This window comes from Microbacterium sp. NPDC059771, from assembly GCF_042732495.1.
In the GTDB taxonomy this organism is placed as follows: Bacteria; Actinomycetota; Actinomycetes; order Actinomycetales; family Microbacteriaceae; genus Microbacterium; species Microbacterium sufflavum.
The window spans coordinates 448,048-489,717 of the sequence record NZ_JBHWHK010000001.1; the positions used below are offsets into that span (position 1 = coordinate 448,048).

General features: G+C 71.3%; 43 protein-coding genes. 25 read left to right on the plus strand and 18 right to left on the minus strand.

The features are described from left to right. Nucleotides 1–250: 250 nt before the first annotated feature. On the plus strand, nt 251–910 hold the full coding sequence (locus ACFV3I_RS02165) for a GntR family transcriptional regulator (RefSeq protein WP_378822262.1): 660 nt from the start codon (nt 251–253) through the stop codon (nt 908–910). 49 nt (nt 911–959) lie between these two features. Here the strand turns inward: ACFV3I_RS02165 and argG are convergent, their stop codons facing one another. Further along, nucleotides 960–2,405 (minus strand): argininosuccinate synthase, encoded by a 1,446-nt coding sequence (gene argG, locus ACFV3I_RS02170; protein ID WP_206252100.1) that lies wholly within the window; start codon nt 2,403–2,405, stop codon nt 960–962. 209 nt (nt 2,406–2,614) lie between these two features. Here argG and ACFV3I_RS02175 point away from each other — a divergent pair, with 209 nt between their 5' ends. Beyond that, nucleotides 2,615–3,322: a ZIP family metal transporter gene (locus tag ACFV3I_RS02175; protein ID WP_136029639.1), complete on the plus strand. Its 708-nt coding sequence runs from the start codon at nt 2,615–2,617 to the stop codon at nt 3,320–3,322. A 7-nt stretch (nt 3,323–3,329) separates the two neighbouring features. Here ACFV3I_RS02175 and ACFV3I_RS02180 read toward each other — a convergent pair whose 3' ends face one another. After that, nucleotides 3,330–3,737, minus strand: coding sequence for a pyridoxamine 5'-phosphate oxidase family protein (locus ACFV3I_RS02180; RefSeq protein ID WP_136029637.1), 408 nt, complete (start codon nt 3,735–3,737; stop codon nt 3,330–3,332). 104 nt (nt 3,738–3,841) lie between these two features. Beyond that, nucleotides 3,842–4,540 (minus strand): phosphotransferase family protein, encoded by a 699-nt coding sequence (locus ACFV3I_RS02185; RefSeq protein WP_168443185.1) that lies wholly within the window; start codon nt 4,538–4,540, stop codon nt 3,842–3,844. A 139-nt stretch (nt 4,541–4,679) separates the two neighbouring features. On the opposite strand from ACFV3I_RS02185, the gene ACFV3I_RS02190 reads away from it, so the two are divergent. The 3 genes from ACFV3I_RS02190 (at nt 4,680) to ACFV3I_RS02200 (ending at nt 7,910) form a co-directional block, all read left to right on the plus strand. Next, complete coding sequence (locus ACFV3I_RS02190) at nt 4,680–5,648, plus strand: alpha/beta hydrolase (protein ID WP_136037462.1); 969 nt, start codon at nt 4,680–4,682, stop codon at nt 5,646–5,648. A gap of 115 nt (nt 5,649–5,763) precedes the next feature. Next, nucleotides 5,764–6,759, plus strand: a complete 996-nt coding sequence (locus ACFV3I_RS02195) for a hypothetical protein (RefSeq protein WP_240745457.1) — start codon at nt 5,764–5,766, stop codon at nt 6,757–6,759. A gap of 50 nt (nt 6,760–6,809) precedes the next feature. Further along, nucleotides 6,810–7,910: an AAA family ATPase gene (locus ACFV3I_RS02200; protein ID WP_378822264.1), complete on the plus strand. Its 1,101-nt coding sequence runs from the start codon at nt 6,810–6,812 to the stop codon at nt 7,908–7,910. Nucleotides 7,911–7,929: 19 nt separating this feature from the next. On the opposite strand, the gene ACFV3I_RS02205 is transcribed toward ACFV3I_RS02200, so the two are convergent. The 8 genes from ACFV3I_RS02205 to ACFV3I_RS02240 all read right to left on the minus strand — a co-directional run bounded on the left by ACFV3I_RS02205 (nt 7,930) and on the right by ACFV3I_RS02240 (nt 15,350). After that, nucleotides 7,930–9,030, minus strand: coding sequence for a hypothetical protein (locus tag ACFV3I_RS02205; RefSeq protein ID WP_136037459.1), 1,101 nt, complete (start codon nt 9,028–9,030; stop codon nt 7,930–7,932). Beyond that, nucleotides 9,024–9,779 (minus strand): hypothetical protein, encoded by a 756-nt coding sequence (locus tag ACFV3I_RS02210; RefSeq protein ID WP_378822267.1) that lies wholly within the window; start codon nt 9,777–9,779, stop codon nt 9,024–9,026. Before ACFV3I_RS02210 ends, ACFV3I_RS02205 begins: the two co-directional genes overlap by 7 nt. Beyond that, a complete protein-coding gene (locus ACFV3I_RS02215; protein WP_378822268.1) occupies nt 9,776–10,846 on the minus strand; it encodes a VWA domain-containing protein in 1,071 nt (356 codons plus the stop codon). Before ACFV3I_RS02215 ends, ACFV3I_RS02210 begins: the two co-directional genes overlap by 4 nt. Beyond that, on the minus strand, nt 10,843–11,829 hold the full coding sequence (locus ACFV3I_RS02220) for a VWA domain-containing protein (RefSeq protein WP_378822270.1): 987 nt from the start codon (nt 11,827–11,829) through the stop codon (nt 10,843–10,845). Before ACFV3I_RS02220 ends, ACFV3I_RS02215 begins: the two co-directional genes overlap by 4 nt. Beyond that, the gene (locus ACFV3I_RS02225; protein ID WP_136045857.1) at nt 11,820–12,305 is read right to left on the minus strand and encodes a hypothetical protein; all 486 of its coding nucleotides are present in this window, start codon (nt 12,303–12,305) and stop codon (nt 11,820–11,822) included. Before ACFV3I_RS02225 ends, ACFV3I_RS02220 begins: the two co-directional genes overlap by 10 nt. Next, nucleotides 12,292–13,179, minus strand: coding sequence for a DUF58 domain-containing protein (locus tag ACFV3I_RS02230; RefSeq protein ID WP_136030824.1), 888 nt, complete (start codon nt 13,177–13,179; stop codon nt 12,292–12,294). The genes ACFV3I_RS02225 and ACFV3I_RS02230 overlap by 14 nt, the downstream gene beginning before the upstream one ends. A gap of 9 nt (nt 13,180–13,188) precedes the next feature. Then, nucleotides 13,189–14,295, minus strand: coding sequence for a MoxR family ATPase (locus ACFV3I_RS02235; RefSeq protein WP_205812810.1), 1,107 nt, complete (start codon nt 14,293–14,295; stop codon nt 13,189–13,191). Between the two features lie 125 nt (nt 14,296–14,420). Beyond that, entirely contained in the window at nt 14,421–15,350 is a 930-nt protein-coding gene (locus ACFV3I_RS02240; RefSeq protein WP_378822271.1) for a DMT family transporter, read from the minus strand. Nucleotides 15,351–15,564: 214 nt separating this feature from the next. Here ACFV3I_RS02240 and ACFV3I_RS02245 point away from each other — a divergent pair, with 214 nt between their 5' ends. The 3 genes from ACFV3I_RS02245 (at nt 15,565) to ACFV3I_RS02255 (ending at nt 17,890) form a co-directional block, all read left to right on the plus strand. Then, on the plus strand, nt 15,565–16,992 hold the full coding sequence (locus ACFV3I_RS02245; RefSeq protein WP_378803134.1) for an FAD-dependent oxidoreductase: 1,428 nt from the start codon (nt 15,565–15,567) through the stop codon (nt 16,990–16,992). 257 nt (nt 16,993–17,249) lie between these two features. Further along, nucleotides 17,250–17,516 (plus strand): hypothetical protein, encoded by a 267-nt coding sequence (locus ACFV3I_RS02250; protein WP_136037453.1) that lies wholly within the window; start codon nt 17,250–17,252, stop codon nt 17,514–17,516. Then, entirely contained in the window at nt 17,513–17,890 is a 378-nt protein-coding gene (locus ACFV3I_RS02255; RefSeq protein WP_168443183.1) for a type II toxin-antitoxin system VapC family toxin, read from the plus strand. The genes ACFV3I_RS02250 and ACFV3I_RS02255 overlap by 4 nt, the downstream gene beginning before the upstream one ends. Nucleotides 17,891–17,898: 8 nt before the next feature. On the opposite strand, the gene ACFV3I_RS02260 is transcribed toward ACFV3I_RS02255, so the two are convergent. Continuing rightward, nucleotides 17,899–18,594 carry a Pr6Pr family membrane protein gene (locus ACFV3I_RS02260; protein WP_378822273.1) on the minus strand — a complete coding sequence of 232 codons (696 nt, stop codon included), beginning with the start codon at nt 18,592–18,594 and terminating at the stop codon, nt 17,899–17,901. A 105-nt stretch (nt 18,595–18,699) separates the two neighbouring features. Here ACFV3I_RS02260 and ACFV3I_RS02265 point away from each other — a divergent pair, with 105 nt between their 5' ends. The 15 genes from ACFV3I_RS02265 (at nt 18,700) to ACFV3I_RS02335 (ending at nt 33,255) form a co-directional block, all read left to right on the plus strand. Further along, nucleotides 18,700–19,959, plus strand: coding sequence for a hypothetical protein (locus ACFV3I_RS02265; protein WP_378822274.1), 1,260 nt, complete (start codon nt 18,700–18,702; stop codon nt 19,957–19,959). Next, on the plus strand, nt 19,956–20,528 hold the full coding sequence (locus ACFV3I_RS02270) for a barstar family protein (RefSeq protein WP_168442816.1): 573 nt from the start codon (nt 19,956–19,958) through the stop codon (nt 20,526–20,528). The genes ACFV3I_RS02265 and ACFV3I_RS02270 overlap by 4 nt, the downstream gene beginning before the upstream one ends. A gap of 98 nt (nt 20,529–20,626) precedes the next feature. Beyond that, complete coding sequence (locus ACFV3I_RS02275; RefSeq protein ID WP_378822276.1) at nt 20,627–21,754, plus strand: hypothetical protein; 1,128 nt, start codon at nt 20,627–20,629, stop codon at nt 21,752–21,754. A 27-nt stretch (nt 21,755–21,781) separates the two neighbouring features. Further along, nucleotides 21,782–22,042 (plus strand): hypothetical protein, encoded by a 261-nt coding sequence (locus ACFV3I_RS02280; RefSeq protein ID WP_136030839.1) that lies wholly within the window; start codon nt 21,782–21,784, stop codon nt 22,040–22,042. Nucleotides 22,043–22,162: 120 nt separating this feature from the next. Next, nucleotides 22,163–23,449, plus strand: coding sequence for an adenylosuccinate synthase (locus ACFV3I_RS02285; RefSeq protein WP_136030841.1), 1,287 nt, complete (start codon nt 22,163–22,165; stop codon nt 23,447–23,449). 16 nt (nt 23,450–23,465) lie between these two features. Next, a complete protein-coding gene (locus ACFV3I_RS02290; RefSeq protein ID WP_247638076.1) occupies nt 23,466–24,569 on the plus strand; it encodes a beta-propeller fold lactonase family protein in 1,104 nt (367 codons plus the stop codon). 68 nt (nt 24,570–24,637) lie between these two features. Beyond that, entirely contained in the window at nt 24,638–26,035 is a 1,398-nt protein-coding gene (locus ACFV3I_RS02295; protein ID WP_378822277.1) for an MFS transporter, read from the plus strand. Between the two features lie 97 nt (nt 26,036–26,132). Continuing rightward, nucleotides 26,133–27,242, plus strand: coding sequence for an SDR family NAD(P)-dependent oxidoreductase (locus tag ACFV3I_RS02300; protein ID WP_378822278.1), 1,110 nt, complete (start codon nt 26,133–26,135; stop codon nt 27,240–27,242). A 74-nt stretch (nt 27,243–27,316) separates the two neighbouring features. Continuing rightward, nucleotides 27,317–27,892: a biotin transporter BioY gene (locus ACFV3I_RS02305; RefSeq protein WP_378822279.1), complete on the plus strand. Its 576-nt coding sequence runs from the start codon at nt 27,317–27,319 to the stop codon at nt 27,890–27,892. 152 nt (nt 27,893–28,044) lie between these two features. Further along, entirely contained in the window at nt 28,045–29,478 is a 1,434-nt protein-coding gene (locus ACFV3I_RS02310; RefSeq protein ID WP_378822281.1) for a dihydrolipoyl dehydrogenase family protein, read from the plus strand. 135 nt (nt 29,479–29,613) lie between these two features. Then, on the plus strand, nt 29,614–29,916 hold the full coding sequence (locus tag ACFV3I_RS02315; RefSeq protein ID WP_136033303.1) for a DUF427 domain-containing protein: 303 nt from the start codon (nt 29,614–29,616) through the stop codon (nt 29,914–29,916). A gap of 40 nt (nt 29,917–29,956) precedes the next feature. Then, nucleotides 29,957–30,817: an ABC transporter ATP-binding protein gene (locus ACFV3I_RS02320; RefSeq protein WP_378822282.1), complete on the plus strand. Its 861-nt coding sequence runs from the start codon at nt 29,957–29,959 to the stop codon at nt 30,815–30,817. Continuing rightward, entirely contained in the window at nt 30,814–31,506 is a 693-nt protein-coding gene (locus ACFV3I_RS02325; RefSeq protein WP_136033308.1) for an ABC transporter permease, read from the plus strand. The genes ACFV3I_RS02320 and ACFV3I_RS02325 overlap by 4 nt, the downstream gene beginning before the upstream one ends. Then, complete coding sequence (locus tag ACFV3I_RS02330) at nt 31,503–32,228, plus strand: ABC transporter permease subunit (protein WP_206252085.1); 726 nt, start codon at nt 31,503–31,505, stop codon at nt 32,226–32,228. The genes ACFV3I_RS02325 and ACFV3I_RS02330 overlap by 4 nt, the downstream gene beginning before the upstream one ends. A 109-nt stretch (nt 32,229–32,337) precedes the next feature. Then, on the plus strand, nt 32,338–33,255 hold the full coding sequence (locus ACFV3I_RS02335) for an ABC transporter substrate-binding protein (RefSeq protein WP_136033312.1): 918 nt from the start codon (nt 32,338–32,340) through the stop codon (nt 33,253–33,255). Between the two features lie 63 nt (nt 33,256–33,318). On the opposite strand, the gene ACFV3I_RS02340 is transcribed toward ACFV3I_RS02335, so the two are convergent. Next, entirely contained in the window at nt 33,319–34,548 is a 1,230-nt protein-coding gene (locus ACFV3I_RS02340; protein ID WP_378822283.1) for an AI-2E family transporter, read from the minus strand. 62 nt (nt 34,549–34,610) lie between these two features. Between ACFV3I_RS02340 and ACFV3I_RS02345 the strand changes: the two genes are divergently transcribed. Next, nucleotides 34,611–34,910 (plus strand): chorismate mutase, encoded by a 300-nt coding sequence (locus ACFV3I_RS02345; RefSeq protein ID WP_136033320.1) that lies wholly within the window; start codon nt 34,611–34,613, stop codon nt 34,908–34,910. Between the two features lie 2 nt (nt 34,911–34,912). Here ACFV3I_RS02345 and ACFV3I_RS02350 read toward each other — a convergent pair whose 3' ends face one another. The 3 genes from ACFV3I_RS02350 to ACFV3I_RS02360 form a co-directional block, all read right to left on the minus strand. Continuing rightward, on the minus strand, nt 34,913–36,613 hold the full coding sequence (locus ACFV3I_RS02350; RefSeq protein ID WP_378803140.1) for a long-chain-fatty-acid--CoA ligase: 1,701 nt from the start codon (nt 36,611–36,613) through the stop codon (nt 34,913–34,915). A 50-nt stretch (nt 36,614–36,663) separates the two neighbouring features. Further along, nucleotides 36,664–37,257, minus strand: a complete 594-nt coding sequence (locus ACFV3I_RS02355; protein WP_378822284.1) for a short chain dehydrogenase — start codon at nt 37,255–37,257, stop codon at nt 36,664–36,666. Between the two features lie 109 nt (nt 37,258–37,366). After that, the gene (locus ACFV3I_RS02360; protein ID WP_247638083.1) at nt 37,367–38,458 is read right to left on the minus strand and encodes an ROK family transcriptional regulator; all 1,092 of its coding nucleotides are present in this window, start codon (nt 38,456–38,458) and stop codon (nt 37,367–37,369) included. A 118-nt stretch (nt 38,459–38,576) separates the two neighbouring features. On the opposite strand from ACFV3I_RS02360, the gene ACFV3I_RS02365 reads away from it, so the two are divergent. Next, nucleotides 38,577–39,743: an ROK family protein gene (locus tag ACFV3I_RS02365; RefSeq protein ID WP_247638084.1), complete on the plus strand. Its 1,167-nt coding sequence runs from the start codon at nt 38,577–38,579 to the stop codon at nt 39,741–39,743. Between the two features lie 15 nt (nt 39,744–39,758). On the opposite strand, the gene ACFV3I_RS02370 is transcribed toward ACFV3I_RS02365, so the two are convergent. Both ACFV3I_RS02370 and ACFV3I_RS02375 read right to left on the minus strand, forming a co-directional pair. Beyond that, on the minus strand, nt 39,759–40,685 hold the full coding sequence (locus ACFV3I_RS02370) for a carbohydrate ABC transporter permease (protein WP_378822285.1): 927 nt from the start codon (nt 40,683–40,685) through the stop codon (nt 39,759–39,761). A 2-nt stretch (nt 40,686–40,687) separates the two neighbouring features. Then, entirely contained in the window at nt 40,688–41,518 is an 831-nt protein-coding gene (locus tag ACFV3I_RS02375; RefSeq protein ID WP_378822286.1) for a carbohydrate ABC transporter permease, read from the minus strand. Nucleotides 41,519–41,670 lie beyond the last annotated feature (152 nt).

Below are 41,670 nucleotides of genomic sequence, written 5' to 3' on the forward strand. Positions count from 1 at the left end.
AGGATACTTTTCATGCACAAGGTTGTGCAAGATAGTATCTCGGATACTGGTCGCTACCGCCGCGCTGACATGTCGGTCCTTCCCATTTCAACTGTGTTATGTTACGCGTTGCGCTCGGGCGCGGATTCAGGGGGGCCCTGTGGATCGGAGCGAATCCGACGGCAGCGGTGTCCGAGGAGGCGGGGGGAACCGCCATGACGGAGAGGGGTGCGGTGTGCCTGGGATGGACAGTCCGCTGGAGCGGCGGACGATGAGCGACGACGTGTACGACCGATTGCGCGAAGCGATCGTGACGGGCGAGCTGCGACCGGGGGAGCGGCTGCGGGATCACGAGCTCGCCGACGCTCTCGGGACCTCGAAGACGCCCGTGCGGCATGCGCTCGACCGCCTTGCCGAGCTGGGCCTCGTGGACATGCAGCGCAATCGCTTCACCCGGGTCGCTCCGATCGACCTCGACGACGTGCGCGACGCGATCGCCCTGTTCGGCGACGTCTGGATCGGCTCGGTGCGATACGCCACCCCGCTCATGGGCGACGACGACGTGACCTATCTGTCGGAGCTGCTGGAGGACATGACATCCGCCGTGGATGCGTCCGACGTCGCCGCGTTCAGCGCCGCCCTGCGCACGATCGCGGTGGCGTACGCGCGCATCGAGGGAAACGCCACGCGCTCGAACGTGATCGAGTTCCTCGGCCCGCAGATCCGTCGCTTCAGCGCGCAGGCGAGGGGTGACTTCGACTTCGCGGCACTCCGCTCGGCCACCGCCGGGATCGGTCTCGCCATGACGCAGCGCGACGCGGTCGGCACGCGCGCCGCTCTCATCACCCTGTTCGACACCGTGCTCCCTGCGGTCATCGACCGCGCCGAGGAGCGCAGCCGCCACGTGGACGTGCCGCCGGCCGACGTTTGACACGACGAAGGGGCGCTCCGCGTGGAGCGCCCCTTCGCCGTGACCGTGCTCAGTCGGTGCCGGAGTCGAAGGCCGCGCGCTCCGATGCCGTGTCCACCGCGTCGGCCAGCGTCTCGTCGGCCTCGGAGACCGAACCCTCGACGGCGCCCGTGATCTCGGCGGACTCGCCCGCGGTCACGCGACCGACGAGCTCGCCCGTGGCGCCGCCGACGAGGCCGAGTCCCGCGTACTGCTCGAGGCGTGCGCGCGAGTCGGCGATGTCGAGGTTGCGCATCGTGAGCTGACCGATGCGGTCGACCGGACCGAACGCGGCGTCGCCGACGCGCTCCATCGACAGCTTCTCCGGGCCGTACGAGAGGTTCGGCGACACCGTGTCGAGGATCGTCCAGTCGTCGCCGCGGCGCAGGCGGATCGTGACCGTGCCGGAGATCGTCGAGCCGACCCAGCGCTGGATGGACTCGCGCAGCATGAGCGACTGCGGCTCGAGCCAGCGGCCCTCGTACATGAGGCGGCCGAGGCGGCGGCCCTGCTCGTGGTAGGTCGCGAGGGTGTCCTCGTTGAGGATGCCGTTGACCAGGCGCTCGTACGCGATGAAGAGCAGCGCCATGGCCGGGGCCTCGTAGATGCCGCGCGACTTCGCCTCGATGATGCGGTTCTCGATCTGGTCGCTCATGCCCAGGCCGTGACGTCCGCCGATCGCGTTCGCCTCCACCACGAGCGCCACCGGGTCGGCGAACTCGACGCCGTTGATCGCGACGGGACGGCCGCCCTCGAACGTGACCGACACGTCCTCGGACTCGATCGCGACGGACGGGTCCCAGAACTTCACGCCCATGATCGGGTCGACGGTCTCCAGCGACACGTCCAGGTGCTCCAGCGTCTTCGCCTCGTGCGTCGCGCCCCAGATGTTCGCGTCGGTCGAGTACGCCTTCTCGGCGGAGTCGCGGTACGGGAAGTCGTGGGCGACGAGCCAGTCGCTCATCTCCTTGCGGCCGCCGAGCTCGGTCACGAAGTCGGCGTCGAGCCACGGCTTGTAGATGCGCAGACGCGGGTTGGCCAGCAGGCCGTAGCGGTAGAACCGCTCGATGTCGTTGCCCTTGTAGGTGGAGCCGTCGCCCCAGATGTCGACGCCGTCCTCGCGCATCGCGCGCACCAGGAGCGTGCCCGTCACGGCGCGGCCCAGGGGCGTGGTGTTGAAGTAGGTCTTGCCGCCGGAGCGGATGTGGAACGCGCCGCACGACAGCGCGACGAAGCCCTCCTCGACCAGCGCGGTCTTGCAGTCGATCAGCCGGGAGGCCTCGGCGCCGTACTCCAGCGCGCGGCCGGGGATCGATGCGATGTCGTCTTCGTCGTACTGCCCCAGGTCGCCCGTGTAGGTGAACGGCACCGCACCCTTGTCGCGCATCCAGGCGACGGCGACGGAGGTGTCGAGTCCTCCGGAGAAGGCGATGCCGACGCGCTCGCCGACGGGCAGGGACTGGAGGACCTTGGACATGCCTTCCAGTCTATCGGCGGGCGGCGTGTCGCCTTTCCGTGCGTCAGATCAGGCGTACCTGCACACCGAGTGCCGCCCGCCAGTCCCAGCGCCCGCCCGCGGGTGGCGTCGAGCGCATCGCCGTGCGCCGGGTTCTGGTCGTGGACGGCCACGCCGGGGCTTGGCGTCCGAAGTCGTCTTCCCGTGCCAGAGTGGGGCCGGAGGTGCGTATGGGTGGAGCGATCCTGTGGGGAGCCGTCGCCGCGGCGCCGCTGTTCGTCGGTGCGGTCCTGGCCCTGCTGCGCACCTGGCCGCCGCGCTGGCTCGGCATCGTGCTCGGCTTCGGCGCGGGAGCCCTCATGGCCTCCATCGCGTTCGAGCTGTGGGAGGAGGGGCTGGACCGCGGCGGACCGCTCCCCCTCGTGGCCGGTGTCGCGCTCGGCGCCCTCAGCTACTACGTCGCCGCCCGCATCCTCGATGCCCGCGCCGCCCGCACGAAGGGGCAGGCCGGGGGCGGGCAGCTCGCCGTCGGCGCTCTGCTGGACGGCATCCCCGAGCAGCTCGTGCTCGGCATCGGTCTGGCCTCGGGGGAGCCGGTGAGCATCGCGCTCGTGGTCGCCATCCTGGTGTCGAACCTGCCGGAGTCGATCGGGTCTGCCGCCGACCTGCTCGACGGCGGGATGGCGAAGTCGCGCGTGCTGCTGCTGTGGCTGGGGGTCGCGGTGGCGTGCGCCGCCGCCACGGTCGCCGGGTTCGCCCTCGCCAGTGTGACCGGCGATGTCTTCCGCTCCGGGGCGAGCGGCTTCGCGGCCGGCGCGCTGCTGGTCATGCTCGTCGACTCGATGGTGCCCGAGGCGCAGTCCAAGGCCAAGGAGTCGACGGGGCTCGCGACCGTGCTCGGCTTCGCGCTCGCCGCGGGGCTCGCCTTCGCGTCCTGACGCGGGGTCAGACCTTCGGGGTGCGGCTGTCGCGCTGCACGCTGCGGCCCGACATCGTCTCGATGTGCAGCAGCAGGGCCAGGTCGCGGTCCTCTCCGGCCCACGGGTGCACGCGGGCCGAGATGCCGGCCGCATCCTCCTCGGGCGCGCGCGACAGGGTGCCGTGCATCAGCACGCTCCACGCCGTGGCGCCCAGCGGGTCGTGATAGTCCACCTCGAACGCGACCGCCGCCGGCACCGTCGTCACGGCGGCCAGCAGCCCCTCCGCCGAGGTGCGCAACAGGATGTCGCGGCCGGACAGGGCGTAATTGACCGGGTGGATGTGCACGCGGCCGTCGTGCAGGAAGCCGATGCGGCCGACCGTGGTGGTGGTCAGCAGTTCGTAGGACTGATCGGGCTCGAGCTCTCGGATCATGCGGATGCTCCCTCCGTCTGGCGCCAGTGTAGCCAGCGGCCGGTGGATGTTCGAGGGCCCATCGCCCGGACCGGACGAGGCTCCTTCGTTCGGCCCGGCTTCGTTCAGCCCGGCCAGGCGCGCAACTCGGCCGTGAGCTGCGCGAAGTACTCGGGTGGACCGGCCCCGGCGAACCACAGCCAGAGCTCCGCGGCATGGATCGGGAACCACGCCCGCACCGCCGCGGGGTCGGCGCCGTACCCCTCGATCAGCGCATCGGCCGAGCGGGGATCCTTGCGCGCGGCGCCCCATGCCGCGCGGGACAGCTCGCGCACCGGATCGCCCGCGTGCGCGGCCTCCCAGTCCACGACACCGGTGATGCGGCCGTCCGCCGCGAGCACGTTGCCGTCGGTCCAGTCCCCGTGGCAGAAGACGACGCCGGCCGAGGGCGGGATCGCCAGGGGAAGGGCAGGACCGTCGGCGGCGCGGTACCGGGCGATGATCGCGGCGTCGTCGGGCGCGGGCGGCAGGTCCTCCGGGGCGACGAGGTCGTGCAGCCGCCGGAGGAGGACGGCCGACGCCCGCAGTGCGGCGAGCCGCGTGTCCGCATCACCCTCGTCCAGCCGGGCGCCGGGCAGCTCGGTCATCAGGATCACCCCGGCGCGCTCCTCCACGACCTGTGGCACCGGCAGCCCCGAATCCGCGAGGGCACGCAGCGCGCGCACCTCGGTGTCGTGACGCGCCGGGTCGGACAACCGCTTCTCGACCAGCCGGCGCCCGTCGCGCTCGACCAGCCGCACCGTCCCGACCGCACCCTGCCGCATCCCGCCATCCTCGCAGCACCCCGACGGACGGCGGAGTGATCGGCCCGTATCCGCCGCAGGTGGCGGGTTACCCTCGGGTGCGGCCCGCACGATCCTGGGGGCATGCCACCTCGTCGGTGGCGAGGACAAAGGAGTTCTGATGACCGACACGCTCGCCCGTCCCCCGTTCGACCCCGAGCTGGAGGCGGCCCTCGCCCTGGTCGGCGACCAACTGCCCCCCACGCTCACCGCCGACATGATCCCGCTCCTGCGCGAGAGCCCCGTCAGCGGCGAGGACGAGATCTTCTCGGTGCTCTCGGAGCGCGGCTTCACCTGGCGCGACGAGTCGATCACCGGCCACGACGACGGAGAGATCGTGGTGTCGGTGATCGAGAAGCAGGGCCGCACCGGCACCGGGCCCGGCTTCTTCCACACCCACGGCGGCGGCATGATCATCGGGAACCGCTGGCTCGGCGTGGTCGGCTTCCTGGACTGGGCCGAGCGTTACAACGGCGTCATCGTGACCGTCGAGTACCGGCTGGCCCCCGAGTTCCCGGATCCCTACCCGGTGGAGGACTGCTACGCGGGGCTGCGCTGGGCTGCCGACCACGCGGACGAGCTCGGCATCGACCCGACCCGCCTGCTGATCGGCGGAGGCAGCGCCGGCGGAGGCCTGGCGGCCGGCACGGCGCTCCTCGCCCGAGACCGGCGCGGCCCCGAGCTGATCGGGCAGCTGCTGATCTACCCGATGCTCGACGACCGCGACGCCACCGTCTCGACGCGGCAGATCGACGGCATCGGGGTGTGGGACCGCGGCTCCAACCTCACCGGATGGACGGCGCTCCTGGGTGACCGCCGGGGCGGCGACGACGTCTCGATCTACGCGGCACCGGCCAGGGCCACCGACCTCAGCGGTCTCCCGCCCGCGTTCATCGACTGCGGCAGCGCGGAGGTCTTCCGCGACGAGGACGTCGCCTACGCCACGAAGCTCTGGGAAGCGGGCGTGCACGCCGAGCTGCACGTCTGGGCCGGGGGCTTCCACGGCTTCGACATGTTCGCCCCGCACGCCGCCGTCGCGCAGGCCATGCTGGCCGCCCGCGACAACTGGGTGAACCGCCTGCTCGCCTGAGCCCCTGCTCGACCCGCTCCCGTCGCCCGTTCCGTCGCCCGCCAGCGCCGGGAGCGAGGAGACGGCGACGGGAGCGGCCGCAGTAGGGTGGAACCCCCGCGCGATGGAGCCCGACATGCAAGATCTGCTGGGGCGGATCACCGCCCTCGATCCCGATGCCAGCGAGACTCTGAAGGTCGTGACGTACTTCGACGCGCTGGTCTCCCGCTCCGTCGGCGTGGAGAGCATGCTCAGGGGTGCGGCCGTGCTCAGCGGCGCGACGGTCGGCCAGAGGGATGGTGCGCAGGTCGTGCGCGTCCGCGCCGACGGCGTCCGCATCGATCCCGTCGTGCTGCCCTCGACCTGGCCGATGCGCGAGAGCGGCCCGGACGCCGTGGTCTGGATCGAGCGGGAGGGTGAGCCGCGCACGAACGACGCGATGATCCTGGAACGCCTCGCTCTCGCGCTCGGCATCATCCGCGCTCGGCGACGGGTCGGCGAGGACGGCGCCGTCGAGCTCGCCATCAGCTCCTACGCGGCCGTCGACGAGCGGGCGGCGGTGCTGCCCCGACTGCGTCTCGCCCCGGGAGCACTGCGGGTGGTGGCGTCGCCGCCCGATCCGTCGCCGTCGCCCGCGCACCCGTCGGCGATCGTCGCCACTCGCCACGGCCTCACGCGCGCGACGATTCTCCCCGCCGACGTCGAGCCGGCGTCCGCATGGGAGGCCTCCGGGGCGGTGCGGCTCGGTGCGGGCACGGTCGCGCGTGCAGAGAACCTGCCTTCGTCCTGGTCGGCGGCGCTCGTGGCCGTCCGGCTGACCAGCGATGAGCGACCGTTCGTCGACGCGACCGACCTGGGCGCCCTGCTCCTGGTCGCGCAGACCGCGGACGGCGATTCCCGGCATCCCGACGTGGTGGCCCTCAGCCGCATCGACGCCCGCAATCGCGAACTGCTCGATGCGGTCGTGGACGAGCACAGCGTGCGCGCCGCTGCCGTGCGTCTGGGACGGCATCACTCGAGCGTGCAGGAGCGGCTCACGGCACTGATCGAGACCCTGGGCTACGACCCCCGTACTCCGCTCGGGCAGGCTCGATACGTGGCGGCGCGAATGCTGCTCGCCCTCGGGGACTGAGGTCACTCGAAATATTCGTATTCTGCAATAAAGATCAATAAAGATGTAGATTGCCCAGGTGCAGCCCGCGTTCAACCCTTTCCGACCCGGAGCCGGGCGGTCTCATCATGTACGGCCTCCGCGGAGTGGGAAAAACCGTCCTCCTCAATGAGTTACAGCAGCTGGTCGGCCGCGCCGGATGGGTGACGGTCCAGCTCGAAGCCAGGCCGGGTCAGTCCGGGCGGCTGGCCGTTCGTCAATCGCTCGGACGAGGCATCGCCATGGCAGGACGGCAGATGGCTCGATTCCGTTCCGCCGTCGAGGAGGTCAAGACGGCGATCTCGACGATCTCGGCGTTCTCGTTCACCGTCGCGGGCGTGTCGATGAACCTCGGCGTGGACCGCTCCGACCATCGTGCGAACTCCGGGCTCCTCGAAGTCGATCTCGAAGAACTCGTGGCCGACCTGGCTGAGCCGCTGAGGAAGAACAACAGTGCGTTGGCGATCTTCGTCGACGAGATGCAGGACCTGGATGTCGATCTGCTGACGGCGCTCCTCGCCGTTCAGCATCGCGCAGTGCAGTCGGATTGGCCTTTCTTCATCATCGGAGCGGGACTGTCGACGCTTCGCCGCACGCTCGCGGAGGCCCGCTCCTACGCGGAGCGGTTCACGATCCGCGAGGTCGGGGCGCTGCCGGACGAAGAAGCGAGAGCCGCGGTCAGAAACCCAGCGACGGCGCTGGGAGCGAAGATCTCCGATGATGCGTTGGAGGCGATCCTCGGCGAGGCGCAGGGGTACCCGTTCTTCCTTCAGACGTTCGGGAAAGCCGTCTGGGACATCGCCCCCGATCGGAACATCGATCGTGAGATCGCCGTCGCGGGAATCGCCGAAGGCAACGCCGATCTCGATCAGAGCTTCTTCCCGGCTCGGTGGGATCGCACGACTCCCGGTGAGCGGCAGTACTTGCGCGCGATGGTGGACGTGGGAGGGGGAGACATGGCGAGCACGTCGGCGATCGCGGAGCAGCTCGGAACCGCGGCGACGTCCTTGAGTCCCGTTCGGCAGTCTCTCATCGAGAAGGGGATCATCTATGCCGAACGTCGGGGGTACGTCAGCTTCACGGTGCCCAACATGGACAGGTTCATCCGGCGCCAGGCGGACGTCGACGAGTAGGCAGCGCGACTGACTGAGGTCACTCGAAGCCGGGGTAGTCCTGCAGCTTCTCCTGGAACTCGGCACGGTCTGCCTCGCTCAGCACGGCGCTCGCGATCACCACGAGCTGCAGGCCCTCCAGTGGCTCGCCGGTGCGGGCGCTCTGCGCCTCCCGCGAGGTGCGGAAACCGCCGTCGACGTCGTTCGACAGGTCGTAGATGTTGGCGTAGAACCGCAGCGGATCCGGGTAGTTCTCGGTGTAGTACTCCCAGGTGGTCTGCGTGCGCGGGTCGTCGCTGCCGTAGAGCTTCGCGATCATCGACGGGTCGATGCCCGAGTTCGCCGGGTCGTTGAACGCGTACAGATCCCACAGCCCGTGGTCGAGCACGACCTCGTTCACCACCCGCATGACCTCGAGCTTGCGGTCGTAGTCCTGCACCGGCTCGTTCGTCGCCCACGCGGCCGTCGTGAACTCGTACAGCATCGACTCGCCGCCGTAGCCGTTGCGCTCAGGCCGCAGGTCTTCCGCGCCCACCGGCGTCCACGTGTAGCCGAACTCGTCCGTGAGCCGGGCGCGCACATCCGCGAACAGCTCGTCGGCCGTGGCCCGCACCTCCTCCAGCGACTGCTGCGACAGCGCCTGCTGGGGGTCGGTGCCCTTGATGCCCGGATACCCCTCCGCGTGCCGCTGCTCCGCGGTCTTCACGCCCTCGTAGTCGCCCGAGGCGGACGTGCGCAGGGCGCTCAGCGCGCCGACGGTCGCCACGTTCAGCAGCACCGTCACCACCAGGGCGATCGCGCCGAGCCGTCGTGCACCCGGGGAGAACAGCGCCGCGACCACGACGCCGAGCACCACCAGCTGCAGGGTGAGGAACGTGACCCCGTACAGCAGGTCGGTGCCGCCGGCGGCCAGCACCCCGAGCAGGGTCAGGGAGAACAGGATCGCCGCGACGAGGGCGATCCAGCCGAACGCGGAGCCCGGGGTGCGCTTCTCGTCGACCGGTGCCGCGGGCAGCGGCGGAGGTGTGAGGTCGGGCTGCCGCCGCTTGGCCCCCGCATACCCGCCGGGGGGAGGGACGGGCGGCGCACCCTCGGCCCCGCCCACGTAGCGGGCGCGCTGACGCTCGTTGTCGCTCACCATGGCTTGTCCGTTCCCGAGCCGCCCGGATCGTCGCCCTGCTGCTGGTCGCGCTCCTGCGTGCCCTGGTTGAGCTTGTCCTGGAGGTCTTGCAGCTTGTCGTCGGACGGCTGTGGCTGCTCCTCCTGCTCCTGCTCCTCGGGCTCCTGCGGCTGCTGCTCCTGTTCCTGCTCCTGCTGCTTCTGCTTGAGCCGGTCCTCCGCGCCGTCGAGGGTGTCGGACATGTCGCGCTGAGGGTCGGGCGACTGCTGCTGCGCCTCCTCGCTGCGGCACTCCTCCGGCGTCTCCACCGTGAGCGTGAGGGCCTCGTCGTAGAGCTCCGCGGCCGCGGCACCGTCGCCGTCCGCCCTGGCCGCATCGCCCATCCGCTCCACGACCAGCGCGAGGTTGATGCGCACCGCGCACACCTCCAGTCCGGTGGCGAGGTCGAGCGCCCGCTCCAGCTCCGCTCTGGCCGCCGGCAGCTCCTCCGCACCGGCGAGGGCGGTGCCGATGTTGTACGGCGCCTTGTACGGCTCGAACCAGTTCAGGAACTCCTGGCCGTGGGCGGCGGACTCCGACCCGGCGAAGTCGTCGACCACGTACGACGTGATCGACTGGTGCGCGAACGCGTACATGCTCAGGATCTTGCCCACCACGAGCAGTGCGGCGAGAGTGAGCGGCAGCGTGCCGATGGCCACCCAGCGGCGGATGCGGCGGCGGCGTCGGTGGGACCGCAGCAGCGCGGCAGCCGTGTCGTCGTGCGCGGTCATGCGCCGCCTCCGTCTCTCGCGGGTGCGGGGTCGACGGAGTCGCGGCGGCGGGCGGGTGCGAGTCCCCGAAGCCGCGCGATGAGCGTGGTCGCCCGCAGCAGCTCGACCCCGAGGAGCGCGAGCAGCACGAGCGCCGCGATCCAGTACAGCTCTGTGACGTTGCCGACCTCGCCCGATTCGGCGTAGCTGGTCGTCGTCGACGGCGCCTCCGGCAGCACGGGCTCGGTGTCGGCGGTGCGGTGCTGGTACTCCACGCCCAGCTGCTCGGCCACGGTCTGCAGGTTCTGCTCGTCGATCACCGACAGCGCGTCCGAGCCCTCGTACTGGATGTACTCGCCCTCGCCGCCGCTCACGCCACCGCTCGTCACCCGCATCGGACCGCCCTCCGCGGTGCCGTAGCCGAACACCGCCCCCGCATCCGTGTACTTCGCGCTCTTGTCGAACGACTCGGGCGTGGTGCCCGTGGTCTGCTCGCCGTCGCCGAGGTAGAACACCATGCGCGACCGGTCCGGCGAGGCCTCGGCGGCGGAGCGCAGCGTGTCCTCCAGCAGCCCGGCGGCGACCCCGATCGAGCTGCCGCGCGACTGGCTGGTGACCTCGGGGCGCAGCACGTCGAGCGAACCGATCAGCGCGGTGGTGTCGGTGGTCAGCGGCATCCGCAGCTGGGCGGACGCGTCGGAGGTGATCAGGGCGAACCGTGCCCCCGGGTACTGGCCCACCAGCTCGCGCACGTCGGCGCGCACCCCGTCGAGCCGCGGAGAGCCCTCGTCCCAGTCCTCCGCGACGATGCTGGCGGTGGTGTCGACCACCAGCACGACGTCGGTGTCGGTCGCGAGGGTCTGGGTCGCGCCGCCGGGGATGCCAGGGCGCAGCAGCATCGCGAAGCACGCGAGCACCATCAGCAGTCGCAGGGCCCACAGCGAGCGGTGCGCGGCGATCGCACGGCGGTCGGTCACGCGCTCGCCGCCGGCCCGGGGTGCGCGCACCAGCATCCACACCGCGGCGGCGGCCACGGCACCGCACAGCAGCACCACGAGGATCAGGGGGAGGACGGGCTGGAAGATCACAGTCGCACCCTCCACGCCAGCAGCACGAAGCCGAGCGCCACGACCGACAGCACCGCGATCCACAGGTTCGGGGCGTCGGTCCACACCACCTGCGCCTCACCGCGCAGCGCCGTCGCGTCCTGCTCCTGCACCTGGTCGACGATGTCCGACACGGTCGTGGTGTCGCGCAGACCGAAGGCCGCGCCGCCGGTGGCCTCGGCGGCGGCGGTCAGCTCGGCGCTCACCGCGGCGTCCTTGCCCTCGACCGGGTTGATCGCGAAAACCCGCACGCTGTTCGACGCGGCGTACGCCGCCGCCTCCTGCAGCGTCACGATCGAGGCGCCGTTCACCTCGTTGTCCGTCGCGAAGATCACCGACCGCGACCGGTCGTCGTCGGGATGGTCGAAGCCCATCGCGCACGCCGCCAGGCCGTCGCCGATCAGCGAGGCGCCGTCGCCGTTGAGGGTCCCGACCCAGTGCTCGGGGATGCGGTCGACGTAGTCGAAGCTCGACACCATGCTCGTCAGGTGCTCGCGGATGAAGTCGTAGTCGTCGGTCAGGGGGAAGATCTGCACGGGAGAGCTGTTGAAGATCGTCAGCCCGATGCGCTCGCCCTCGAAGCCGTCCAGCAGCTCCTCGAACACCGACAGCACCTCGACGTCGACCTCGCTCATCGACCCCGACACGTCGAGGCACAGCATGATGTCGCGGCTGCTGTTGACCGGCTGGATGGTCTGCGCGGCCATGGGTCGCGCGGCCACCACGCCGGCCACGAGCGCCGCGACCGCGCCGAGCGCTAGGATCCCCGACAGCGCCAGCACCCGCCGTGACAGCGCCTGGCGGAACGACGGCAGCGTGCGCAGCCGTTCGGCTCGCGCGACCCGCGCGGTGTCACCGGCCGCACGACCGCCCCGCCGCCGCAACCCCAGCACGAGCCCGACCGCGACCGCCACGACCACGACGGCCGCGGCGAGGATCAGCATCCACACGTTCGCTAGTGCCATGCGCGCACCACCGTCCTGGCGGCCGCGGCCCCCGCCACGGGGTCGATCGCCGGACCCTGCCGGAAGATGCTCGGGTAGTAGTGCCGGCCCATCGCGTCGATCAGGGCCGGGTTCACGCCACGGGCGACCAGGTCGTCGAGCGCGAGCACGGGCGCCTCCAGGCCGCTGTACTCGTTCACGAACGCGCGCACCACGCGGCTGAGCTCGAGGTTGGCCTGCCGCGCCGACAGCCGGCGCCCGAGGTAGTCGTTCTCCACGGCCTGGATGCGGTCGAGGTACTCCGTGCGCAGCACCGACAGCACGTCGAGCGTCGAGGGCGTCGCGCCCGTGGCGGCCGGGGCCGGGGTGCGCGGGGGTCGCGTGAGCACGATCAGCAGCCACGCGCCGAGCACCAGCAGCGCCAGGATGCCGAGCGCGAGCAGCATCCAGCCCCAGCCGTACTGCGCCGGCGGGTAGAGCTCGTCAGAGCCGGGCATTCGACCTCCGGTTCAGCAGCCGCAGCAGCTGCGGCACGGCGTCGTCCTGTCCGTCGAGCGCGGCGTGGCTGATCTCCATGCGGGTGAGGAGGTCGGCGAGGCGGGCGGCGTCGGCGTCGCGCTGCGCCGTGAGCTCCTGCACGATGCCGCGGTCGCCCTGCACGAAGTCGGGCACCTGCCACCGGCTGTCCACGTCGACGCGCAGCCGCCCGGTGCGGTGGTCGAGCACGGGGTCGGCGTCGCGCAGCGTGAGCCACAGCACGTCGTGCTGCACGCGCAGCCTCCGCAGCAGTCGCTCGGTCTCGGAGGTGACCGGAGCCTCGTCGGTGAGCACGACCACGATCATGCGGCGGGCGACGGTGCGGGTGACGAACGACAGCAGCGCGTCGCGGTCGCTCGGGGCCGCCGCGTCGTCCACCGCGCGATCGAGTGTGCGCAGGGCGTGCTCGAGGGCGCCCTCGCTGCGACCGGGAGCCAGGCGGCGCACCCTGGACGCATCGCCGTAGACCACGGTGAAGTCGTCGCCGTGGCGCAGCGTGAGCACGCCGAGGGCCCCGGTGGCCAGGATCGCGAGCTCCTTCTTCGAGCGCTCGTCGGCGGCCAGGGCGGCCATCGAGCGACCGGTGTCCACCACGAACATCACGGTGTGCATGCGCGTGGCCCGCGACCGCTTCACCAGTGGCGTGCCCAGCCGGGCGGTCGCGCGCCAGTCGATGTCGCGCACCTGATCGCCGTACTCGTACTTGCGCAGGTCCTCGAAGTCGAGGCTCCGTCCGTGCAGCAGCGACGCGTAGGCGCCGTCGAGCGCGTGCAGGGACTTGCGCGACGAGTGGATGAAGAGCTTGCTCTTCACCTGGGTGATCAGGCTGGCCATGGCGGTGCGTCAGGGCGTGGGGACCGAGGCGAAGATCTGGTCGATGATCTCCTCGCTGCGGATGCCCTCGGCGTCGGCCTCGAACGTCAGCAGCACGCGGTGGCGCAGCACGAGGTGCCGGAGGGCGCGGATGTCCTCCGGCAGCACGTGCGCGCGTCCGTTCAGGAGGGCGAGGGCCCGCGACGCCTGCAGGAACGCGATGCTCGCGCGGGGGCTGGCGCCGTACTTGATGTAGCGGGCGCGCTCCTCGCCGATGTACGGCGCCGGATTCCGGGTGACGTAGGCGAGCGAAACGATGTAGTTGCGGATCGCGGGGTCGACGTAGATGCGGCTCGCGACGTCTTGCAGCAGGTGCACGTCGTCGAGCGTGACGGCGCTGGACACGTGCCGGTCGGGGTCGAGCACGCCGGAGTCGATGCGGCTGAGGATCTCGAACTCGTCGGCGGGGCTCGGGTACTCGACGATCTCCTTCAGCAGGAACCGGTCCATCTGCGCCTCGGGCAGCTCGTAGGTGCCCTCCTGCTCGATGGGGTTCTGCGTCGCGATCACGAGGAACGGCTTCGGCAGCGGGTGGATCTCGCCGCCGATCGTGGTCTGGTGCTCCTGCATCGCCTCGAGCATCGCGCTCTGGGTCTTGGCGCTGGAGCGGTTGATCTCGTCGAGCAGCACGAAGTTGGCGTGCACGGGGCCGAGCACGGTGCGGAACGTGCCGGTCGCGGCGTCGTAGATCTGGTTGCCCGTGATGTCGCTGGGCAGCAGGTCGGGCGTGCACTGGATGCGCTTGAACTGCGCCTTCACGGTGTCGGCCAGGGTGCTCGCGGCGGTGGTCTTCGCGAGACCCGGCACGCTCTCCAGCAGGATGTGGCCGCCCGCGATGAGCGAGACGAGCAGGCTGGTGCGCAGACGCTCCTGGCCGACCATCTTCGCCGAGTACGCGTCGGAGATGGTCTTCAGCACGCCGGTGGCGCGGGCCATCTCGGCCTCGGTGGGTGCGGGCTTCTCGCCGGGCGCGGGCGTCGGAGCCGGGGTGGCGGCGGGCGAGGTCGCGGCGGAGGGAGCGGGCGGGGGCGGGGGTGCGGAGATCGTCGGCGGAGTCTGCGCGTCGGGCTCGGTCATCGGTCGGTTCGTCTCCCTCGTTCACACGCGGGACCACGTCGTGCCCCTCCGCCGACCAGCGTAATCGCAACGACGGGACGCGCGCCCGCCGAACAGGGCGGCGTCGGCCTCGGGGAACCCGCGGATCAGCGGGCGCGGCGCCAGCGCAGGCGCGTGATGAGCACCCCGAGCAGGCACAGGGCGCCACCGACGAACATGAGCGGCATCGGCACCTCGCCCAGGATCATCCACGACATCAGGATCGCGAGCGCCGGGACGACGTAGGTCGTGGCGGAGGTCTTGCCCGCGGTACTGCGCTGCAGCACGTACGCCCAGGTGGTGAATGCGATCGCCGTGGGGAACACGCCCAGGTACACCACCCACAGGGTCGCGTCGAGGGGCGCGGACTGCACGTCGGCCACGAGCGGACCGATCCACGGCAGCAGGGCGACCGTGCCCGCGGCCGCGCCGAGCCACGTGAGCGTGGTCGCGTCGGCACCCCCGCTCAGCAGGTGCTTCTGCAACAGCGTGCATCCGGCGTACATGACCGCGGCCAGCAGAGCGAGCAGGAGCCCGGTGATGTCCGGACCGGTGCTGCTCGTGGAGTTCATGCCGATCAGCACCACGCCGAGGAACGCGATGGGTGCGCCGATGATCAGCGGGCGAGGGAAGCCCTCCCGCAGGAACAGTCCGCTGAACACCACCACCATGAGCGGAGCCAGATTGACCACCATCGCCGCCGTCCCCGCGTCGAGCGTGCGCTCCGCACTGTTCAGGGCCAGGTTGTACACGCAGAACCAGCCGACGCCCCACAGCACGATGAGCAGCCACTGCCGCCGGTCGGGGAGGCGGATGCCGTGGCGGAGCGCGATCACCGTCAGCGCGAGCGTGCCGACGGCCATGCGCAGCAGCGCGAGTGCACCGGGGTCGTAGTGCGGGCCCGCTCCGCGGATGCCGATGAACGCCGAGGCCCAGAGCACCACCGTGACCACGGCGGCGAGGAGGACGAGCACGCCCTGACGGCGGTCGGGCGCGCGCTGCTCGACCGTGGGCTCTGGCGCGGGGGTGTGCGGCACCGTCCGATCCTCCCACCGGCCTCCGACAGCGGGCGATCCTCGGGAGCGACAGCCGTCGTCGCTTTCCCGCCAGGCCGCCGGTGGGGCACTGCTAACGTCGAAGAGCAGCCACTGTCCGGGCAGGTCGAGCGTTCCGCTCCCCCCGGAGAAGGACTGTCCTCCTCACCCGGATACGGCTGCGCCCGATACATGACGACGAGTGTGAGGACCATACGTGACGAACAGTGAACGAGTAGCGATCATCGGTGCCGGCCCCTCGGGGATGGCACAGCTGCGGGCCTTCGAGTCCGCGGCCCGTGCGGGGGCGGACATCCCCGACCTGGTCTGCTTCGAGAAGCAGGCCGACTGGGGCGGCCAGTGGAACTACACCTGGCGCACCGGACTGGACGAGTTCGGCGAGCCCGTGCACTCCAGCATGTACCGCAACCTGTGGTCGAACGGCCCGAAGGAGGCGCTGGAGTTCGCCGACTACACCTTCGACGAGCACTTCGGCCGTCCGATCTCGTCGTATCCGCCGCGCCCCGTGCTGTGGGACTACATCGCCGGACGCCTCGCGAAGACGCGGGTGCGCGACCTGATCCGCTTCCAGACCGCCGTGCGCTGGGTGGAGTTCGACGAGGAGCGCGAGGTGTTCACGCTCACCAGCGAGCACCTGCCCACCGGAGCGACGACCACGGAGGAGTTCGACCGCGTGGTGGTGGCCAGCGGGCACTTCTCCTTCCCGAACGTGCCGCACGTCGACGGCATCGAGACCTTCCCCGGATCGATCTCGCACGCGCACGACTTCCGCGGTGCCGAAGCGCTGGCCGGCCGCGACGTGCTCGTGATCGGGTCGAGCTACTCCGCCGAGGACATCGGCAGCCAGGCGTTCAAGATGGGCGCCCGCTCCGTCACCGCCAGCTACCGCTCCGCGCCGATGGGGTACGACTGGCCGGAGGGCTTCGAGGAGCGTCCGGTCGTGCAACGGTTCGACGGCAGCGTGGCGCATTTCGCCGACGGCACCTCCACGCGCGTGGATGCGGTGATCCTCTGCACCGGCTACCTGCACCGGTACCCCTTCCTCCCGGGCGACCTCGCACTGTCGTCGCCCAACAACGTCTACCCGGACGGGCTCTACCGCGGTGTGCTGTGGCAGCAGAACCCGCGGCTGGCGTACCTGGGCGCGCAGGACCAGTGGTTCACGTTCAACATGTTCGACGCGCAGGCGTGGTTCGTGCGCGACGTGATCCTCGGTCGCATCGAGCTCCCCGACGAGGCGGAGCGGGCGGCCTCGATCGCGCAGTGGCGGGAGCGCTTCGACCGGATCGACTCGGCGGCGACCGAGATCCGCTTCCAGGCGGACTACATCCGTGACCTCCTGGAGTGCACCGACTATCCGGCGTTCGACCTCGACCGCGTCGTCGAGATCTTCCTGGCGTGGAAGCGCGACAAGAAGGCGGACATCATGGGGTACCGCGACCGCGTGTACGCCTCGGTCATGACGGGCACCCTCGCCGCCGTGCATCACACGCCCTGGCTGGAGGAGCTCGACGACTCGCTCGACCGCTACCTCGACGTGGACCCGGATGCCCGTGGTGCGGCGCTGCTCACCGGCGACCCGGCGGCGGACGACGACGAGCGCGAGGCGCTGCTGCCCGCCTGATCGGATTCGTCGGGGTGCTCTCGCGACGATCAGCCCCCTGGGCGGCGCGAGAGCACCTCGTCGGGTGCCGTCCTTGGCGGGGTAAAGGGCGGAGCCCGACGCCACCGTCCGCTGCACCCAACGGTTCGGTGGCGACAGGGGTAGCGTGACACCGGGTCACGCGCTCCACAAGATCAGCGGCGGGCGATCACCCGGGTGATGTCCGCTTTCGTCGACGTCGGTGTTACACCGCAGACTGCTGGTGTTACACTTGACGCATGCCGACCAAGCACCCGCGGACCAACATCACGCACACGCCGCAGGTCGCCCGCGCCCTTGACGTGGCACGACGGCGGTGGCCGGAGGAGGAGCGCGACAGTGCCCTGATCCTCCTCCTTCTCGAGGAGGGCGCCCGCGCTGTCGAAGAGCACGCGGATGAGCGTGATGCCCGGCGGGCGCAGCGACTCCGTTCTCTCGCCGGACGGTACTCGGGTGTCTACGGCGACGATTACCTGGAGCGCGTCCGCGAAGGCTGGGACGAGTGATCGTCGTCGACGCGGGTGTGCTCATCGGTCTGCTCGACGACCGCGACGCGCACCACCGGGCGGCACTGGAGATGCTCGAGCGCACGCCGCCGCCGTACCTGGTGCATCCGCTCACGCTCGCCGAAGTGCTGGTCGGGCCGGCCAGGGTCGGTCGCGAGGCTCAGGCCTGGGACGACCTGAAAGAGATCGGCGTCGAGGTCGCGGCCCTCGGCCCTGACGAGCCGCTGGCTCTTGCACGGTTGCGCGCCGAGCACCGGTTGAAGATGCGGGACACGTGTGTGCTCGCCACGGCCGTGCATCACGGGTGCCGTCTCGCGACGTTCGACCGTCAGCTGGCCGCGGCCGCCGCGCGCAGCGGACGCGCGCTCGACTGACCGCGCCGTCACTGCGCGCGGACGACACCCCGTCGGCGGCCGACCCACACGACCAGTGCGGCGGTGGCGAGGATGATCGCGGCGATCAGCAGCACATACAGCGCCACGGTCCCGTAGCCGCCCGGCTGGTGCGGGTTGAGGAACGGGTAGGGGTACCACCAGTGCTCGCCCGTCCCCGGGGAGACCACGAGGTTCGCGCGCACCAGGGTGTACACGACCCAGACGATCGGGAAGACCGCCGCGACCGCGACGGCGCTCCACCGCAGTGCGCGTCGACGCGGGGCGACCAGCACGTCGAGCAGCATCAGCAGGGGGATCACGACGTGCAGCACCTCGTTCGACCACGCGACCGTGGCACCCTGCGGCAGGGCGATGCCGCGCAGGAGGGTGTTGTAGACGACGCCGGTCACGATCATGTAGCTGCTCGCGCACATCAGCAGGACCGCGAGCCAGCGCGGCTCGGGGTCGGTCGTGTCGCGGTGGCGCAGCGCCCACACGGCCCCGGCGGCGAGGGTGACCGCCGCGAGCACGTTCGACTCGATCGTGAAGAAGCTGAAGAAGTTCGCGATCACGGTGGGGAGGTGGCCGCCCCACGCGGTGTCGGCGTCGCGCGCGATCTCCAGCGTGCGCAGGAGCTGGGCGACGATGGCCGCCACGGCGAGAGCCGATGCTGCGAGCCGCGCGTAGGGCCACCACCGTGTCATACCGACCTCCGTCGCACACTGTAGCGGCACGGAATCCTGCCCACCGCCACCCGGTGTCCGTTGCGTACGACAGGATGGGGCAGACGATGCGGAGGGGGTGGCTCGATGTCGTACGACCTCGAGGTGTACGGAAAGGTCTCGCTGACGGCGAAGGAACTCGCGAAGGTGGTGTCGTCGGTGCGGGGACTGAAGGCCACGGTCGACCGGCGCGCGCAGACGATCTCCTCCATCGTGCACAAGCGCGGCCGTGCGGCGGCGTTCGAGCTCGACGGGCCCAATCTGCTGGAGCCGGAGGACATCCCGGAGGAGTGGACGGAGGCGGCCGGCTCCACGGTGCTCTACAGCATCCACGTGCCGTATGCCGTGCAGTCCGACGGAGGGTTCTCGTTCCGTGTCGACGAGCGCGATCTGGCGGCGGCGACGGCTTTCGCGGCGCGGCTGGCGGAGCGCATCGACGGCACGGTGATCGACTCGCAGACCGTCGAGCCGCGCGAACCAGAGCCCGCGCCGGAACCCGAGCCCCCGCGCCCGCGCTTCCTGCACCTCCGCTGGTATCGCCTGCTCGACGACCGGAACGACCAGGACCTCGCCGCGATCTATCTCCGCACCGCTCGCGAGTTCTTCCGGCCGGGGGTACCCTCGCGTTTCGGCACGCACGAACCCTTCCAGGGGCGGTTCCCCCGCGACGACGACGCCCTGTTCGACACGATGTACCGCGAGTCCTGCTACATCGGCACCCTCATCCTCGCCGGCAAGCCGATCGAGCACGGGACCATCGACGGCTGGACCAACGACCTGAGCCGGCGCACGCAGACGATCGGGCTGAAGTTCGAGCTCGATCGGCTCGTGAAGCTCAAGGCTCTCGGCGCCGTCGAGTCGTTCGTGGTCGCCCTCGCCGAACGCACCGGCTCCTTCTTCGCTTTCGCCGAGGTCAGCACGAGGCGATACGGGACCGCGCAGCCGTCCATGGACGTGAAGCTCGACGACCCGTGGAGCGGGCTGCCGACCGACCCGCAGTGGCTGACCTGGTTCGGGCCGGAGTACGCCGAGCTCGTCGCGCCGCACCTCGACCCCGCGCGAACGACGGCCACGGCGCGGGGAACCCTGTTGCGCTGGACCGAACACCCCGCCGAGGCGGAGGAGTTGCGCGCACTGAGCGGCGACCCCTGGATTCCCGCCGACTACCGGGGAGTGTTCGACCCCGCCGTCGACGAGCGATGCCGCAGGGCGGCCGCCGTCATGCCGGCGTCTCTGCGCTATCCCGCCGCGGGCTCGCCCCAGGCCCTGCGCATCGAGGCGCACTATGCGCGGGCGCGCGACGTGCAAGCCAGGTCGGGCGCGCGGCCGGGGGAGGGACGCCGATGACGCTCGAACAATCGGGTGCAGGTCCCTCGTCGACCGCGCGGGACTTCCTCTGGACGACGGGCGGCCCGTGGGTGTACGTCGGTCACGGCGAGCCAGGTCGCGAGAAATGGATCCCCTCGTGGTTCTACGCGGAGCCAGGACGGGACGACGTGTGCGTGCGCACCCTGCGCGGATGGAAGATGCGGTCCTACGAAGGACTCATGAACGAGTTCGGTGCCGCTCTCCAGTTCTTCGACGGCTTCGGCGAGAACTGGCCGGCGCTGAGCGATTGCCTCCGCTCCCTGGACGAATGGCTGCCGGCGAGTGCCTACGTCCTCGTCGTCGAGCGCGCGGAAGAGGTCCTGGTCGACGATCCGCTCGACCTGGAAGCGTTCTTGCGGACGCTGCACTTCGCAGGTGAATCCTGGTCGGAGCCGGTGGACGGTCCTGCGGTCCACGCTCGGCCGCCGACCCCGTTCCATGCACTGCTGAACGTCAGTGACGCGCATCCGGAGGGCATCGACCGCTTCGTCCGCGTCGCAGCCGGCGCACGCACCGACATCCCCCTGCGTGAGGGCGGCACCCGATGACGACAGTGGTCTCCGAGGGGTGGCACTGACGCCCCCGGGTCCGGCGACGGCACGGCGGTACGTCAGGATGGGGAGACGCGCACGGGAGGGGATGCACGGTGTCGTACGACGTTGAGGTTTACGGGAAGCGCTCGCTGCGACCGCGTGACCTGGTCTCCGTGATCACGGAGGACGCCGCGCTCCATGCCGACGTGACCGCGGAACCCGCGGGGATCTCGGCGGTGGTGCGCGCGCAGGGGGGCTCCCACTGCTTCCTCGTCGACGGACCGAGCCGCCGGGATCGCGAGGAGATGCCGGAGGGGCGGGCCGACCTCGCCGGGCGACGCGTGCACTACAGCATCTCCGTGGCGTACAACGAGGAGGTCGAGGCCAACACGGCCCTCGCCCTCGCGTTCGCGGCGCGGCTGGCCACACGGGTCGACGGCGTGGTGGTCGACGCGCAGACCGAGGATCCGCCCCCGCCCGCCGCACGTCCCGCGGAGCCTGAGCTGTTCCTGCACCTGGAGTGGTTCCGCGTCATCGACGAGCACAGTGCCGACTTCGCCGCGCACTACGTCGGGGCGGCCGAGGAGTTGTTCCCGCGGGCGCTGCCCCGGGCGTTCGGCCACTGGTCGCCGACGCTGAAGTTCGCGAAGGAAGGCGCAGCGGGGTTCGACCGGTTCTACCGGGAGGAGTGCGCCACGGACCGGATGCGGATCGCCGGACGCAAGCCGCTGGAGTACGGGTACCTCGAGGAGTGGTCGCATCAGCAGATCGGGGAGCGCCAGCGTCTCGGGCTGGTGCTCGACGCGACGACACTGGTGAAGCCACGTCCGGCCGCGGCCGTCGAGGCGTTCTTCGTTGACCTGGCCGCGCGCTGCGGCAGCTTCTACGCGTGCGCGGACGTGCGGCCGTCGAGATACCAGCCGCCGGTGGCGGGCGCGAAGTGGGGCGAGTGGACCGGGCTCCCCGTCGAGGCGCCCTGGTTGAGCTGGTTCGCTCCCGACTACGCCGAACTCGTGCGCCCGCATCTCGTCGACGGCGAGTTGCGTGAGTCCGCCAACGGCCTCCTCCACATCTCCCGCATGTCGCCGGCTCCGGAACCTTCGGAGGACCGGGATTCCTGGCTTCCCGAGGATTTCGTGCCCCTTCTCGGCGACCCCGACGATCGCAGGCTGGCGACGGCGACGGCGCGTGTGATGCCGGAGCGGCTCCGCTCGTCGAACCGCCTCGTACGGACGCGCTGAGCGTCCATCCCCACCGAAAGGCCAGCCATGCTGTCGGACTACAACCGCTCGGTCCTCGCGGAGATGACGCACGCGATGCAGCGGCTCGAGCGGGGCGAGTCGTCGCTGGTCGACGCGCAGTCGTCGCTGTCCGCGCGAGGGCCCCTGTTCGAGAACGACGGGTCGGGGATCCGCGATCTCGCCAGATCGATGACCGCCCGGATCGAGGACATCGCGGACCTCGACGGCGAGGATGGCCGCGACAGCGCGATCGAGTGCTTCGCGCGCTTCCGTCGTGAGGTCGAGTGACGCCGCCCTCAGCCGCATCCACCGCCGGAGGGGTGTCGGAGGCCGCCCGATAGGATGGGGACGCCCGAAGAGGGCCAGCTCATCGGCCGGTGCAAACCCGGCGAAAGCAGGGGAGAACCCATGCCAGGAATCGTGATCGTCGGCGTGCAGTGGGGCGACGAAGGAAAGGGCAAGGCCACCGATCTTCTCGGTGAGCGCACCGACTGGGTGGTGAAGTTCAACGGCGGCAACAACGCCGGGCACACCGTGGTCGTCGGCGACGAGAAGTACGCGCTGCACCTGCTGCCCTCCGGCATCCTGTCGCCCGGGGTCACCCCGGTCATCGGCAACGGCGTGGTCATCGACCTGGAGGTGCTGTTCTCGGAGCTCGAGGCCCTGTCGGCCCGCGGCATCGACGTGTCGCGCCTCAAGGTCAGCGCGAACGCGCACATCATCACGCAGTATCACCGCACGCTCGACAAGGTCACCGAGCGCTTCCTCGGCAAGCGCAACATCGGCACGACGGGCCGCGGCATCGGTCCCGCGTACGCCGACAAGATCAACCGCGTCGGCATCCGGGTGCAGGACCTGTTCGACGAGAACATCCTGCGCCAGAAGGTGGAGGGCGCGCTCGACCAGAAGAACCACCTGCTGGTGAAGGTCTTCAACCGCCGCGCCGTCACGTGCGACGAGATCGTCGACGACCTGCTGTCGTACGCCGAGCGGCTGCGCCCGATGGTCGCCGACACCGGCTACCTCATCGACCAGGCCCTGAACCGCGGCGAGGTCGTGGTGTTCGAGGGCGGCCAGGCCACCATGCTCGACATCGACCACGGCACCTACCCGTTCGTCACGTCGTCGTCGGCGACGGCCGGTGGGGCCTCGACGGGTTCCGGTGTCGGTCCCGGTGCGCTCGACCGCATCGTCGGCATCGTCAAGGCGTACACGACGCGCGTGGGCTCCGGCCCGTTCCCGACCGAGCTGTTCGACGAGCAGGGCGAGTGGCTGCGCAAGCAGGGCTTCGAGTTCGGCACCACGACCGGGCGGCCGCGCCGCGTCGGCTGGTACGACGCGCCGATCACCCGCTACGCCACGCGCATCAACGGCATCACCGACCTCGTGCTGACCAAGCTCGACATCCTCACCGGGCTCGAGCAGATCCCGGTGTGCGTCGCCTACGACGTCGACGGGGAGCGCTTCGACGAGGTGCCGGTGAACCAGACCGACTTCCACCACGCGAAGCCGATCCTGGAGTACTTCCCCGGCTGGAGCGAGGACATCTCGACCGCGCGCACCTTCGAGGACCTGCCGCAGACGGCGCAGGACTACGTGCTGGCGCTGGAGCAGATGAGCAACACGCGCATCTCGGTGATCGGCGTGGGCCCCGAGCGCGACCAGGTGATCGTGCGCCACGATCTGCTCGACTGATCGAGGGGAGACGACCGTGACGCGCTTCTGGCTCGGCGGCTACGGCCCCGCGATGGACGGCTCCGCCGAGGGCATCGGCGTGCTCGCGGGCGACGAGGGTCGCGAGGCGAGCACTCTCGCGTATCGCGGGGCGGTGACGGCGACCCCGTCGCCGTCGTGGCTCGCGCAGCACCCGGGTCTCGACGTGGTGTACGCGGCGCTGGAGGGTGATGCGGCCGTGCAGGCGTTCGCGCGCACGGGTGACACGGCCCTCGCGCCCCTGGGCGATCCGGTGGCGACGGGCGACGGCGTGTGCCACGTCGCGGTGTCTCCGAACGGGCAGACCCTCATCGCGAGCTGCTACGGCGACGGACGCGTGGTGCGGTTCGGCATCGCGGCGGACGGACGGCTCGTGCCGGCGAAGGAGGATGCGGCGGCGGCACTGCGCGCGGCGCTGTTTGGCGAGGGCGACCCCGACGCGGCCCCCGCGACCCCCGCGGGCGACGGTGTGGCCGCGACCGACCCCTACGGCGGACCGGACCGCGCCTCGCACGCGCACTCGGCCGCGTTCCTGCCCGACGGCCGCGTGGTCACGACCGATCTCGGCTTCGACCTGGTGCGGTTCTGGCGGTTGACCGGCAGCGGGCTGACGCTCGACCAGGAGGTCGTGCTGCCGCAGGGCACGGGACCGCGTCATATGGTCGTGCATCCGAGCGGGCACCTGCACGTGGTCACGGAGTACTCGTGCGAGGTGTTCACCCTGGCGGCGGCGGCCGACGGCACCTGGAGCGTGGTGTCGGCGACGACCGCGAGCCCGGTGGCGCAGGTCGGCAGTGACTTCCCCGCCGAGCTCGCCCGCACGCGCGACGGGCAGTTCCTGTACACGGCGCTGCGCGGCAGCAACACGATCGCGGCGCTGCGTGTGCGCGGCAGCGGGGAGGCGCTGGAGCCGGTGGCGCTCGCCGATTCCGGAGTCGACTGGCCGCGCCATCACCTCGTGTATCAGGGCAAGCTGCTCGTCGCCGGGCAGCGCTCCGACACGGTGACGCTGCTCGACCTCGACGAGCGCACGGGTGCGCCGCTCGGCGTGCGGCATGAGGCGCAGGCCCCGGCGCCCACGAGCATCCTCCCGCTGCGCTGAGCCGATGCGTCGCGGATGCGCGTCATCCGCTTGACCTCAAGGAAACTTGAGGTTCTACGGTCGACCTCATGACCACCGAGACCGGGCGCGCCGCGCCGTCCACGCCACCCACGCCACCCACCCCCCGCATCCTCGGCGGCGAGTACGTGTGGATCACGATCGGCGCGTGCGCCCTGGTGTTCCTCGGCGCGTTCGAGTCGCTGGCGGTGACGACGGTGATGCCCGCCGTGAGCGCCGACCTCGACGGCGAGCGGCTGTACGCGCTCGCCTTCGCCGGACCGCTCGCCACGAGCGTGATCGGCATGGTGGCGGCGGGCAACTGGGCGGATCGACGCGGTCCGGTCGCCCCGCTGTACTCCTCGATCGCGCTGTTCGTGGTCGGCCTCCTGATCGCGGGACTCGCGCCGAGCATGGAGGTGCTGGTGGCCGGCCGGTTCGCGCAGGGCCTGGGCAGCGGCGGGCTCATGGTGGCGCTGTACGTGGTGGTCGCCCGGGTCTATCCGCAGGCGCTGCACCCCGCGATCTTCGCCGGGTTCGCCGCCGCGTGGGTGATCCCCTCGCTGATCGGCCCCACGATCGCGGGCGCGGTGACCGAGCTGTGGAGCTGGCACTGGGTCTTCCTCGGCGTCGTCGTGCTGGTGCTCGTCGCGCTGCTGATGATCGTGCCGGCGCTGCGGGGGCTGTCGAACGAGGGTGACGCGGCGACGCCGTGGGCGGTCGCCCGGCTCGGCTGGTCGGTGCTGGCGGCGGTCGCGGTGCTCGCCCTGAACCTGGTGGGCGACGTGCCCGGCGTCGGCCCGGCGCTGGCCGTCGTCGCGGTCGTCGTGGCGCTCATCGCCGTGCGACCGCTGGTCCCGCGCGGCACCTTGCGGGCCGTGCGCGGCCTGCCGTCGGTGATCCTGGTGCGCGGTCTCGCCGCTGCCGCGTTCTTCGGTGCGCAGATCTATCTGCCGTATCTGCTCACCGACCGCTACGCCCTGACGCCGACGGTCGCCGGGCTCGCGCTCACCGGCGGCGCCCTCGCGTGGTCGCTCGCCGCGACCGTGCAGGGGCGGATGGGCATGCGGCTGTCGAGCGTGACCGCGGTGCGCCTCGGGACGGCTCTCGTGCTCGGGGGGATCCTGCTGACGGTCGCGATCACCGCGTTCGAGGCGGACGCGGTGCTGATCGCGGCCGCGTGGGTGGTGGCGGGGGCCGGCATGGGCCTGATGAGCCCGCGGTCGAGCGCGCTCACCCTCGCCCTGTCGACCCCGGAGACGCAGGGGTTCAACAGCGGTGCGATGACGGTGGCCGACTCGTTCGGCAGCGCGCTGGCCCTCGCGGTGACGAGCATGGTCTTCCTCGCGCTGGCCGCCGCCGATCCCTTCCTCGGTGTGTTCGCGCTGGCGGCGCTGCTCGCGCTGGCGGCCGCCGTGCTCGCGCCGAGGGTTCGCGCCGGGGGTGCCAGCACGGAGGCGCGCGCGTGATCTGGCGACCCGGATCCTCCGCACGGCGGATCCGGGGAGCGCGGGATCGAGGAGAGCGGGAGAAGCGATGGCAGGCGGAAGCGGGAGGAGTGCGGACATGACGGGTACGGGCACGACGGGCACGGATGTGAGGGGCGGGAACGTGACGGGTGTGGAGACGACGGCCGCTCGGCGGGGTGGAGACGGCGCGGCGCCGGTGGCGACGATGGCGGCGATCGTGCAGCGCGAGTTCGGCGAGTCCGACGTGCTGCGGATCGAACGGGTGCCGGTACCGGAGCCCGGCGAGGGCGAGGTGCGCATCCGCGTCGCGGCGGCGGGCGTGCACGCGGTCGACCTCGATATCCGGCGCGACGCGGCGCCCCCGTCGATGCCGCGCCCCGTGCTGCCGATGACCCCGGGGCGCGAGGTCGCGGGGATCGTCGATGCGGTGGGTGCGGGCGTCGACGCCGACCTTCTCGGCGCGCGGGTGGTCGCGCACGTCGGCTTCCGCAGCGGCGGGTATGCGCAGTTCGCCCTCGCGGCGGCTGCTGCGCTCCACCCGGTGCCCGCGCACGTGCCGTTCCCGCAGGCGGTCGCGGCGATCGGCAGCGGGCGCACGGCGCAGCTCGTGTGGCAGGCGGCGCAGATCGGCGCGGACGACGTGGTCCTGGTCACCGGTGCCTCGGGCGGACTGGGCAGCCAGGTCGCGCAGCTCGCGCTCTCGGTCGGGGCGACCGTGGTCGCGCTCTACGGTGGCGAGGCGAAGCGCGCGGTGGTGGCGCAGCTCGGGCGTCGGGTCGAGCACTCCGCCGCGCGCCTGCTGCCGCTCGATGCGACCGACGACGCGTGGCCGGATCGTCTGACCGGCCTCCTGGACGGCGCGGTGCCGACGGTCCTGCTGGACGGGGTCGGGGGTCCGACGGGACGCGCGGCGCTCGAGTCGCTCGGGCGCGGCTCCCGCGTCGTGATCATCGGATGGTCGAGCGGCGAACTCCTCCGTGTCGACGGCGACGACATCGTGCAGAACTCGCTCACCGTGACCGTGCCGCTGGGCCGGGCCATCGCCGACCTCCGGGCGCTCGAGACGGCGGCCCTCGCGGCCGTGGCCGACGGGCGGGTCGACCCGCCCGTCGACGTGTTCCGGTTGATCGATGCCGCCGCCGCGCACGACGCCATCCAGCATCGCCGTCAGCGCGGGAAGGTCGTGCTCGTTCCCGACGCGGAGTGATTTGCGCGGAGGGCATCGGCCTCCCTACTCTGTTGAACGGTGTTCAGGTGAACACCGTTCAGGAAGGACACCCGATGACCCCCACCTCCCGCGACACCGGTGCGACGCTCGGCCGCATCGCCGTCTTCGCCGCCCTCATCATCGTGCTCGGCACGGTCGTCGTGCCGCTGCCCGGCGGGGTGCCGATCACCGCGCAGACCCTCGGCGTGATGCTCGCCGGACTCGTCCTCGGGCGGCGCGTCGCCCCGCTGTCGATCCTGGTCGTGCTCGCGCTCGCCGCGATCGGCCTGCCGGTGCTCGCGGGCGGACGCGGCGGCGTCGGCGTGTTCGTGGGGCCGACCGCGGGGTACATGCTCGGCTGGATCGCGGGCGTCGTCGTGATCGGGCTCGTCATGCGCACCGGTCGCCCGGCGTGGTGGCGGGTCGCGCTCTCCGCGCTCGTCGGTGGCGTGCTCGTGGTGTACGCGTTCGGCATCCCCGTGCAGGCCCTCGTCACGGGAGTGCCGCTCGACCTCACGGCGCTGTCGGCCCTCGCGTTCCTCCCCGGCGATCTGATCAAGGTCGCCGCGGCCACGCTGATCGTGGTGGCGCTGCGCCGGGCGTACCCGCGGGCGTTCGCGGACACGCGCGAGCGCGCCGCCGTCGCCTGACGCCGTCCGCCGCTCCGGTCGCCGTCGCGCGCCGACGCGACCGGAGCGGCTCGTCTCCGGGGAGTTTCGGCGCGGCGGGAACAACGCGCCCGTGACTCGACGTTCGTCATGAGCAAGACTTGCCTGACACGGGCGACGGAGAGGTGCGACGCATGACTGCCGACAAGACCGACGAGTACGACCTGATCGTGGTGGGTGCGGGGCCGGTGGGCGAGAACGTCGCCGACCGGGCCGTGCAGGGCGGGCTCACCGCCATCATCGTGGAGAGCGAACTGGTGGGCGGCGAGTGCTCCTACTGGGCGTGCATGCCGTCGAAGGCGCTGCTGCGCTCGGCGCAGGCGCTGCGGGCGGCGCAGCACGTGGCCGGGGCGTCGCAGGCGGTGACCGGCACGCTCGACGTGCGGGCCGTGTTCGAGCGCCGCGACGGCTTCACGAGCAACTGGTCGGACGACGGTCAGGTGTCGTGGCTGCATTCGGCCGGCATCGACCTGGCGCGCGGCCACGGGCGTCTCACGGGCGAGCGCGAGGTCACCGTGACCGACGCCGACGGCGCCACCCGGGTGCTGCGGGCCCGGCACGCGGTCGCGATCAGCACGGGCTCCGACGCCGTGATCCCGCCGATCGACGGGCTCCGCGAGGCCTCCCCGTGGACGAGTCGCGAGGCCACCAGCGCCGAAGAGCTGCCGGAGAGCCTCGCGGTGATCGGCGGCGGTGTCGTCGCGGTCGAGATGGCCACGGCGTACGCCGCCCTCGGCTCGCGCGTGACCCTGCTCGCGCGCAGCGGGCTGCTGGGCGGCATGGAGCCGTTCGCGGGGCAGCGCGTGACGGCCGGCCTCGAGGAGCTCGGCGTCGACGTGCGCACGAACACCGGCACCACGGCGGTGCGCCGCGGCGACGACGGCGTGACCATCACGCTCGACAGCGGCGAGGAGGTCACGGCCGCCGAGGTGCTCGTCGCGACCGGCCGTTCGCCGCGCAGCGCCGATATCGGCCTGGAGGTCGTGGGGCTCGAACCCGGACGCTGGATCGAGACCGACGACACGCTGCGGGTGCCCGGGGTGGACTGGCTGTACGCGGTCGGCGACGTGAACGGGCGGGTGCTGCTGACCCACCAGGGCAAGTACCAGGCGCGGGCGGCGGGCGACGTGATCGCAGCCAGGGCGAACGGCGGCGAGGTCGACGACGCCCCGTGGGGCCGGCACGCCGCGACGGCCGATCACGCCGCGGTCCCCCAGGTCACCTTCTCCATCCCGGAGGTCGGCTCCGTCGGACTCACCGAGGCCGCGGCGCGCGAGGCGGGCACGGCCGTGCAGGTCGTGGACTACGACCTCGGGTGGGTCGCCGGCGCGAGCCTGTACGAGGACGGGTTCGCCGGGCAGGCGCGACTCGTGATCGACACCGACCGCGACGTCGTGATCGGGGCGACCTTCGTCGGCCCGGAGGTGGCGGAGCTCGTGCAGGCCGCGACCGTCGCGATCGTGGGCAAGGTGCCCATCGCGCGCCTGTGGCACGCGGTGCCCTCGTACCCGACCATCAGCGAGATCTGGCTGCGACTCTTGGAGGGCTACGGGCGCGACTCGGCGTGAGCCGGGCAATCCGATCCCGCGACCGCACCGAACACGATCCGGATTGTTTCTCATATTGACGACCCCGCGCGCAAGGCATCACCCGATGTCGGACGCGTCTTATACGCTCGAACCCACATCCGAGGAGGCAGGACCATGAAGGCTGTACTCGCAGGAACCGTGATCGCCGAGGCCGCACAGGACGACCTCATCCGCATCGAGGGCAATTGGTACTTCCCGCCCGCATCCGTATCGCCCGACGTGCTCGTCGAGAGCCCCACGCCGTACACGTGTCCGTGGAAGGGCGAGTGCCAGTACTACTCCATCGAGGCCGACGGAGAGCTGCACAAGGATCTCGCCTGGTCGTACCCGCACCCGTACCCGTCGGCGTTCGACCGCGTCGGAAAAGACTTCTCGGGCTACGTCGCCTTCGCCCCGGGCGTCGAGGTGTCGGCCTGAGCCGCGCCCTCGCCCGCACGACCGTCGGAGAGAACCCCTCATGATCGAGTTCCGCCACGTCACCAAGCGCTTCCCCGACGGGACGCTCGCGGTGAACGACTTCAGCCTGGTGCTGCCGTCGCGCAAGACCACCGTGTTCGTCGGTTCGTCCGGCTGCGGCAAGACCACGCTGCTGCGCATGATCAACCGCATGGTCGAGCCCACGTCGGGCGAGGTCGAGATCGACGGGGAGAGCGTGCTCGCCGGCGACCCGGTGGCCCTGCGCCGCCGCATCGGCTACGTCATGCAGAACTCCGGCCTCATGCCGCACTTCAGCGTGATCGACAACGTCTCCACCGTGCTGCGCCTGAACGGCGTGAAGCGCAAGGAGGCGCACGAGCGGGCGCGCGAGCTGATGACCACGGTCGGCCTCGACCACGCTCTGGCCGACCGCTACCCGAGCCAGCTCTCGGGCGGGCAGCAGCAGCGCGTCGGCGTGGCCCGCGGTCTCGCCGCCGACCCGAACATCCTCCTGATGGACGAGCCCTTCGGCGCGGTCGATCCCATCGTGCGCGCCGACCTCCAGCAGGAGACGCTGCGGCTTCAGCACGAGCTCGACAAGACGGTCGTGTTCGTCACGCACGACATCGACGAGGCGTTCCTGCTGGGCGACCAGGTGGTGATCCTCGACAAGGGCGCCAGGGTCGTGCAGGTGGGCAGCCCGAGCGAGATCATCGAGAACCCGGCCGACGAGTTCGTCTCCGCGTTCATCGGCGCCGACCGTGGCCGCCGGGCGCTGCACCTCAAGCAGACGCCGCGCGGCACGGTCGTGGTCGACTCCGAGGGCCGCACCCAGGGCGCGATCGTCGATGCCCCGGACGACGTGGTCGACGAGGCGGCCGCGGCGAAGGCGGCCCCGTGAACTGGGCGGTCGACAACCTCGGCCTGATCCTCGACCTCACCGTCGCGCATCTGCGGCAGAGCGTCGTGCCGATCGTGCTCGGTTTCGTGCTGTCGCTGCCGCTCGGGTGGGTCGCCTGGCGCTACCGCCTGGTGCGCGGCCCGATCATCGCGCTCACGGGGCTGCTATACACGATCCCCTCGCTCGCGCTGCTGATCCTGCTGCCCGCGGTGCTGGGCTACTCCGCGATCAGCGAGCCGAACCTCGTGATCGCCCTCACGATCTACGCGGTCGCCATCCTGGTGCGCGCGGTCGCCGACGGCCTCGACTCGGTGGACGACGACGTGCGGCAGGCCGCCACCGCGACCGGTTTCGCACCGTTCCGCCGTTTCTGGGCTGTCGAGTTCCCGCTGGCCGGCCCGGTGATCCTGGCGGGGCTGCGGGTCACGGCCGTCAGCACGATCTCGCTCGCCACGGTCGGCATCCTGATCGGTGTACGCAACCTCGGGTACCTGTTCACCGACGGTCTGCAGCGCCGCATCATCGAGGAGGTCTTCGCGGGCGTGGTCGCGGTCGTCGTGATCGCCCTGATCGTCGACCTGCTGCTCCTCCTGGTCGGCAGGGCGCTCATGCCCTGGACGAGAGCGGTCACCAAGACGGCGACGAAGGCGGCGGTCGGCCGCACGGCGGCGATCGGATCGGCCGCATGAACCTGTTCGCGGAGGCCTTCGCGTGGCTGTTCTCGCCCGACCGCTGGCAGGGCGCGTACTCGCTGCCGGTGCTGTTCGGGCAGCACATCTACTACACGGTCGTCTCGGTGGTGATCGCCGCGGTCATCGCCGTGCCGCTCGGGTGGCTGATCGGGCACACGGGTCGCGGTCGGGAGATCGCCGTCGCGGTCTCCGGAGCGGCGCGTGCCATCCCGTCGTTCGGCCTCATGGTGCTCCTGGTGCTGCTGCTGGGCGTGCTGCGCACCCCGCTCGCGGCGATCATCACGTTCGTGCTGCTCGCGATCCCGTCGCTGCTGGCGGGCGCGTACACCGGACTCGAGGCCATCGACCGCCGGGTGCTCGACGCGGCGCGGGCCATGGGCATGACCGAGTGGCAGGTGTTCTGGAAGGTCGAGGTGCCGCTCGGGCTCTCGCTGCTCGTCGGCGGCCTGCGCTCGGCGCTCCTGCAGGTCATCGCCACGGTCACGATCGCCGCCTACGTGAACCTGGGCGGTCTCGGCTGGCCGATCATCCAGGGCATCCCCCTGCGCCGCTTCGATCAGGTGCTCGGCGGCGCGATCCTCGTCGCGGTGCTCGCCCTCATCGTCGACCTCCTGCTCGCCCTCGCGCAGCACGCCGCCGTCCCGCGCGGCGTGCGCACCCGTCCGCAGCGTCGCCGGGCCAAGGCGCCCGTCGCCGCGCCCGCTCCGGCGACCGCCTGAACCACAGCGCCACCGAGGCCACAGCATCCGTCCGAACCACAGCATCCGTCCGAACCACAGCATCCGTCCGAACCACAGCATCCGCAGGTCCCAGAGAAGAGGAAGTCCCATGTTCACCGCACGCACGTCCCGCTTCGCCCTCGCCGGCGGCGCCGCGATCGCCGCAGCGCTCGTCCTCGCCGGCTGCACCAGCAGCAACCCGCTCGACACCCCCACGGAGGACTCCGGTTCGGGGGGCAGCGACACCATCGTGATCGGCTCGCAGGCGTACTACTCGAACGAGATCATCGCCGAGATCTACGCCCAGGCGCTGGAGGCGGCCGACTTCACCGTCGAGCGCAAGTTCAGCATCGGTCAGCGCGACGCCTACATGCCCGACGTGGAGTCCGGCGCGATCGACCTGTTCCCGGAGTACACGGGCAACCTGCTCGAGTACCTCGACAAGGACGCCACCGCCACCAGCCCGGAAGACGTCTACGCCGCACTGCAGGAGACCCTGCCCGACGGCCTCACCGCCCTCGACTACGCCGAGGCGACCGATCAGGACACCTACACGGTGCTGAAGAGCTTCGCGGAGGAGAACGGCCTCACCACGATCGCCGACCTGTCGAAGGTCACCACCCCGGTCACGATCGGCGCGGCGCCGGAGTTCGAGCAGCGCCCCTACGGCCCCGCGAAGGCCAAGGAGGTCTACGGCGTGGACCTGGCGTTCTCGGCCACGGGCCCGACCACGCTCGAGTCGCTGCTGGCCGGTGAGATCCAGGTGGCCGACATCTACTCGGCCGACCCGGCTTTCCAGACCGAGGACATCGTGTCGCTGGAAGACCCGGAGAACATCATCCTGGCGTCCAACGTCGTGCCGATCGCGTCGAGCGATGTGGCCGACGAGATCGCCGACGTGATCAACGGCATCAGCGAGAAGCTGACGGCCGAGGAGCTCGTGGCCCTCAACGTGCAGAGCACGGTCGACAAGAAGTCGGCGGAGGAGATCGCGAAGCAGTGGCTGGCCGACAACGACCTCGCCTGAGCTGAGCTCGACGGAAGCGCCCGGTCCCTCGCGGGGCCGGGCGCTTCCGTGTGCGTGCCGAGGCTAGGTGCGGGCGTCCTGGCGGGGAACCAGGACCTGCTTGATGATGATGAGGATCGACGCGGTCACGGGCACAGCGACCAGGGCGCCGAGCAGACCGAGCAGCGTGCCGCCGGCCAGCGCCCCGATGACCACGAGCGAGCCGGGCACGGCCACGGCGCGGTTCATGACCCGCGGGGTGAGCACATACGCCTCGATCTGCATGTAGACGAGGTAGATCGCGGCGAAGATCAGCGCCGCGATCGGGTTGGTGAACAGCGCGAGTCCCGTGCCGATGATCCAGAAGAGCACAGAGCCGACGAGGGGGATGAGCGTCACGCAGAACGCGATCGCGGCCATGAGCGGCGGGAACGGCAGGCCGAGCACCGCGTACAGGATGAGGGCGAGGGTCGCGTTGCAGAACGCCAGCACGACCATGCCCATCACGTAGCCGCCCACGGAGTCGGTGATCTGCTCGCTGATGTCGCTCGCGCGGTCCCGGTCGCGCGCGGGCGCCAGGCGCAGCAGACCCTGCTTCATGGCCGGGAGCGTCGCGAGGAAGTAGAGCGTCAGCACCAGCACCACGATCGCGCCGGAGATGCCGGAGGCGATCGAGGCGCCCACCGCGAGGGCTCCGCCGCCGATGGTGGCGAGGTTGCCGATGTCGGACAGGAAGCTCTGCACCTCGCCGACGAGGTCTTGGAACTGGTCGCCGAACTGGTCGTTGAGGGTCTTGTAGAGGTCGGTTCCGGTGAAGTCCTGGACCATGCCGGGGACGGACCGGACGAACTCGGCGATCTGGTCGACGACGATCGGGATGATCATCCACAGCACCAGACCGAAGACCACGATGAGGGCGACGATCGTGATGACGACGGCGATGGCCCGGGAGAGGCCGCGCCGTTCCAGGAAGCGCACCGCCGGATCGAGGCCGAGCGCGCCGAACAGGGCGAGCGCGATGTAGATGAGCACGGTGGACAGGCTCCACAGGGCGAGGCCGATCACGAACGCGCCGAGACCGCCCAGGGTGACCAGGAAGCCGAACACGAACGGCCGGTCGATGCGCGTCCAGAACGAGCGGCTGGGTGTGGTCGGCTCGATCACCACCGGACGCGGCGGGGTCGCGGTGGTCGCGGGAGCCGCGGCGTCGGGCGGTCCGGGGAGCGCGGCATCGACGGGTGCCGGGGCCGCGTCCGAGGGCTGCGGGAGCGCGTCGTCGTGGGAGGCGGGGGCCGGCGACTCGTCGTTGCTCATGTGCACACGATAGCGCTGGGCCCCCGCCGGTCAGGGGTGCCCCTCGCCCCTAGAGTGGGGGGATGACCGCCGTAGAGGATCCGAAGGCCGAGCTGCTCCGTCTGCGCGCCACCATCGACAACATCGATGCGGCGCTGATCTTCATGCTGGCCGAGCGGTTCCGCGCCACGCAGCAGGTGGGGCACCTCAAGGCCGAGCACGCGATGCCCCCGTCCGACCCGAAGCGCGAGGAGCAGCAGGTCGCCCGGCTGCGCGCGCTCGCCGAAGAGGCGCACCTCGACCCCGAGTTCGCGGAGAAGTGGTTCAACTTCGTGGTCGCCGAGGTCATCCGCCACCACACCGAGGCCGCCGAGAGCCGCTGACCTCAGCGGTCCCGCAGCATCCGGTCGCGCACCTCGCGCCGCAGCACCTTGCCGATGAGGGACCGCGGGAGCTCATCCACCGCGACGATCCGGCGCGGCACCTTGTAGGCGGTCAGCCGGGTGCGGCAGAAGTCGCGCAGCGCCTCGACGTCCGGCACCGCACCCTCACGGAACACCACGGCCGCCGCGACCTCCTCACCGCCGCTCGACCGCGGCAGGCCCACGACCGCGGCCGCCACGACATCGGGGTGGGCGTCGAGCGCATCCTCCACCTCGCTGGGCGACACGTTGAAGCCGCCCGTGATGATGAGCTCCTTGCGGCGGTCCACGATCGTCACGAACCCGTCGGGCGAGACCTCGGCGATGTCGCCCGAGCGCAGCCAACCGCCGGGGAGCAGCGCCTCGGCCGTCTCGCCGGGGCGCTGCCAGTACCCCTGGAACACCTGGGGACCGCGGATCAAGAGCTCCCCGCGCTCGCCGGCGGGGACGTCCTTCTCCGGGTCGTCGGGGTCGACGAGCCGGATCTCGGTGCTGGGGAACGGCACGCCGACGGTGCCCGGTCGTCGCGTGGGCCCCATGGGGTTGCCGAGCGCGACGGGAGACGCCTCGGTCATGCCGTACCCCTCCACGAGCAGTCCGCCGGTCGCGTCCTCCCAGCGCCGCACGGTCGCGACGGGCAGGCTCATCGCCCCGGAGATCGCGAAGCGCACGCGGGACAGGTCGATGGTGCCGCGTCCGGCCGCCCGGGCGAGCTGGTCGTAGATGGGCGGCACGGCCGGCAGGAACGTGGGCGGGCGCGTGCGGGCGGCCGTCGTCACCAGGCCCAGGTCGAACGTGGGGAACAGCACCACGGTCGCGCCGATGCTGAGCGCGAAGGTGAGGCACAGCGTCATGCCGTAGGCGTGGAACAGCGGCAGCACGGCGTAGAACGTCTCCTCCCCGTCACGCAGTCCCGGCACCCAGGCGCGACCCTGCATCGCGTTCGCGCGGAGGTTCGCATGACTGAGGATCGCCCCCTTCGGGGTGCCCGTCGTCCCGCTCGTGTACTGCAGCAGCGCGGTGTCGCCGAGTGCGGGCGCCGGCACGCGGCGGGAGATGCGGCCGTGACCGAGGAGCCCCTTCCACGGCCGTACGTGGCGTGCGCGCGGTGCGCCGGTGAGCTTGGCCCGCGACTCCCTGGCCTTCGGAAGGGGCAGTCGGAGCAGGAACCGCTTCGACCACGGCATCGCGGTCGTGATGTCGACGCTCACGATGTGGTCGACGCGCACGTCGTCGGGGAAGCCGTCGATCGTGTCGGCGACCTTGTCCCACACGATCGCGACGCGGGCACCGTGGTCCTCGAACTGGTGGCGCAGCTCGCGGGCGGTGTAGAGCGGGTTGTGCTCGACGACGATGGCGCCCAGGCGGAGCGCGGCGTAGAACGCGACCACATGCTGCGGGCAGTTGGGCAGCACGAGGGCGACCCGGTCGCCGGCGCTCACCCCGAGGCGCCGCAGACCCTCCGCCGCGTGGTCGATCTGCGCGCCGAGCTCGCGGTAGGTCGTCACCGCGCCGAAGAACTCCAGCGCGGGACGGCGGCCGTACCGGCGGACGCTCGCCGCCATCATCTGCGGCAGCGTCTGGGTCGGCTCGTCGATCTCGGCGGGGACGCCCTCCGCGTACGCGGCGAGCCAGGGGCGGGTCGAGAGACGGGAGTCGGTCATGTTCTCATCCTGCGTCACGGACGCGCATGGCGCGGCCCCCTTGACGGGGGTCAGACCGCGAGCACACGTCCGGTGATGACGCCCTCGACGGCGCGCACGTAGGCGCGACCCACCTCCTCGTCGGTGACGGGGCGGTGGCCGGGGAAGCTGTCGAAGTAGCCGGGGGAGTTGGCGAGCACGTCGGGGGAGACGGCGTTGATGCGGATGCCGCGCGGCGCCTCGGCGGCGGCGGTGAGCACGAACGACTCCAGGGCGCCGTTGGCCATCGCGGCGGCGGCGCCGGTGGCGAGGGGCTCCCGGGCGAGCACCCCGCTGGTCAGCGTGATCGAGCCGCCGTCGGCGACGACGGGAAGGGCCTCGCGCACCACGTCGAGCTGGGCGAGCGTCTTGCCCGTGAACGCCGCGAGGTAGTCGTCGCGGCTCAGGTCGCCGAGCGGCCGGAAGGGCACCGAGCCGACGGCCACCACGACCGCGTCGAGGCGTCCGGTGCGCGCGAACAGCTCGCGGATCGACGACGGGTCGGTCACGTCCACGCGCTCATCGCCGCTGCGGGAGGCTCGGATCACCTGGTGGCCGCGGGTCTCCAGGGTCGCGGCCACCACGCCGCCGATGCTGCCGGTCGCGCCGATCACCAGTGCCTTCATGGGTGCCTCCGTGGGGTCGCTTGCTTCCGCGCGCAGACGCGCACCGCTCGAGTCTTGCACCCTTCGCGACGGGAGGGTCCGCGAGGGCCAGGGTGTCGGCGGGACGGGCTCAGCGGGGGCTGAACGCTGCAGCGACCACGCGGGCGGCGGCCCCGCGCAGCACCGCGTCGTCGAGCGTGCTGGAGGCGACCGCGGGCCCGAGCGAGGGGTGCGACGCCGCGCGGACCGCGGTCGCCGTGGCCTCGACGAACGCGGGTGTGGCGATGTCGGACGGTCCGCTCAGCAGGATCGACGGAAGGTCGACGGCCGCGGCGATCACGGAGAGCGAGGTGCCCAGTCGCGCCCCGGCCTCGGCGAGCACCGCGTCTCGGTCTGCGCCGGGCTCGTCGAGACGGCGGCGCAGCGCGGGCGTCGACGCCCACGCGTGCACGCAGCCGTCGCGTCCGCACAGGCAGCGGTCGCCGGGGTCTCCGCCGGCGACGACGTGGGCGAGCTCGCGGGCGCCGATCGACCGCTCGACGGGCGCGCCGTCGTCGCCCACCACCCGGATCGCGGTGCCGATGCGACCGCCGAGGCGCACGAGCAGGAAGTCGGTGCCGACCGCGCCGAACCGCAGCTCCGCGTCGGCGACCAGGTCGGCGTCGTCGAACACGTGCACGGGCAGGGCGAGGTCGTCGGCCAGACGCGGCCCGAGGCCGAGGAGAGCGGGCGATCCGGACGGGGCGCCGATGCCGATGCCGAGCGGGGCGCTGCTCGCACGCCCGGCCAGGTCGACGGCGAGGGCGGCGATCGCGGTGGCTGGATCCGCGTCGTCCAGCGCGACGTCGGCACGGTGGTCGATGCGGCCGTCGGGGGTCGCGAGGGCGCCGGTGATCCGTCCGGGAGTGCTGAGGTCGAGGGCGATCACCTGCACGGCGCGCTGGTCGAACTCGAGCATGACGGCCGGCTTCCCCGGACGGGCGTCCTGGCTCATGCCGCTCTCGCGGATCACGCCGTCGTCGAGCAGGTCGCGCACGACCTCGGAGATCGTGGGCCGGGCGAGCCCGGTGAGGCGGGACAGGTCGGCGCGGCTCGCCGCCGCGTGCTCCATGAGGGTGCGCAGCACGAGGGCGCGGTTGCGCTCACGGATGGCGCGCGCGTGGGTGGGTGCCGAGACTCGTGCCCGGTCGCCGGGGCGCTCTAGGATCTGGGGGTAGTGCACGTCGTTCCTCCCCGCTCCGCCCGGACGACTAAGTTTAATGAATAAACTAACTGGGTCGAGCGTACGGAGCGCCGTGCGCGCTGTCAATCACCGCACCCACCCCCGGGGGACCGTGAGCATGTTCACCACCGACGACGCGCTGGACACCCAGGCCGCCGTCCGCCGTGCGAACCTGCGCCGAGCCCTGCAGCTCGTGTTCCAGGCGTCTGGCACCCAGACCCGCGCCGGCATCGCCCGGGCGACCGGGCTCACCGCCGCCACCTCCTCCTCGCTCGTCGCCGAGCTGATCGACAGCCGGCTGGTGGTCGAGGGCGAGCAGGCCGTCAGCACCGGCGGCAAACGCGCCACCACCCTGAGCGTCGACGGCGCCCACCACCTGATCCTCGTGCTCGTCGTGCAGCCCACCAGCGCGCACGTCGCCCTCGTCGCGCTCGACGGGACCGCGCTCGACGCACGCACGGTCGCCTACACCCCCGCGACGCGCGACCGCGTGCTCGACGACACGGTGGCCGAGGCGGCGGCCCGCTTCGGCGCCCGGCTCCTCGCCGTCGGCGTGCAGCTGCCCGGCACCACCGACGGGCGGACGGTGCTGGAGAGCGTGCAGCTGGAGTGGCAGGACGTGCCGCTGGCCGAGCGGTTCGAGGCCATCGCGGGCGCGCCCGTGCTGCTGCTCAACGACGTCGACGCGGAAGCCATCGCCGAGGCCGGGATGGACGAGACGCCGTCCGGATACCGGCTGTTCGTGCACCTCGGCGGCGGAGTCGGTGCAGCGGTCACCCTCGACGGCGAGCTCGCCCCGGGGCCGCGCGACCGTGCGGGCGAGATCGGGCACGTGCAGGTCGTGTTCGGAGACGCCGCGCGCCCGTGCCGGTGCGGCCAGCGCGGGTGCCTGGAGTCCGCCGCCGCGCTCGGGCCGATGCTGGGCGAGGACTTCACCGACGAGCTCGACCTCCCGGCCGTGCGCGCCCTCGTCGCCCGCGCCGACCAGGGGCAGATCGACGAGGGTGCCCGTGCGCTCGCCCGTGCGGTCAAGCTGATCAGCGCCCTGCTCGACCCGATCGAGGTCGTGATCGGCGGACCGGCGACCGAGCTCGGACCCCGGTTCCTGGAGCGCGTGCGGGAGGAGTCCGGCTATCCGGCGCGGGGCACCCAGCAGCCGCCCATCCGCTACGCCGACCCCCGGGTCCCGCTCTCCGCCGGTGCCGCGCAGGCCGCGCTCACCGCCGCGCTCGGGGTGCGCTGGAGTCCGCAGCAGCTGCGCGCCGCCGCGGCCCCCCGCCCCTGAACCCGCCCGCGCGGGCTACTTCACGCTGCCCGCGGTGAGGCCGCCGACCAGGCGCTTCTCGATCAGCATGAACAGGATGATCACCGGCAGGATCGCGACGATCGAGACGCCGAACACGTACTGCCAGCTGGTCTCGTACTGACCCACGAACTTCGTCAGCGCCACCGACAGCGGCTGGTTCTTGTCGGTCGACAGGATCACGAGCGACGCGGCGAACTCGTTCCAGCAGGCCACGAAGGTGAACACGATCGCGGTGACGATGCCCGGCCACACGAGCGGCAGGTTGATGCGGAAGAGCACCGTCAGGCGTCCTGCGCCGTCGATCTGCGCCGCCTCATCGACCTCCTTGGGGATGCCCGCGAAGAAGGAGTGCATGATCCACACCGCGAACGACAGGTTGAACGCGGCGTTGATGAAGATCATCGCGGCCCACGTGTCGCCGAGGCCGAGCGTGGTGAACTGCCGGAACAGACCCGACGTGAGCACGGCCGGCTGCAGCATCTGCGTGACGATCACGAGGAACAGGAACACCATGCGGCCGGGGAACGTGAACCGCGCCGTGTAGTACGCGGCCGGGAGCGACACCAGCAGCACGAGCAGCGTCGCGAACACCGAGATGACGATCGTCGACACCAGGTTGTACGGCAGCGGCGTCTCGGGCGTCGACCACATCGTGAGGTAGTTCTCCCAGTGCCACTCGGTCGGCAGGTAGGTCGGGTCGACCGAGCGGATCTGCGCCTTGGTCTTCACCGAGCCGAAGAACATCACGAGGTACGGCAGCACGAAGATCGCCAGCACGAGGAACCCCGCGGCCGTGCGCAGGATCACGCGCGGCAGCGTCACCTGGTCGGCGGTGTAGCGGCGCCGACGGCCGGGGATCGGCGGGGTGCGGCGACCACGGGAGTCGGCGGTGGTCACGAGGGCGGTCTCGGTCACGGTCATGATCAGACCTCCTTCATGGGCTTGACGATCTTCACGTACGCCGCGACGATCACGATCACGATGAGGAAGGCGACGACGGACAGGGCGCTGGCGACGTCGACCTTCTTCTGCAGCTCGATGTACTTGAAGATCAGGGTCATGATCGTGTCGGCGCCGTAGCCGGGGATCGACCCGGTCATCACCTTGAGGATCGGCAGCGAGTTGAACACGTTGATGATGTTGATGAGGATCGCCACGGCGAGGGCGCTGCGCAGCTGCGGCAGCACGATCGACCAGTAGGTGCGGGCGGGACCGGCGCCGTCCATCTTCGCGGCCTCGATCGCGTCGGCGGGCACGGCCTGCAACCCGGCGAGGATCGTGTACGTGGTGAACGGCAGCGACACGAACACGGCGATCACGATCGACCAGGTGAACGCGGTCGCGGGGTTCTTCGTCCACCCGTAGCCGACCGCGTCGTCGGAGAGCCCGATGTCGTAGAGGAACTTGTTGAAGATGCCGAAGTACGGCTCGAGGCTGTAGTAGAACACCATGGTCGTCATCACGACCGAGGCCGCCCACGGCACGATGACGGCCATGCGCACGAGCTGGCGCCCGGGGAACGCCTTGTTGAGGATCTGCGCGAGCCCGAGCGAGATCACGACGGTGAGCGCGACCACCGACACGACCCACACGATCGTGCGGAAGAAGATGGGCCAGAACTCCGCGAACGTGAACACGGTGACGAAGTTGTCGAAGCCGACCGAGCCCTTGTCGAGCCCGGAGAGGGAGATGTCGCGCGTCGAGTTGAAGAACATGACGCCGGCGGGGAACAGCACCACGCCGATGATGAGCACCAGTGCCGGTGCGATCCAGGGCAGCGCCTGGAGGAGGTCCCGTCCGCCGGGGCGGCCGCGACCGGCGGCCCCGGCGTCGGGGGTGGGGGGGGGGGGAGGTGCCCTCCCCCTCCACGTTTGCGAGTTCCTTCCTTTCCTCCCTTGGCGGTTAC

Bases quoted from the DNA above. Each gene is read 5' to 3' on its own strand.
- ACFV3I_RS02165 (WP_378822262.1), top strand. From the start codon at position 251: ATGAGCGACGACGTGTACGACCGATTGCGCGAAGCGATCGTGACGGGC.
- ACFV3I_RS02205 (WP_136037459.1), bottom strand. From the start codon at position 9,030: ATGGTGAGCGACAACGAGCGTCAGCGCGCCCGCTACGTGGGCGGGGCC.
- ACFV3I_RS02180 (WP_136029637.1), bottom strand. From the start codon at position 3,737: ATGATCCGAGAGCTCGAGCCCGATCAGTCCTACGAACTGCTGACCACC.
- ACFV3I_RS02340 (WP_378822283.1), bottom strand. From the start codon at position 34,548: ATGAGCAACGACGAGTCGCCGGCCCCCGCCTCCCACGACGACGCGCTC.
- ACFV3I_RS02230 (WP_136030824.1), bottom strand. From the start codon at position 13,179: ATGGCCAGCCTGATCACCCAGGTGAAGAGCAAGCTCTTCATCCACTCG.
- ACFV3I_RS02285 (WP_136030841.1), top strand. From the start codon at position 22,163: ATGCCAGGAATCGTGATCGTCGGCGTGCAGTGGGGCGACGAAGGAAAG.
- ACFV3I_RS02235 (WP_205812810.1), bottom strand. From the start codon at position 14,295: ATGACCGAGCCCGACGCGCAGACTCCGCCGACGATCTCCGCACCCCCG.
- ACFV3I_RS02320 (WP_378822282.1), top strand. From the start codon at position 29,957: ATGATCGAGTTCCGCCACGTCACCAAGCGCTTCCCCGACGGGACGCTC.
- ACFV3I_RS02350 (WP_378803140.1), bottom strand. From the start codon at position 36,613: ATGACCGACTCCCGTCTCTCGACCCGCCCCTGGCTCGCCGCGTACGCG.
- ACFV3I_RS02265 (WP_378822274.1), top strand. From the start codon at position 18,700: ATGTCGTACGACCTCGAGGTGTACGGAAAGGTCTCGCTGACGGCGAAG.
- ACFV3I_RS02330 (WP_206252085.1), top strand. From the start codon at position 31,503: ATGAACCTGTTCGCGGAGGCCTTCGCGTGGCTGTTCTCGCCCGACCGC.
- ACFV3I_RS02295 (WP_378822277.1), top strand. From the start codon at position 24,638: ATGACCACCGAGACCGGGCGCGCCGCGCCGTCCACGCCACCCACGCCA.
- ACFV3I_RS02310 (WP_378822281.1), top strand. From the start codon at position 28,045: ATGACTGCCGACAAGACCGACGAGTACGACCTGATCGTGGTGGGTGCG.
- ACFV3I_RS02305 (WP_378822279.1), top strand. From the start codon at position 27,317: ATGACCCCCACCTCCCGCGACACCGGTGCGACGCTCGGCCGCATCGCC.
- ACFV3I_RS02210 (WP_378822267.1), bottom strand. From the start codon at position 9,779: ATGACCGCGCACGACGACACGGCTGCCGCGCTGCTGCGGTCCCACCGA.
- ACFV3I_RS02370 (WP_378822285.1), bottom strand. From the start codon at position 40,685: ATGACCGTGACCGAGACCGCCCTCGTGACCACCGCCGACTCCCGTGGT.
- ACFV3I_RS02185 (WP_168443185.1), bottom strand. From the start codon at position 4,540: ATGCGGCAGGGTGCGGTCGGGACGGTGCGGCTGGTCGAGCGCGACGGG.
- ACFV3I_RS02250 (WP_136037453.1), top strand. From the start codon at position 17,250: ATGCCGACCAAGCACCCGCGGACCAACATCACGCACACGCCGCAGGTC.
- ACFV3I_RS02220 (WP_378822270.1), bottom strand. From the start codon at position 11,829: ATGGCACTAGCGAACGTGTGGATGCTGATCCTCGCCGCGGCCGTCGTG.
- ACFV3I_RS02300 (WP_378822278.1), top strand. From the start codon at position 26,133: ATGACGGGTACGGGCACGACGGGCACGGATGTGAGGGGCGGGAACGTG.
- argG (WP_206252100.1), bottom strand. From the start codon at position 2,405: ATGTCCAAGGTCCTCCAGTCCCTGCCCGTCGGCGAGCGCGTCGGCATC.
- ACFV3I_RS02345 (WP_136033320.1), top strand. From the start codon at position 34,611: ATGACCGCCGTAGAGGATCCGAAGGCCGAGCTGCTCCGTCTGCGCGCC.
- ACFV3I_RS02195 (WP_240745457.1), top strand. From the start codon at position 5,764: ATGCAAGATCTGCTGGGGCGGATCACCGCCCTCGATCCCGATGCCAGC.
- ACFV3I_RS02190 (WP_136037462.1), top strand. From the start codon at position 4,680: ATGACCGACACGCTCGCCCGTCCCCCGTTCGACCCCGAGCTGGAGGCG.
- ACFV3I_RS02270 (WP_168442816.1), top strand. From the start codon at position 19,956: ATGACGCTCGAACAATCGGGTGCAGGTCCCTCGTCGACCGCGCGGGAC.
- ACFV3I_RS02335 (WP_136033312.1), top strand. From the start codon at position 32,338: ATGTTCACCGCACGCACGTCCCGCTTCGCCCTCGCCGGCGGCGCCGCG.
- ACFV3I_RS02175 (WP_136029639.1), top strand. From the start codon at position 2,615: ATGGGTGGAGCGATCCTGTGGGGAGCCGTCGCCGCGGCGCCGCTGTTC.
- ACFV3I_RS02315 (WP_136033303.1), top strand. From the start codon at position 29,614: ATGAAGGCTGTACTCGCAGGAACCGTGATCGCCGAGGCCGCACAGGAC.
- ACFV3I_RS02260 (WP_378822273.1), bottom strand. From the start codon at position 18,594: ATGACACGGTGGTGGCCCTACGCGCGGCTCGCAGCATCGGCTCTCGCC.
- ACFV3I_RS02365 (WP_247638084.1), top strand. From the start codon at position 38,577: ATGTTCACCACCGACGACGCGCTGGACACCCAGGCCGCCGTCCGCCGT.
- ACFV3I_RS02355 (WP_378822284.1), bottom strand. From the start codon at position 37,257: ATGAAGGCACTGGTGATCGGCGCGACCGGCAGCATCGGCGGCGTGGTG.
- ACFV3I_RS02225 (WP_136045857.1), bottom strand. From the start codon at position 12,305: ATGCCCGGCTCTGACGAGCTCTACCCGCCGGCGCAGTACGGCTGGGGC.
- ACFV3I_RS02280 (WP_136030839.1), top strand. From the start codon at position 21,782: ATGCTGTCGGACTACAACCGCTCGGTCCTCGCGGAGATGACGCACGCG.